This is a genomic window from Pseudomonas chlororaphis (genome assembly GCA_001023535.1).
Taxonomy (GTDB): Bacteria; Pseudomonadota; Gammaproteobacteria; order Pseudomonadales; family Pseudomonadaceae; genus Aquipseudomonas; species Aquipseudomonas chlororaphis_E.
The window spans coordinates 57,672-115,342 of record CP011020.1 but is presented as its reverse complement, the minus strand read 5'-3'; the positions used below and the strand labels follow the sequence as shown (position 1 = coordinate 115,342).

The window sequence follows — 57,671 nt, the reverse complement described above, 5'->3', positions numbered from 1 at the left end:
GTCAGGGTTTCACTGACAGGGCGGAACTTGCAGTCCAGCTCCCTTGAACTCTTTTGATGGCTGAAGTGTGTGCGGCCTTGCTCTTGTTCCATGAGTTTGACCGTGGAAGTGCTGATCAACACCGGTTTCTTGGTAAGACGGTAATAACCTTCGTAGACCAGGGCGATGATGCGCAACATGAGCAAAGGTACTTTGCGTTCCGGTGCCTTGATTCCACTGACACTGGCGAGCGCCTGGAAAATACTCTTCATGTCCATGTGGTTGCCGGCGGCCAGATAACGTTCGCCGGAACGACCGCGGGTGATGGCTGCGATCTGATGCTCAGCCACGTCACGGGCGTCGACCACGGAAAAACTTCCAGGAAGAACACCAGGGAGTTTTTGTCCTACAAAATCGAGCAGGAACTGTCCCGAGGAGGTCGGGCCAATATCACCGGGACCAAACATCCAGCCCGGCAATACCATGGCGATGAACATGTCGGGGTGCTGCATTAGAAACGCTTGGACCTTCTGCTCGGACAATATCTTGCTCAAGTAGTAATCGTCCGCTTCCTGCTCACTGCGAGACATGGTTTCGTCGATGACTTGATCCCGGTTGCCCTTGAGCACGGCAATGGAAGAGGTATGCACGGCACGACGGATGCCGGCGGCATAAGCGACTTGCAGCAGACGTTCGGTGCCGGTGACGTTGGTGTCGTAGAGTTTTTGCCAGTGCTTTCCGCCTTTGTAGCTGTCGCGGAAATAGGCGGCCGTATGGAACAGGGCGTCGCAACCTTGCAGGGCATGGCTGAAAGCGTCGACATCGAGCATGTCGCCTTCCACCAGTTCAACGGGCAGGTCGCCGAACTGCTTGCGCCCCTTTTCAAGGGAGCGAACCAGCGCTTTCACCTTGATTTTGCGCTGTAGCAGCGCATGGACGACGTTGTTCCCAAGCAGGCCCGTAGCGCCTGTAACGAAGGCATATTCCATTAAGATCCAGCTCCTTTGGGGTGACCCTGGCGTTGCATCGGGATGGCTGTCGCTGACGCGATGCGCGGACCAGGCGTTGGGCTTCACCAACGGCGCAAGTAAAAACCATTCGGTATCTGAAAATCAAGCGGTATTTATGTGAAGCTTTTGTGGTCCACCGCAAAAGCGCCCGCGGGGCTGAGAAAAACCGGGCTTTACCCAAGGTTCCATCGGTGGCCGCACGTGATCGCGGGGCATTCTCCAATGGGCGTCGAGGCCAGGCGACGCTGTTCTAATGGCACAGTAAGTCGCTGCCGGCGACTCATCTTGCATTCGTCTTCGGCTGCCCCAATACATGGCGATTACATGGCACCTGCTTAAAAGTTTAGATGCGGGTGATTAATACGAGCGTGTATAAGATATGATGGCCGTCACGGGTTTTTTTGCCGGCAGGAGCCAATGCTTGCATTCAGTTACAAATAGATATTTTCGTTGGCTAAAGGAGCCGAGGGCGTGATTAAAAAGAGACTAGGTCGAGAGGAAAGCCAGCAAGTAACCAGAGACAGATTATTCGATACGGCCATTGATCTGATGATCAAGAAAGGCTTTCACGCGGCCAGCGTGAACACCATTTCCGAGGAGGCTGGTTATTCGAAAGGGGCATTTTTCTCCAACTTTTCAAGTAAGGCCGACCTGTTGTTGCAATTGGCGCAGCGGTTCAAGCGGGTGGAAATCGATCGGTTGGGCTCGACCCTGGCGGCCGGCTATTCGTCCGAGCAGTTGACGCAGGGCCTGAATGCCTACATCGACACCCTGAAAGATAACGCCAATTGCGCGATCCTTGACGTCGAGTTGCAATTGATTGCACTGCGCGATGCCGAGTTTTCACCGCTCTACAATGACCTGCATGAAGAAAACAGCATTGCCTTGGGCAAGCTGATTACCATCATCTTCAATCATGCGGGCAAGAAACCGCCGATGGAAAATGCCACGCTTGCAAAGACCTTCACTGCCTTGTCGGAAGGTTTGATATTGCAAGGGCATAAAGATCCGGCAGCGGAAATCAAGTTGGTGTTGAATTCGCTGATTCAAACAGCCGAACCGCTCTAGGCGCTCATTCGCCGAGTATCTTCCGGATCATCCGGATCAGGTTTTCACCGACCTGCTCGACACTTTTGTTCTGCGAGACAACTTGCGCGCCCTCCATCAGGTAGGTGAGCGCCATGGCCGTTTCATTCGGTTCAGCTAGACCGGCTTCTTCACACAGGGCGACCAGGCGCTGGAACTGGCGCTTCTTGTGCGCCTCGATGAGCTGGCGGGCAGGGTTTTGCGGGTCCGGGAGCTCCGCCAGCGAGTGGGTGAAGGGGCAGCCCCGGTAAGACGCCGTGGACAGATCCTGCGCGATGAATTCGGCGAAACCGAGGATCTGCGCCTTGGGATCGTCGGCGTGCCGCGCCGCCAACCCTTCGAAGACCTCGGCGTACTGGTCGACGAGCAAGCGAATCCACGCCAGCACCAGCGCGTCTTTCGACTCGAAATGCCGGTAGACCGTCATCTTGGTCGATTTGGCCTTGGCCGCGATGGCATCCACCGTTACCCGACTGATCCCTTCGGTGAAGAACAGAGCTTCGGCGGCATCCAGGATCCGTTCCCGGGGCGCTAGTTGTGGAACTCGTTCGGGGCGCATGGCGTTCTCCGCTTGACAGCGATACTGTTTGGTATCTAACTATACCGAACGGTATCGCTCGATACTGGTAAGTACAAATCATAGCGTCTTTACCAGGAAGAATGTGATGAAACCCTCTGAATATGCAGGATATGACGCCCTTGGCCTGGCCGATCTGATTGCCAACGGCCAAGTCACCCAGGCCGAGGTAAGAGAGGCGGCATTGGGCGCCATCGAACAGCTCAACCCCAGGATCAACGCGGTGGTCGAGGTGTGGAAGGATGAACCCCTGGCCACCGCAGGCCCGTTCAAGGGCGTGCCGTTCTTGGTAAAGGACTTGGGCCTGACCGCCCAGGGTCGCCTGAACGAGTTGGGCAGTCGCCTGGCCGCCGGATGCGTCGCCGCTGAAGACTCCAACCTGATGATTCGCCTGCGCCAGGCCGGCCTGGTGACCCTGGGCCGCACCAGCACGCCGGAGTTGGCGGCCAGCACCACCACCGAAGCCGCGTATTCGGGCCCAACCCGCAACCCTTGGGATTTGAGCCGCAGCGCCGGAGGCTCCAGTGGGGGTTCGGCCGCTGCCGTTGCCGCCGGCATGGTGCCCGCTGCCCATGCCACCGATGGCGGTGGCTCGATTCGCGTTCCGGCCGCCGCCACCGGGTTGTTCGGACTCAAGCCCAGCCGAGGCCGAATCTCCATGGGCCCGGCAGTGGACGAGGTATGGGCCGGGCTTGCCGTCCATGGTGTTGTCAGTCGAACCGTGCGCGACAGCGCCGCCTTGCTGGATGCCATGGAAGGGGCGGCCGTGGGGGATCCGTTCGAGATCGCTCGGCCAGCGCATTCCTGGCTTTCACAAACGACGCGCGAACCGGGGGCGCTGCGCATCGGCTTGTTGCTGCACCCACTCAACGGAACCCGTTGCGTCGAGCCGGTCGCCCAGGCCACGCGGGAGGTGGCGGTGCAACTGGAGGGCATGGGGCACCGTGTCGAGGAAGTCGATCTCGACATCGGCCTGGGTTGGGAAGGGTTCGTGGAACTGAACGCGCGCTTCTGGTCCGCCAATACCGCCGCCTGGGTCAACGCCCTCGCGGCGGCCACCGGGCGTGCGGTCGATGCCAGCACACTGGAGCCGGCCACGCTGGCGTTGCACCGGCTGGGCAGCCAACTCACCGCCCTGGATCTGATCGAGGCCATGCACCTGCGCAACCTCGTGACCCGTCGCATGGGGCACTTCTTTAGCCAGTACGACATCCTGCTGAACCCGACCCTACCAGCGCTGCCCCCGTTGATAGGTCACTACAACGAAGGCCAGGCGCTGCTGGACGGGCGGGGCTGGATGGATCGAGTCTTCAGCCATTCGCCCTTTACCGCCTTGGCGAATGTGACCGGTTCGCCCTCGATGTCCATGCCGCTGGCGGTCGATCGGCACAGCGGCCTGCCGATCGGCTTGCAGTTTAGCGCGGGGTTCGGTCGTGAGGCCCCGTTGCTGCGCCTGGCAGCGCAGTTGGAACGAGCGTTGCCCTGGGCGGGTCGCACACCCGGGGCCTGGGTTGCCTCGTCAACTTCTGGAGTGCCCGCGTAGCTGTGCCGGACTGACGCCCAGGCGCTGCCTGAAGAGCGTCGTCATGTGCGCCTGGGAATTGAAGCCGCAGGCGAGGGCGATCTCGGTCAGCCTGGCGCTCGTGTCGGTCATCAAGGTCCGGGCCTTGGCCAGGCGTCGGTCGATCAGGTAGCTGTGGGGGCTTTTTCCCGTCGCGAGCTTGAATGCCCGGATGAAATAGCCTTCGGACAACCCCAGCAGCGCTGCCATCGCCGGTACGCCGAGCGGGCCGGCGAGACCTGCGTCAATGAACTCGTCGAGCAGGCGCATGCGTCGGCCGGTGATCGAGCCGGGAGGGGGCGCCGGCAACCGTTCGTGGCCCGTCACCCGTTCAGCCAACCCCAACGCCCAGGATTCCCAGTCATCCTGCGCCGAAGCCTGCAACAGCGCGTTGCGCATGCGGTGGGCGAGGGCAATGGCCGGCGAGTCGATGCGATTGTTGAAGGCCCGCTCACCCTCCAGCGCAACGCCGTCGGTGCGCAGGATCCGCAGGTATTCACCGCCCTGGGGCGATTCGGAGAACACATCACACCCCACTGGGACGAAGGCCAGGCCGTTGGGCATGGCCTCGAACGGATGCACCCGGTCGCTGCCGATGGCGTGCAGGCCGCACTGGCTGTCGAAGGCGAAGCCGATCGAGGCTTGGGTTGCGACATAGCGGGTCGCGTAGGCGCAGCCCGGCAGCAATTCAATCGCCCAGGGGCCTGCCTCGATACGCCGGATCGGTTCGGGTTGGGGCGGCGGCAGGCGATTGCGGCGGTGCATGAGCGACATAGTAGTGAAGAAAAGGGCTGAAAGTCAGGTCAGTTTTCTGGAAGCCCGCCGGTGGCGCCCATGACTAGACTGGGCAAAACCTGGAGGCGACCCTATGCACAAACTGACGCTCGACGATATCGAACAAGCGGCGCGCAACATATACCCAACCATGCCGGCCACGGCCCAGTATGCTTGGCCCTTGCTGGCTGAACGGCTGGGTTGCACGGTGTGGGTCAAGCACGAGAACCACACGCCCACCGGGGCATTCAAGGTCCGCGGTGGTCTGACGTTCATGCACTGGCTCAGGCGCGAGCACCCCGAGGTGAAGGGCGTGGTCACGGCGACCCGTGGCAATCATGGTCAGAGCCTGGCATTGGCGGCAACAGCGTTGGGCTTGCGGGCGTTGATCGTCGTGCCACAGGGCAATTCGCTGGAGAAGAACCAAGCCATGCGCGGCTTTGGTGGCGAGGTGGTGGAGTTCGGTCGCGATTTCGATGAGGCCCGCGAGGAGGCCGCACGCTTGGCGCAGCGGCAGGGCTTGTTTCTGGTGCCACCGTTTCACGCCGAGCTGGTCAAGGGCGTGGCGACCTATGGGTGGGAGTTGTTCAAGGCGGTGCCGGACCTGGACACGGTCTACGTGCCGATCGGCTGCGGGTCGGGGATCTGCGCCGTCATCGCCGCCCGTGATGCCTTGGGCTTGAACACCGAAGTGGTCGGTGTGGTGTCCACTGAGGCTGCGGCGGCGAAGCAGTCGTTCGAGACCGGGACCCTGTGCGAGACCCCTTCGGCGAACACCTTCGCCGACGGCCTCGCCGTGCGCAAGCCCATACCCGAGGCGTTCGCCCTCTATGGGGCCGCGGCGGCACGGATCGTGGCGGTCGACGATCGTGAAATTGCCGAGGCCATGCGGGTCTACTACACCGACACACACAACCTCGCCGAAGGTGCCGGCGCCGCGGCGTTGGCGGCGCTCATGCAGGAGCGTGACGCGATGGTGGGGAAACGTGTGGGGGTGATCCTGTCGGGCGGCAACGTTGACCGGCCAGTGTATGCGAGGGTTCTGGGGGAGCAGGCTCAAAGTTAACGGTGAACATCTTCGCGTATGCGCTCTGTCAGTGCCAATGAAGTCGACTGACCCACCGCCTTCGCGGGCAAGCCCGCTCCCACAGCGTTATTGGGTGGGCACAAGATGTGTGTCGGCCACAGATCCCCTGTGTGGGAGCGGGCTTGCTCGCGAATGCAGTGAATCAGTTGATGAAGAGGTTGGCTGACCCACCGCCTTCGCGGGCAAGCCCGCTCCCACAGCGTTATTGGGTGGGCACAAGATGTGTGTCGACCACGGATTCCCTGTGTGGGAGCGGGCTTGCTCGCGAAAAGGCTTTCAGCCTGGCTTCAAGCGCCATCCCCGGAACATTTCTGAACTTTCCCCTGGCCGATATTTCCATTGCTTAAGCACCACGATGCAGCCGCCTGGCGCATGCCAGCAGGCTTCGAACGATCGCCAGAGCCGAGAGTGAATGTGACCTCCAAACCCTCCAGAACCCCATTGCGGCGAGCCGTGACCGGACCTTTGTTGTTTCTCTTCATCCTTGGCGATGTGCTGGGTGCCGGTGTCTACGCGCTGGCCGGGACCATCGCTGGACAGGTGGGGGGAGCGATCTGGGTGCCTTTATTGGTGGCGCTGTTCTTCGCCATGCTTACTGCCGGCTCGTATGCGGAGCTGGTTACGAAGTACCCGCAGGCCGGCGCGGCGTCGGTGTTCGCCGAAAAGGCGTTCCGCTCGCCGTTTCTTTCCTTTCTGGTCGGCTTTTGCATGCTGGCCGCGGCGGTGACCAGTGCAGCCGGCCTTTCGTTGGCGTTCGCGGGCGATTACCTGGCGACCTTCACTCACGTCCCGCCCCACATCGCTGCCCTGGTGTTCCTGGTGATGATCGCCTTGTTGAATGCCCGGGGAATCAAGGAGTCCCTGGGGGCAAACCTGGTCATGACCCTCATCGAGCTGTCGGGCCTGATACTGGTCATCGTCGCCGCGGCCTGGTTTTTCCGTTCCGGCGATGCCCATCTGCACAGTGCGCTGCAATTCAAACCGGGCGTCAGCCCATGGCTGGCGGTGTTGAGCGCGGCATTACTGGCGTTCTATTCGTTCGTCGGATTCGAAACCTCGGCCAATCTCGCCGAAGAAATACGCGACGTGCGTAAGGTCTATCCGCGCGCTTTGTTTGCCGCGTTGCTCACCGCCGGCGTGGTTTACATGGCCGTGGGCGTCGCGGCTGCCTCGGTGCTGCCCATGGAAGAATTGGTCGCTACTTCGGCGCCTTTGCTGGAAGTCGTCCGCGCCTCGGGGTTGAGCGTTTCGCCGCGGGTCTTTGCCTTCATCGCCCTGGTCGCCGTGGCCAATGGCGCGCTGCTGACCATGATCATGGCCAGCCGACTGGCCTATGGGATGGCCTGCCAGGGCTTACTGCCGGGGGGCTTGGCGCGAGTCCTGCGCAAAAGGCGCACACCGTGGGTCGCGATCATCGCCACCACCCTGGTCTCCATCGCGTTGACGCTGACAGGCTCTCTCGCCACATTGGCCGAGACCGTCGTGCTCTTGCTGCTTTTTGTTTTCCTCAGCACCAACCTGGCGGTGTTGGTGCTGCGCCGCGATCCGGTGGCGCAAGCGCATTTTCGGGTGCCCACTTGGGTGCCCCTCCTTGCGATCGTCTCGTGCCTGGTCTTGCTCAGCCAGCAAAGCCTGGAAACCTGGTTGCGCGGCGGCGCCCTGGTCGGTGTGGGAGGTCTGCTGTATCTGTGCACGCGAATGGCAATGCCTGTGGCCGTAAAACCCGGCTAGGTGTTTGGTTGCAAACCGATGCCGGTGATCGACGGCGCTCCAGAAAGCCAGGCCTTTGCCGATTCAGGGAGGGCTGACTAGAGTCTTTGCACCGGCAGGGACGTACCGTCAACGCAACGGAATATCGATCATGACCGAACACTCCCCCCGTCAAACCTTCAAGTCCCTTGGCTGTGCCGAGTGCCGCGACCATGAGGCGCTCGGGTTCGATTTCACCATGGCGTTCCAGCCGATCTTCAATCTGCGAACCGGCGCTGCGTTTGCCTATGAAGCACTGGTCAGAGGGATCAACGGTGAATCGGCGAGCGACATCCTGGGGCAGGTGAATGACGGCAACCGCTACCGGTTCGACCAGGCATGTCGCGTAAAGGCGATCGAAGAGGCTACCCGGTTGGGCCTTCTGGACCTCCCTCGATGCCTGCTGAGCATCAACTTCCTGCCCAACGCTGTTTACCGGGCCGAGACCTGCATCCGGGCTACGCTGGAGGCGGCGCGCCTGGCCAATTTTCCATTGGATCGGTTGATGTTCGAAGTCACCGAGGGCGAGAAAGTCGACGACCCTGACCACCTCAAGTCGATCTTCACCGAATACGAGCGCCAGGGGTTCACCACCGCGATCGATGATTTCGGCTCCGGCTATTCGGGTCTCAACCTGTTGGCGATGTTCCAGCCGCAGGTGCTGAAGATCGATATGGCGCTGACCCGTGGCATCGACCAGGATCCGGTGAAACAGGCCATTGTCGAAGGGATTCTCCTGGTGGCCAGGCGCCTGGGGATCCTGGTCATTGCCGAAGGGGTCGAGACCCCAGGGGAAAGCGCCGCGCTGGTGGGGCTGGGCATCGAGCTGATGCAAGGCTACCTGTACGCGCGGCCGGAAATAGGGCGCCTGCCCACCTGCCGTTTCGATGTGACGTAGGTCAGGCTGCTTCGGCGGCCATGGCCGCCTGGACGCAGGGGCGTGCTTCGATACGCTCCATGAACGCCATCAGCGCCGGCCAGTTGCTGATCTCGATGCCGAGCCGTGGCAACCATTTGAGTACGCTGAACAGATAGCTGTCGGCCAAGCCGAAGCGGCCCATCAGGTACGCCTGTTGTTCGAGAGCCCGGTTCAGGTAGTCGAAACGCCTGGACAGTTTTTCCCGGAAGATGACCTTGGCCGAGGCGGCCATGCCGGCGTTGAACAGTGGCGCGCAACCGCTGTGGATCTCGGTGGCAATGAAATTCAGCCACTCCTGCAAGCGCACCCGTTCCCAGGTGCCATTGGCCGGCGCAAGGGAGTTGCCCGGGACTTGGTCGGCCAGGTACTGGACGATGGCCGGTCCTTCGGTCAACACGTTGCCGTCATCCAGCGCCAGGGCCGCGACATAGCCCTTGGGATTGATGCTCAGGAAGTCCAGCCCGTCGGCGGTGCGCTTGGTCTGGTTGTCGACCCGGACCAACTCGAATGGCAGGCCCAGTTCCCGCAGGACGATGTGCGGGGACAATGAACAGGTCATGGGGGCAAAGTACAGTTTCATGGTGTTCCTAAGGGACGGTGGAGGTTCGCTGGGGCGATTGCCTTGGCGTGCGTCCCTAGAATCCCTGGCAACGGCAACATGTTCAAAGGACATTTGCGGTGCTAGCGTATGACAAAACCTCATGAGCATCGTGTCGCCCCATGATCAGCAGAATTCCCTCCCTCAATGGCCTGAAGGCGTTCGAATCGGCCGCCAGGCACATGAGCTTTACCAAGGCTGCCGAAGAGCTGAACGTGACACAGACCGCCGTCAGCCATCAGATCCGGCGGCTCGAAGAGGAGTTGGGCGTGCGTTTGTTCCTGCGGCTCAAGGACGGGCTGGCCCTGAGCCGTGAGGGCCAGGCTTACTTTCCCGGCATTCGTTCGGCGTTCCACGAGCTGCGCCATTGCACCGAGGCACTGCTGGAGACGCGCAATCACAGCGTGCTGACGATCAGCACCCTGGTTTCATTTGCTTCCAAGTGGCTGTTGCCGCGATTGGCGTCGTTCCAGCAGGCGTTTCCCGGCATCGATGTGCGTATCACTGCGTCCACCGAGTTGGTGGACTTTCGCAAAACGGGCATTGATGCTGCTATCCGCTACGGGGCCGGTGACTGGCAGGGACTGCGGGCCGACTGGCTGATGTGCGACGAGATCTTCCCGGTGTGCAGCCCGCGGTTGCTGGAGGGCTCCGGCGCCTTGCGCAACCCGGGCGATCTGGCCAGCCATACCTTGTTGCAGGTCAGTGGGCAGACCCAGGGCGACTGGAACGCCTGGCTGGAGGCCGCCGCCCAGCCGGCGCGGCTTGCCGAGGGCTCACGCCTGACATTCGACCTGGCGATGATGGCGGTGCAAGCTGCGGTGGATGGCTTGGGGGTGTGCATCGGGCGCTCGACGTACGTCGAGGACGACCTCAAGGCCGGGCGCTTGGTAGTGCCCTTTGACCTGAAGTTGAAATCCGATTTCGGTTTCTATCTCGTGAGCCCCCATGAAACGGCCGGGACCCAAACGGTGCAGGCGTTCAGGACCTGGCTGCTGGAGCAGGTCAGAGGCCCCGACAGACCTGCATTCAGTGATTTGGGCGGGTGACACGGCCAGTGTTTTTCTGACGTCAAAACATAATTGTGTTGCGGTGTATAAAGCCCCTGATCCGCGAGTCGATAGCCCTTTTGAAGTCCAATAAAATTTTCGGGTTCGCAGAGGGTATGCCATGTTTAACACAGCACTGAAAAGTGAACTGTCGGCCAGGACGGCCGAACTGGCAACATACAAGGGATTAGTCGGCGCGCTTGAACGGTCGATGGCCGTGATCGAGTTCAGTCCCGATGGCAAAGTCCTTCGTGCGAACGAGAATTTCCTGAAGACGATGGGCTACCGTGCCGACCAACTGGCAGGGCTCTCGCACCGCGATTTCTGTACCCCGGCGCTGGCCGGTAGTGCCGAGTACCGCGAATTCTGGAACCAGCTGCGCTCTGGTCAGTTTGTTTCCGGTACGTTCCAACGTCGCGGTGGGCAGGGCCAGAACATCTGGCTGGAAGCCAGCTACAACCCGGTCGTCGACGAACAGGGCCGCGTCGTCAAAGTGGTCAAGTATGCACTCGATGTCACGGCCAAGGTCGCGAGCGAGGCGGAAACCCGTGGCCGGCTGGCCGCGCTCGACCGAGCCATGGCGGTGATCGAGTTCGACCTGGGCGGCAATATCCTGACCGCCAACGACAACTTTTTGCACGTCATGAATTACTCACTGGGCGAGCTGAAAGGTAAGCACCATCGGATGTTTTGCGACTCGGACCTGGTCAACAGCGCCGAATACAGTGATTTCTGGCGACGCCTGAACGCCGGTGAATTCTTCAGCGGCCAGTTCAAGCGCCTGGGCAAGCACGGCAAGGTGGTCTGGCTGGAAGCCAGCTATAACCCGGTGTATGACGCCGAAGGCAAGTTGAGCAAGATCGTCAAGTTCGCCAGCAATATCAGCGAGCGGGTGGAGAAGTTCGAAGAGGACTCGCGCGGCGCCTCCCGTGCCTATCACATCTCTGCCGAGACCGAGCGCGTCGCGGAGCAGGGGGCCCAGGTCATCCATCAGACAGCCAAGGAAATGCGCGAGATCGCCGACAACATCGGCGCTTCCGCGCGCCTGGTCGGTCAATTGGGCGCGCGTTCGGAAGAAATCACGGCGATCGTCAACACCATCCGCGGCATTGCCGACCAGACCAACCTGCTGGCCCTCAATGCCGCCATCGAGGCTGCACGGGCCGGTGACCAGGGGCGGGGGTTCGCGGTAGTGGCCGACGAAGTCCGGCAACTGGCCGGGCGTACCAGCCGCTCGACGTCGGAGATCGCCGAGATGATCGGCAAGATACTGTCCGAAACCCGTGACGCGGTGTCCAGCATGAACGAGACCCACGAGGGGGCCTTGCGCGGGGTCACGCTGGCAGACCAGGCCGGCTCGGTCATCGTCCAGATCCGGGCCGGAACCACCGATGCGCTTGAGGCGGTGAGCATGTTCGCCTCCAAGCTCGACGAGTCCGAGGTCATTCCCAAGACGGCCATCGGCTGGGTGGGCTGAGCCCTGCAGGCATAGCGACTAGCCCATCTGTGCTATTCAGAATGAATCCCCGAGCCTGGATACTTTGGCGGTTGTGACCATCCAGGATCTCGGGAGAGTACATAAACGGAGTCGTTCGTTTTTGCAGTGTGATCAGTGCCACGCTGCTGTGTGTTTCAGTGGCCCATGCCGGTAGCCAGGCCTGCACGATGGAAGGTGAGATGACGGTCATGGGCCAGCATATCGAGGCCAAGGACTGCGTGCAGGCCAGCGATGAGCAGCCGGTGGCCAAGTTCCGTTCAAGCTGTGAAGCCTATGCCAACATGCCGGTCGCCCTGGGCGGAGAAGCGGGCCGGATCACCTATTCGCAAACCTGTCCGCCAAACCCCCAGGCCACCTGCCTGAACGTCAACGGACAGGGGGTGGATTTCTATTACTACAAGCGCACGGCTGACCTGCTGGAGAGCACCCGCAAGGGGTGCACCGTGAGTGGCGGTACCTGGAAGGAGTGAGCGAGGCCGGCTATTGGAGCGCCCTCGGTTGAGGCGATGCCCGGCGTTCGGACAGGCCATTGGATGTCTCTGTTCGATACGATCCATGCACCCTGGTGTTTCGGCGCGCAGTCGGGAGTGTTGGTGGTTGCAGGCTTGGCTGTTCCAGCCACCTTTCAGGGGCGCTCACAGCTTAGGAGGGGAGGGTAGGACGCGGCTATAGTACAAGTGTTCTATGGCATGGCGCGCTGGCAGGGAGGATAAATCCCACCGTCGGTCTACCGGTGTCGGGTTCAACTCTGTGAGTTGACTGGCCATCCGCCGTTGACGGGGAAACTGGAGAATTGTGCCGCTGCCGCCGCACGGGTAGGCACGCCCAGGGATTTGAGCAGGCTGGAGACATGGATGCGTACAGTGAAGGGCGAGATGCCCAGGTCTCGGGCGATTTCCTTGTTGGTCTTGCCGGCCGCGATCAAGCCAAGCACTTCCCGCTGGCGTGCGGTCAGTTGGGCCAGTGCATCGTCCAGCACCGAGTTTTCAGCCTGGTATTTCACCACCACTTCGCCTTCGCGGATGGCCATGATGGCGTCGGCGATGCCGGCGGGGTCGATGTTCTTGCCGATGAAACCGTCAGCCCCCAGCGACATGACCTGGGTAATGACATCCACGTCATCCACCATTGAAACCACAATGATCGAGGTGCGCTTGAATTCACTGCGCAATTGGCCGATGACTTGCAGCGACGTGATACCGGGAAAGCGCAGGTCGAGTATCAGGGTGTCCACTTCCAGCCCGGCGCGCGCCAGGGCCAATACTTCGTCCAGATTGCCGGCCTGTTCGATGGTGGCCGTCGGTATCAATCGTTCGATGGTCCGCAGCATGCCCTCGCGAAACAAAGGATGGTCATCGGCCACAATTACTCTGCACGTCATGCTCCAGATCCTCCTGACCTTCAAGTCAGCGCATCGTAACCTAAACGGCCCCCTTGGGTTTCAAGTTTGAAACAACCTTTCATGTTGGAATAATCCTGTGACCATGACAGAAAAGAATAGCGAGCTGGACCAGGCGACATTGAGATTGACGGTCGGGGCCTGCGCTTCAATCTATATCATCGTGGTCGCTTGCCTTTCCTATTCGGAATTCGGCACTTATGTCCCGATCATGTGGTACATGGTGTTTTTCTTCAGTGTCGCGGCGCCGCTGCGCATGGCGATCAAGCGCTGGCCCGGGCATTTTTTCCTGCGTCGTATCTTTGCCATGGCGCTTGACTACGCGAGCGTCGCCTTCGCCATGATAGTGGGCGGAGAGGCCGCATTGCCGGTCTATGCCGCGTTGCTCTGGGTCACGTTGGGTAATGGCATGCGCTTCGGGTCACGTTACCTGGCTGCCGCGACGCTGATTGCCTTGGCGACTCTGGTCATGATCTTCCTGCTCACGCCGTTCTGGCGGGGTCAGCCTTACATGTTCCTGATGCTGATCGTCACCACTGTCGTCGTGCCGGCCTATGCGCACATCCTGTTGACCCGTACCCGCATTGCCTCGGAAGAAGCGATTGCCGCGAACCAGGAAAAGTCGCGCTTCCTGGCCCAGGCCAGCCATGACCTGCGCCAGCCGATCCACTCCATCGGGCTGTTCACCGCATGCCTGCGCGACGCCCGGCTGGGCCAGGAAGAACTGCGGCTGGTCGATAACATCGACCGCTCATTGCACATCGTGTCGCAACTGTTTCGCTCGATCCTGGACATCTACACCCTCGACAACGGGCAACTGGAGCCGCAATCGGAGCCCGTGCACCTGGGCGCGCTGCTGCAGGACGTGGTCAAGCAGAACACCGAGGCGGCGCGCTGGGCCGGTGTCGAGTTGCGCCTGCGGCCCTGCCACCAGTGGGTCAACGTCAATGCCGGCCTGTTGGCGACCATGGTGCAGAACCTGATCTCCAATACGCTGAAGTACGCCCCTGGCAAACCGGTGTTGATTGGCGTGCGGCCCAGGGGCAATGGCCTGGCCATCGTCATCTACGACAAGGGGCGCGGCATTGCCGCCGAACATCTGCCCGAAGTGTTCAAGGAGTTCTACCGGGTGCGTCACGTCCGCGACAAGGACGTCGAGGGGCTGGGCCTGGGGTTGTCGATCGTCAAGCGCATCAGCCATCTGATCAACCTGCAGATCCGGCTCGATTCCAGGGTCGGCAGGGGAACCTGCGCCGCCATCGAAGGCCTGGAAAAGGTCGCGCCCCGGGCGGCGCTTGCGCGTACGCCGCCCACGCAGAGCCGCTTGCAGGGCTTGCGGGTGTGCCTGGTGGAGGATGACGCCAACGTGCTGATGGCGACCTCGGCGCTGCTGGAAAAGTGGGGTTGCGAAGTCGAGACCCACAGCGACGGGGTGGGCGTGACCAGCGACTGCGACATCATCATTGCCGACTTCGACCTCGGGACGAAGGTCTCGGGTTCCGAGTGCATCGCGGCGATCCGCGAGCAACGTGGCTGGGAGGTCCCGGCGATGATCATGACCGGCCACGACATCGAACGGATCCGCCATGCGTTGCACCACATGAACATCTCGATCCTGGCCAAGCCCGTGCGCCCCCCGGAGCTGCGGGCGACCTTGATGGAGCTGACCAAGCATTTCGCCAGCCTCAGGGTATGACGCCGTGGACCGGCACGGCCCCATCACCCTTGCACTGTGTGAAAGAGTGGATTGCAGCGTGTGCGTATTCCTGTACCGGCGCTTTGGGCAGAAGATGACGCCACTGACCTGCACGCCTGGCCACAGGTGTGGCGGAGTATCCCTGACCGAGGCGCCATGGCGCGGCTTTACGCTGCGGGCGCGAGGAGCTGATGATGGACGAAGCCACGACCGTACAACCCTCGCCCTGGCACGAAGGAGAGCTGACTTTGCAGCGCTCGGTGGGCGCGGTGGACATGATGGCCGGTGTTGGCCAGCGTCAGTTGGCGCGGACCTGGATGCCGGATCAGCATCGTGAGTTCTACGCCCAGTTGCCGTTCGTGGTGCTCGGAGCGGTGGATCGCCAGGGCGATGTCTGGGCGACCCTGCGTGCGGGGCGGCCCGGTTTCATGAACTCGCCCGATCCGCAAACCCTGCACATCAATGTCCAGCCGCAACCCGATGACCCGGCCCAGGAAGGCCTGGGCGAAGGGGACGCCATCGGCATGCTGGGCATCGAATTGCACACCCGGCGGCGTAACCGCATGAATGGGGTCGTGCGGCGCCAGCTTGAGCAGGGGCTCGAAATTTCGGTGCGCCAGGCCTATGGCAACTGCCCGCGTTACATCAACCTGCGCGAGTATGCCTTTGTCGAGGAGCAGGCCGGCGCACCCCGCGAGTTGACCGTGGCAGACCCCCTGGTGCGGCGCCTGGTGACGACCGCCGATTCGTTCTACATCGCCTCCTACGTGGTGCGTGATGGCGAGCGGCAGGTCGATGCCTCCCACCGCGGCGGCAAACCGGGGTTCGTGCGCATGGATGAGAACGGGACACTGACGGTGCCTGACTTTTCCGGGAACCTGTTCTTCAATACCTTGGGCAATATCCTGCTCAACCCTCGGGCCGGGCTGGTGTTCGTCGATGTCCAGACCGGCGACCTGCTGCAGATGAGCGGCACGGCGCAGGTGGTGCTGGACGATCCCGAGATCGCCGCGTTCCAGGGCGCCGAGCGCTTGTTGCGCTTCACGCCCCAGCGCATCGTCCACCGGCCGGCCGCACTCCCATTGCGCTGGAAAGACAAGGCCGAAGGGGAATCGCCGAATTCGCGGATGACCGGCAGTTGGGAGCATGCCACCGAGCGTTTGCAGGCCGAGGCCTTGCGGACCCACTGGCGTTCGCTGCGGGTCACGCAGGTGGTGGAGGAGAGCCCCGGCATTCGCTCGTTCTACCTGCAAGCGAGCGACGGGGTCGGTATGCCGCGGTTCGAAGCCGGGCAACATCTGCCGGTGCGGGTCTCGTTGCCTGGGCACAAAGCCCCGTCGATTCGAACCTACAGCGTGTCCAGTGCACCGTCGGATGATTTTCTGCGCATCAGCGTCAAGCGCGATGGTTCGGTGTCGTCCCACCTGCATGATCAGGTCCTGCCACTGCACACGATCGAGGCGCGCGCGCCCCAGGGGCATTTCACTGTGCAACCGACCGAACGGCGCCCCCTGGTGTTGCTGGCGGCCGGCGTTGGCATCACGCCGCTGTTGTCGATGTTGCGCGAAGTGGTTTACCAAGGGCTGCGCATAAACCGCCTGCGCCCGGTCTGGTTGGTGCAAAGCGCGCGGACGGTGGCTGAACTGGCGTTTCGTGATGAGATCGATGCACTGGTGGCGCGTGCCGGCGACAAGGTGCAAGTGTTGCGCATGGTCAGCCAGCCGCCTGTGGAGGCGGGCGCGAACGAAGCTTACGACCTGCCGGGCCGGATCGATATCGAGCTGCTCAAGAAGTGGTTGCCCTTGAATGACTACGATTACTACCTGTGCGGGCCAGGCAGCTTTACCCAGGCGCTGTACGATGGCCTGCGCGGCCTGCGCATTCCGGACGATCGCATCCATGCCGAAACCTTCGGCCCGTCCACCCTGGTGCGGGACGTCGAGGTCCTTGTCCCGGCGGCGCAGCAAGTGCCGGCGGCGACCGAGCCGGTGAAGATCCTGTTCGCCGGTTCGGCCAAGGAAGGGCGTTGGGAACCGGGCAGCGGGACCTTGCTCGAACTGGCCGAGGCGCGAGGGCTGGAGCCGGAATTCAGTTGCCGTGGCGGTTCCTGTGGCACCTGCAAGACTCGCCTGAGCCAGGGCCAGGTGCACTACCTGACCCCGCCGGCCGAACCGGTTGGCGAAGGCGAAGTGCTGATCTGTTGCGCGGTGCCGGCCCAAGGCAGTGAACCCCTGGTGCTGGAGATCTGAACCGGCGCCCGCTCAGCTAGAGCCCGCGTCGCACTTTGCCGGGGGCTTGGCCATGGAGCTCCTTGAATTTCTTGCTGAACGCGGCCTGGGATTGGTAGCCGACCTGTAACGCGATGTCACTCAACCCCAGGTGTGACTGGTGCAGGAGATTGAACGCCTGCTCCATGCGCATGTGCGTCAGCAGCACCCAGGGCGAGACGCCGGCGACTCTGACGAACGCGCGCATGAAGTTCGCCCGGGACATGTTCGCGATCTGCGCCAGGCTTTCGATGGTCCACGGGTGCGCGAGATCATCCAGCATCGCCTGCCAGGCCCGGCCCAGACGCTTGTCGCCCAGCAAGGCCAACGAGCCGCTGTCCTGCCCCTGGCTGGCCAGGTGTGCTCGAAGGATCAGGGTGAACAGCGCCTGGGACAGGGCGTCGAGCAGAAACCCCGCGCCGACCTGGTTGCCGTCCGCTTCCCCTCGCATCACTTCGACCAGCGCCGGCAGCGGGCCGCCGGCGGGCAGTGCGCCGCTGGGAATCACCAGGTAGTCGGGCAAGGCGGCGAACAGCAGCGAGGCGCGGTTGAAGTGGAAGTCGCCGCAGAGCATGTCCAGCTCAACGCTGGCACCGCCGATGCGATGAATCGGCAAGGTGCCGCCCATCACTTGAGTGGGCGTGACCGGCGCCACGGTTTTACCGGGGCTGTGCATGACGTGCCGGGCACCGCGCGGCAGCAGCAGGATATCGCCGGCGCGCATGGGCAAGCGCTGCCCATCCGGAAACTCCACCCGACATTCACCGGCCAGCACGATGTGATAGGGCGCCTTGCCCAACGCTTGCTGCGCGTGATCCAGGGCCCAGTCACCGTCGAACTGGCAGCGCAGGTCCAGGCTGCCGCGTACGTTGGCCAGGCTGATGAGTTTATCGATGGCATGCATTTGAGATTTTCGCGAAAAACGCTGAGAGCATTGGACAAACCCGACCGGCGCAGGGATGGAAAACTGAAGGCGTTGAAACAGTACACCCAACCCACTCAGGAGTTAATGCCATGTTCCATAACTGGTCCGAATTATTGCCCACCCTTCAAAAAGCCTTCGGCGCGCTGGGCCGCAGCAACCCGAAAATGGTCAAGGCCTACATGGCCTTGGGGGAGGCCGCCAGTGAAAACAACGTACTCGATGCCAAGACCCGCGAGCTGATCGCCATCGCGGTCGCCGTCACCACCCGTTGCGACGGATGTATCGCCGCCCACACCGACGCGGCGATCAAGGCCGGCGCAAACCGCGAAGAGGTCAGCGCAGCCCTGGCCACGGCGATCTCGTTGAACGCCGGCGCTGCGTACATCTATTCGCTGCGCACGCTGGAAGCCTACGACACGCTCAAAGCCCCGGCGTGATCACTGGCCCCACCTTCACCGTGGCGAAGGCCACGCAGTCCAGCGAGCGCCGGCGCCCTCGCCACGGTGAAACGATCAAGAAACCTTTGCCGGAACGGCGGACCTAATGCGAATACCAGGATCAGCGTCGGGTTTTCACTGATGGAGCATTCAAGCATCTACACGATCGGTCATTCCACCCGGACCTTCGACCAGTTCGTGGACATCGTCAAAGGGTTTGCAATCGAGACCGTGGTCGACGTCAGGACGGTTCCACGCTCACGCACCAACCCGCAATACAACCTGGATACCTTTGCCCAACGGCTGGCCGAAGTGGGCCTGGGTCACGAGCAGATCGAGCAGTTGGGTGGCTTGCGCAAGAAGTCCAGGAGCGTTGCCGATGAGGTCAATGGGTTCTGGGACAATCGCAGCTTCCACAACTATGCCGATTACGCGCTCTCGGACGAGTTCGAGCGCGGGCTGGTTCGCCTCCTGGACCTGAGCCAGCACCAACGTTGCGTCATCATGTGCGCGGAGGCTGTCTGGTGGCGCTGCCATCGGCGGATCATCGCGGATTATCTGCTGCTGCGCGGAGTTGAAGTCATCCATATCCTGGACAAGGACAAGGCAAACAAAGCCGTCTTGAACCCAGCCGCGAAGGTCTGCGGCACGACACTGCATTACCCTGCGGTGACAACTTCGGGCGCCTGAGAGCGGTCGCTATCGGCGCCGGGCCTGCCGCGCTTCCGTGCGCACCACCAGCCAGAGTCCCAAGGCGGACACAGCCAGGCCAGACACCATTTGCCAGGAAAGCGGCTCGCCGAACATGGCCCAGGCCCACAGCAGGGTGATGGGTGGGCTGAGGTAAAGCACGCTGGCGACCCGAGTGGCGGTCGCGCGGCGCAGGCACAGCCAATACAACCCATAGCCGCCCAGGGTGGACAACCCGGCGGTCCACAGCACGCTCATGGCAAACCCTGCGCTGGGAATCGGGGCCAGGCTGCCCTGGGCGCCCGCAAGGCCGGCGAAGGCCACGCCTGAGACGCAACATTGCAGCCACAGGTTAGGCAGCAGGCCCAGTGAATCGGACGCGGGAAGGCGCTTCTGCCACAGGGTGGCGACGGCCAGCGACAACATGCCCAGCAGCGGCAGGCTATAGGCCCACCACGGCGCGTTGCCCCACGCCAGCGCGCCGTGGGTGACCACGGACACGCCTAGCAGCCCGATGACCAGGCCTGCCCAGACTGGCCAGGCCAGTCGTTGCCCCAACACGCCGGCCGCCAGCAGGGCCATGCCGATGGGCAACAGGTCGGCCACCAGGGCGGCCAGGCCTGCGGGTACACCCAGGGCAATGCCTTGGACGATACCGGCCAGGTAGCCGGCCATGGCCAGGAGGCCGATGCCGGCATTTTTCAGAAGCACGCCGGGGGAGGCGCGCCGCAACTGACTGATGACGAACGGAAACAGAATGACAGTGACCACCACGCAGCGCCAGAACACCACCAGCAACGCCGGTGCGTAGTCGAGGGAGAACCGTGCGCCGATGAAGCCGGAACTCCAGGTCAGCAGCAACGCCGCCTCCAGTAGGGGCAATGGAATGGCCTGGCACCAGTCGGGCCGTGAGAGAGAAGGGCAGGACATCGATTTTGGCAAGTTCATGGCCCCAGGCTACGAAACCGGCGTAATCTAATAAATCAAAATATCGTGCATCAGTTGTTCAAAAGGGTTGAACTATGACAGCCACACTCGATATCGACTTGGTCCGCACGTTCCATGCGGTGGCGCGGATCGGCAAGTTCAACGCAGCGGCGCAACTGCTTCACAAGAGCCCGGCAGCGGTGAGCGTGCACATCCAACGGCTGGAGGCGGTTGCCGGTGGCCGTTTATTCAATCGTGACAATCAGGCCGTTTCCCTGACGACGCTGGGCAAGCGGCTGCTGCTGGCGACGACGGAGCTGCTGCGCACCCATGACCGAGTGCTGGCCGACCTGCAGGGGACGCGACTGGCGGGCCGCATTACCCTGGGGGTGCCGGACGAATACGCCGACCATGTGATTCGCGACATCCTCCCGACCTTCGCCTCGGCCTGGCCCAATGTAGTGCTGGAGCTCAAGACCGCGCCCAGCTATGCACTGCGCGACCTGGTGCAGCGCGACAAGCTTCAAGCCGCGGTCGTGACCCAGCCGAAGGGCGAGCCGGATGCCCAGGCGCAGGTGCTGGTGTCCACCACGCCGGTCTGGGTGGGTCCGGCCCAGACGGCGATCGCCTCGATGGAGCCGTTGCCGCTGGCCGTGCATGCGGCGCAATGCCCTTATCGCCAGGCGATGATCGAGTCCCTCAGGCAACGCGGCCGCAAGACGCGCATCGTCCTCGAAAGCCCCTCCAACCAGGCCGTCAAGGCGTGTGTGGAAGCGGGCCTGGCGATCAGCCTGATAGACCGCGCGCGGGTGACGCCGAGCATGCGAATCCTCGACGACCTGCCTGCCATTGCCGACCATGAGGTGGTGTTCGTCAGGTCTCAGGCCTCATACGCCGACGAAGCGGTTGACCTGCTCGGCCGGGCCCTGCAGCAGCATTTCCGGCTGTGAACCCGGCGCGGTGGTTCAAAACGGCCCCAGCTTGAGCGGGTACTGGATGACGACATACAGCCTGTCGATGTCGTCCCCAGCCTGGGCGCTGTTGGCGCGGTGGGTGACATGGGACAGTTGCAGTGACAGGTCTTTCGCCGGGCCTGATTGCACGGTGTAGTGCAGGTCCAGGTCGCGCTCCCAGTGGCGTCCGCCATCGCCTTGTTGTGGACGGTAGGTGCCGCTGTCCGCATCGAACGGGTTGTAGGCACCGCCTTGCGGCGCGTGGCTGCCGTCTATCCCGCTTCCGGTTACATAGCGGGCCATGAAGCTCAGGCCGGGAATGCCCAGGGCGCCGAGATCGAGGTCGTACCGTGCTTGCCAGGAGCGTTCCCCCGGGCCGTTGAAGTCGGCGTACTTGATCGAGTTGGCCAGGTAGATCGAATCGCCGCCGACGAAATCGAAGGGCGTGTCGCCATTGATCTTCTGATAGGCCAGGGTGAAGGCCTGGGCGTTGAGTCGATACCGACCGGAAAGGCTATAGGCCGTGGTGTCGATCTCGCCGGCGGCAGCCCGGCCTTCATCGCGGGTGTGGTACAGGTTGCCGTCGACAAACAGCGCGCCGAAGGTGGTGTGCAGGTTGGCGTAGTACTGGCGCCAGGTATCGCTCAGCTCGGACGCATAGAGGGCGCCGCCCAGGGGCTGTCCGGCCAGCAGGTCGGCGCCGATGAAGTCGATGGTGCTGTGACGGGTCGTGGCGCCGTAACCGGAAAAGTCGCCCCTGCCGGTGGAAGCGTCCTGGTTCTTGAATGCGCTGAAATGGCCCGCTTGCAGGTCGATGCCGTCGAGCTCGTGGCTGGTGAGTAGCGTGCCTGTGGCGTATTCCGGTTGCAGGCGTTTGTCTGCGGTGTCGAATACCGGGGTTTCCACGGTCATTTCACCCACTGCCAGGGTGGTGCGTGAGGTTTTGAACTTCAGCGCGCCGCCGGCGCTGGAATACTGGTCCTCGCTACGGCCGTCATCATCCAGCGGCAGCAATCCCGTGCCGGAGTGCCCCTTGCCGCCGTCCAGCTTCAGACCCAGGAAGCCGTGGGCATCGAGGCCCACGCCGACCGTGCCGGCGGTAAATCCAGACTCGAAAGACGTGATGAATCCCTGGGCCCATTCCGCCTTGTAGCTTTTGCCAGAGGGGCTGGCGGAGCGATAGTCGTTATTGAGGTAGAAGTTGCGGCTGAGCACGTCCAGCTTGGCGCCGTCGAGAACGCCAGCTGACTCTTGCCCCGACCCCGCCGCCATCACCGGCGCAGCCCCGCCGGCCAACCAGGCCAGGAGCCAGACCGGCTTGAGCCCGGTGATATTTTTTGATGCAAGCAACATGGGTAATGCCCCGGTGAAAAATGACTTGCCTCGGCTTGGCTGATTCCGGTGGGAAGGCCGGGCCGAACGGCGGGAGTCATTCTTCGTGGCGAGGCGGGGAGGGGCGAGTTAAACGTTGTTAATTAGGAGACGGTTGAGGATTGAATCGAGGTTGGCCGTGCCGACGCCTTCGCTAGCAAGCTCGCTCCCACAGGATTTGGTGCGTGCGCAAATGCAATGAACAACCGCAGATCCTTGTGGGAGCGAGCTTGCTCGCGAAAGCGACCCATCAGCTTGCCGAGATGTCGGCTGTGCAAATGCGATCGCGAGCAAGCTCCCACAGCCTCAGGCGTTTGTCGACAACGGCGGTGTGCGCGGCGGAATCAGGCGTTTGGACTCGATCGATTCAAACGCCGAAGCCAGTTGCAGCAGCTTCGAATCGTCATAGGCTCGACCGGCAAACGTCAGCCCGACCGGCATGCCGATGTCCGCCATGACGCCCATCGGCACGGTGACGGTGGGCACACCCAGGTGGCGGATGGCAAGGTTGCCGTTGGCAACCCAGACGCCGTTGCTCCAGGCAATGTCGGCAGATACCGGATTGATATCCGCATCCGCCGGCCCAACGTCGGCAACGGTGGGGAAGATCACCGCGTCCAGGCCCAGCCGGTCCATCCAGTCTTCGAGGTCGATCCGGCGCGTTTCTTCGAGGCCGCGCAGGCCGTCGGGCAGGGTCGGGATCTGGTCCCAGGGGGTGATGCCGCGCTCGGCCATTTTCACGTACTCGTCCATCCCGGCGGCAAGATCATCCTCGCGGTTGGGCAAGGTGCCCGGGTCGTGAGGGAAGATCTTCGGCCCGTCGACGTCGGCCAGACGGTTGAGTGTCGGATCCCCGTTGGCCCGCAGGAAATCATCGAAGGCCCAGGCCGACAAGTCCCACAGCTCATGGTGCAGGAACGCCTTGGACACCAGGCCCCGGGTGAACACGGTCGGTGCGCCGGGGCGATCGCCCTCGCAGTTGGACACCAATGGGAAATCCACCTCGATCACTTCGCCGCCATGGGCCTGGATGGCCTTGCGCGCCGCTTCCCAGAGCTCGATCACCGAGGCGCGGGTGTGGATGCGCTGGCCCGTCGGGCCGCCAATACCCGGTGCATCCGCCGTACCCGCTTCGGGATCGGCATTGATGTACATGCGCGGTACGCCGAAACGCTTGCCGGCGAGTGCGCCCGGTTGGCTGGCCAGGCTTGGGTAAGAGGCGGGGCGAACCGCCTCGACACTCGGAATCGGCACCCAGGGTTGCAGGCGCCACAGGTCGCCACGGGTATCCGGATCGCTTGCCACCACCACGTCCAGCACTTCCAGCAAGTCGGCCATCGTGCGGGCGAAGGGCACGACCACGTCCATGGTCGGCGTCAGCGGCCAGTTGCCGCGAACCGAGATCACCCCACGCGAGGGCGTGTAGGCGCACAGGCCGTTGTTCGACGCCGGGCCGCGGCCGCTGGACCAGGTTTCCTCCGCCAGGCCGAAGGCCGCGAAGCTGGCCGCAGTGGCCGTGCCGGCGCCGTTGGAGGAGCCCGAGGCAAAAGGCGCGGTGAGGTAGTCGCCGTTGTAGGGGCTTTCTGCCCGACCATACACGCCACGCTGCATGCCGCCATTCGCCATGGGGGGCATGTTGGTCTTGCCCAGGCAGATGGCACCGGCGGCGCGCAGCCGTTCGATGGTGAACGCATCGCGATAGGCAACCAGGTCCTTGAAGGCCGGGCTGCCGGACGCTGCCGTGAGCCCCTTGACCAGGTAACTGTCCTTGGCCGTATAAGGGATGCCATCGAGCGGGCCCAGGGTCTGGCCGCTGGCCCGGCGCGCATCGGACGCCTGCGCTTCCTTGAGGGCCTCGGGGTTGCGCACCACCACGGCGTTGAGGGCCGTGGACGTGTGCGGACCATCATAGGCATCGATCCTGGCCAGGTAGGCCTGCACCAACTCGACCGCCGTCGTCTGGCCGGATTCAAGCGCGGCGCGCAGTTGGGCAATGGAGACTTCGGTGATTTCGATCATGGGGTGCTCACCCCAACTGACCGGGCGAGGCCGGTCGCGTCACGTTGGAATCGGGTCACTTCAGTCTCCTCAAGATGGATATTTATCGGTTTTCACGCACTGTACTACGTGGCGTTCGGCGGGTCTATTGAGCGGGCTTGTCGTTATGCACGGATTGGCTCGCCATTCGTCCGTCTCACTGGCGAGCCTGGCTTGACAGCCGGACGGGCAAGGGAAATACTCGCCGCAATATTCATATATATGACTAGATAACAAGGTGAATAAGGTCAATGAACCCTCTTTCCAGTGATGTGCGCCTGCCGCTCTATCAACGCCTGCGCGACCAGTTGGCCGAGCAGATTGCCAACAACCGCTGGCGCCCGGGGGAGGCGATCCCCACGGAGGCCGCGCTCTCGGCGGAGTATCAACTGTCCACCGGCACCGTGCGCAAAGCCATCGATGCCCTGGTCAGCGAGGGCATCCTGGAGCGCCAGCAGGGGCGAGGCACCTTCATTCGCCGGCCACAGTTTCAATCTTCCTTGTTTCGTTTCTTCCGTTTCCAGAGCGCCTCGGGCGAACGTCGGGTTCCCGAGAGCCGCATCCTGTCCATCGAGCCGGTGGCCGCGCCATCGGCGGTGGCCCAGGCGCTGGGGCTGCCCGCCGATGCCCCGGTGATTCGCATCGTCCGCCTGCGTCTGCTCGATATCGAGCCGGTGCTCGCCGAAGAAATCTGGTTGCCGCGCGACCGGTTCCAATCGCTGCTCGAAATCGACCTGAGTCAGAAGGGCCCGTTGCTGTACCCCATCTACGAAGAAACCTGCGGCCAGGTGGTTGCCTACGCCCAGGAAACCCTCACCGCCGAGTCGGTGAACGACGTGCACGCGCGATTGCTGCAAGTGCCGGTCAACAGCCCGGTGGTGGTGATCGAGCGGCTGGCGCGTGACTACGCCGGCACGCCGCTGGAATGGCGGCGCTCGCGCGGGCATGCCGAGCATTTCCGCTACAGCGTGGATATTCGCTGACCCATGACGGGTTGATACAGCCCCGGCGGCGAACCTCGGCGCCGGTTCCGTTTTTTTGCCATCACTGGCCCTGCAGCGGCGCGGTTCGCTCTCGGCTGCCTTTGATTCGACTATAAGGATAAAAAACATGTTCAGTTGGTATCGCCAAGTCACTGCGCGGGAGCGCAAAACGTTCTGGGCCTGCTTCGGCGGCTGGTCGCTCGACGCGCTGGAAGTGCAAATGTTTGGCCTGGCGATACCGGCGCTGATCGCCGCGTTTGCCTTGTCCAAGGGGGATGCGGGGCTGATCAGCGGCGTGACCCTGGTCACCTCGGCGCTCGGCGGCTGGGTCGGCGGCACGCTGTCGGACCGCTACGGCCGGGTGCGAACGCTGCAATGGATGATCCTGTGGTTTTCTTTCTTCACCTTCCTGTCGGCGTTTGTGACCGGCTTCCATCAACTGCTGGTGGTCAAGGCGCTGCAAGGTTTCGGCATTGGTGGCGAATGGGCCGCCGGTGCGGTGCTGATGGCCGAGACCATCAACCCCAAGTATCGCGGCAAGGTCATGGGCACGGTACAGAGTGCCTGGGCAGTGGGTTGGGGCCTAGCCGTCGGGGTCTTCACGCTGATCTACTCGTTCGTGCCCCAGGACATGGCCTGGCGAGTGATGTTCATCGTTGGCCTGCTGCCGTCGTTCCTGATCATCTGGGTGCGGCGCAACGTCGAGGAACCCGACAGCTTCCAGCGCCTGCAAAAGGAAAAGGCCATTCCGCAGAACTTCTTCAAGTCCCTGGGCGGCATCTTCCGGCCTGAACTGATCCGCGTGACATTGTTTGGCGGCCTGCTGGGCTTGGGTGCCCACGGCGGCTATCACGCGGTGATGACCTGGTTGCCGACCTTCCTCAAGACCGAGCGCAACCTGTCGGTACTCAACTCCGGCGGCTACCTGGCGGTGATCATCTTCGCCTTCTGGTGCGGTTGCGTGGTCAGCGGCCTGTTGATCGATCGCATCGGCCGCCGCAAGAACATCGTGTTGTTCGCGCTGTGCTGCGTGGTCACCGTGCAGTGCTACGTATTCTTGCCGCTGACCAACACCCAGATGCTGTTCCTGGGTTTCCCCCTGGGCTTCTTCGCGGCCGGCATCCCGGCGAGCCTCGGGGCGCTGTTCAACGAGTTGTACCCGGCGGATGTGCGGGGCGCCGGCGTCGGCTTCTGCTACAACTTCGGCCGCGTGCTGTCGGCGGTGTTCCCGTTCCTGGTCGGGCACATGAGTGATTCGATGTCGCTGGGATCGGCCATTGGCATCGACGCCGGCATCGCCTATGGCGTAGCGGTGATCGCGGCGCTGTGCCTGCCGGAGACCCGTGGCCGTAGCCTGGAAGCGTCGAAGCAACCAGAACATCCCGTTACCCCCAGCGAGAGCGCCCATGCCTGATACGCGTTCGCCGATCACCGGCATCGACTCCCACGCGCATGTGTTCAGCCGCGAGCTGGCGCTGGTTGCCGCGCGGCGCTACACACCCGACTATGATGCGACGCTGGCGCAGTACCTCGACCACCTGCACGCTCATGGCCTGAGCCATGGCGTCCTGGTGCAGCCGAGCTTTCTCGGCACCGACAACCGCTACCTGCTGGCCGCGTTGCGCCAGGCGCCGGAGCAATTGCGCGGGGTGGTGGTGCTGGAGCGGGGCGTGAGTCGCGCCGAGTTGCAAGACATGGCCCGGGCAGGCGTGGTCGGCGTGCGCCTGAACCTGATGGGCCAGGCCTTGCCGGATTTTCGCGAGGCTGCCTGGAAGGCCTTTTTCGCTCACATCGCCGAGCTGGACTGGCATGTCGAGTTGCACCGCCATGTCGAAGACCTGCCGGAATTGATTCGCCAATTGTTGCCCCTCGGCATCCGGCTGGTGGTCGATCATTTCGGCCGTCCGGATGCGCGCCAGGGCCTTGGTCAACCGGGCTTCGCCGAGCTGATGGCGCTGGGTGCGAGCGGGCAGGTGTGGATGAAGGTGTCCGGTATTTATCGATTGGCTGGAACGGATCGCCAGAACCTCGAGTTCGCCCAGGCGGCATTGGCTGTCCTTGAGCAGCGTTTCGGTCCCCAACGACTGGTGTGGGGCAGTGACTGGCCGCACACGCAGCACGAACAGAGCGTTGGCTTCGATACGGTGATCGGGCAGTTGCAAGCCTTGGCGTGTCCCGCTCCGCTGCGCCATGCCCTGTTGGTGCAGGCGCCACGGGCGTTGTTCAAGTTTTGAAATGCGTGGGGTGTGCCGGCAACGCTCGCCGGAGGGAGAGCGCTCGGTGGCACATCCTCTGATGCACCCCTTCAATGCCCCTGGCTGTTTCTGATCAGCTCATAAGCCCGGCGTACCAACGGGTTGACGGTGTTGGGTCGAATCCACAAGTAATAGGTCACATCGGGCAACCGAGGCAGGCCATCGCTCTCACCCAGAACCCGCATGTCCGGGCCGAGCATTTCCATGCTACGGGGCGTGACGCCCAATCCTGCGCGTGTGGCAGCCTTGATGCCGATCAGATTCGAAGCCAGATAGGCCTGGCGCCAAGGGATATTGGCGTGTTCCAACGCTTGGAGGGCGTAGCGACGATAGATGCTGGGGTCATCCACCAATATCAGCGGCAAGGGTTCGCCGGGATTGTGGCTGTACTGCGCAGAGCAGATCCACCATACCGGTGAAGTGCGCAAGGCAAACCCTTCGAGTTTCGGGTCCTGGCGCGTGGAAATAATCATGTCGACCTTGCCCCGGTGCAGGTCGTCCATCAGGAAAGGGCTGCGGCCGACATCGATTTCCAGGCGCAGGCGCGGCGCCGAGCGGGCGATATGGGCGAGGATCGGCGGCAGGATGGTATCGGCGATGTCGTGTGGGGAGCCAATGCGCAGCACTCCGCTCAGGCTGCTCTCGCGCAGGGAACTGAGTACGTCATCGTTGAGCGACAACATCTGCCGCGCGTGGCGCAGCAACTGCTGGCCCGCCTCGGTGAGCTGTTTGTGCCGCCCGCGCTTCTCGAACAGGCTCACGCCCACCTGATGTTCCAGGCGTTGCATGTGCTGGGTCACCGATGATTGAGTGCGTGCCAGTTGCGCACCCGCCTGGGCGAAGCCGTGGTGATCGACCACGGCGATGAAGGTGCGCAGTAATTCGAGATCGAGGGTCGACATGGGGGCGGTTCATATCAAGGGGACAACGCTAAACATTACAGAAGTTTATGCTTCAGGGGGAGGCTTTGAAACGGTACTTCCGTGGAGGCCAGGCAGTACGCGGTTATAAGATTTTTGCCCGAGAATAAGACCTTGCCAGTTATAACGATATTAGATATTTGCATTTCCTTCGTTAGCAGGCGGTCCCTAGGATGCCCACTCATCAGGTCGGGGAACGCCGATCGTTCTTGAGGGGAAATCCATGCTGCACGAGCGCTCACCTGTAAAACGTTTGTTGCCTTTCATGCTGGGCGCCTTGATCTCGATGTCCGGCGTCAATCCTGCGCAAGCCGATGCCACTCTGGACAAGATCGAGCAACGCCACGTTCTGGTGGTCGGCGTGCTGTTGTCCGGTGGTCCTTTCGGTGGAATCGATCCCGCTACCCAGAAGCCTCGCGGCTTCAACGTCGACCTGGCAGAGGAGTTGGGCCGGCAATTGGGAGCGCAGGTGCAACTGGTGCCAGTGTTGCCGGCCAACCGCGTGCAGTTCCTGCAACAAGGCAAAGTCGACCTGCTGATTGCCAACATGGAATGGACCGCTGAGCGCGGTGAGATCCTTGGCTTCGTGCCGACACCGTTCTACCGCGTAGGCGGCACCGCAGCGGTGCTCAAGGACAGCACCATCAGTCGCTGGGACGACCTTAAGAATCAGCCTGTCTGCACCTCCCAGGGCAGCAGCTACATCAAGCCCCTCACGGAGCTGGGGGTCGAGATCAAGGCATTCAAGAGCTCGTCGGAGTCGCTGCTGGCGCTGCGGGGCAACAACTGCGTGGCGGCCGTACACGATGCCACGCTGATCAATCCGCTGATTGCCGACACCCCCGAATGGCAGGGCTACCGTGCCCTGAGTCCGGAGCTCAACCCGGCACCCTCGGTGATCTGGACACGCAAGGGGGAACAGGATACCCAGGCCAGGCTCGACCCGATCATCCAGCAATTGCACCGCAGCGGCTGGTTGATCGACGCCCAGACCCGCAACCGCATCACGCCGGCATCACCGGCACTGGTTGAGTTGCAGAAACAGTTCCAGGCCAACGGCGCTTGAGGGGCGAGCCATGACCCATTGGCTGGAGATGTTCGTCCACTGGAGTGCCGGGTTCGGCCTGAACTACGGCTTTTTGTTGGATGCCTATCAACGTGGAACCCTGGCGCAGGGCGCGCTGACCACGGTGCAGCTGTGTCTGTTGACCATCGTCGGCAGCCTGCTGGCCGGCCTTGGCCTGGCCACGATGCTGAGCTCTGACAAGCCGTGGCTGGCGGTTACCGCGCGGGCCTTTGTCGAGGTCACCCGCAATACGCCCACCCTGGTGCAACTGTATTGCGCGTTCCTGGTGCTGAACATGCTGCTGACCCAGGCGGTCGGCGCGGCCAATCCGCTGACGCCGTTTGCCTGGGTGGTGATGGTGATCTCCCTGCACAAGGGGGCGTTCCACGCCGAAGCGTTACGCGCGGGCATCGAGGCGGTGCCGCCGGTAACCTTGGAAGCCGCCAGTTCGCTGGCGTTCAGTCGTCGCCAGTTGATGTGGAATGTTCAGTTGCCGCTGGCCCTGCGCTTCGCCTTGCCGTCGCTGGTCAACAACCTGATCGATCTGGTGAAGATGACGGCGGTGGCGTCCGCCATTGCGGTGGGCGACATCACTTACGCAGCCATCATGATCTGGACCCAGAGCGACAACGTGCTGGAGTTGATGATCCTGATCCTGGCATTTTTCGGCCTGCTGAGCTTCACCGTCAATTTTGTGGGGCGCTACCTCGAAGTGCGCCTGAGGATGCCGGGCTATGGCCATTGAATCGTCCGCCGGTTCGCCGCTGGCCTCGCCGCTTCGCCATCCGGGCAAATGGCTGCTGGTGGTGGGCGCGCTGTGCTTGCTGCTGTATCTCATGCCGCGAGGCCCGCTGTTGGAGGCTTTGCTTCAATGGTCACCGGCCCTGATTGCGGGGTTCTGTCAGAACATCCTGATCAGCTTGCTGGCCATCGGCCTGGGCTCAGTGGTGGGCCTGCTGGTAGGCGCCATGGTGTTGTCGCCTCTTCGCGTGCTGCGTTGGCCGGCGCGGGTCTGGGTGCAGGCCTTTCGCAATGCGCCGTGGCTGGTACTGATTTACTTCACCACCTATGTATTCCCGTTCGAACTGCGTATCGGCAACGCCTACGTGCCATTTCCGGATTGGGTCAAGGTAACCCTTGGCCTGGCGTTGCCGGCCAGTGCCAACGTCGCGGAGATCTTGCGCGGAGCCATCGCCTCGATCCCGGGCACCCAATGGGAAGCCGCGCGTTCCCTGGCCTTCACCCGCGGGCAGATACTGCGCTCGATCATTCTGCCGCAGTGCTCCAAGCGCATGTTGCCGCCGTGGATGAACCTCTACGCGGTGATCACCATGGGCACCGCGCTGGCGTCCCTGGTGGGCGTGCATGACGTCATCGACACCGCGCAAATCGCCAGCAACACCGTGAACAACACCCGTTTCACCGTGGTGATCTATTTGAGCCTGCTGGTGTTGTTCTTTGCCTATTGCTACCCGATTTCCCGTCTCACCCGATCCCTGGAGCGACGTTATGCCTTCTACTGAAACCGTCGCCGAACCCTTGGTCAGTTTGCGCGACGTGCACCTGTCGTTTGGCAGCAACCCGGTGCTCAGGGGTGTCGACCTCGATGTTTACCGCGGCCAAGCGGTGTCGATAATTGGCCCCTCCGGTTCGGGCAAGTCTACGATCCTGCGGTGCATCACCGGTCTGTTGCAGCCCCAGAGGGGCGATATTCGCGTGGTCGGCACCGATGTGCACCGCCTGAGCCGGGAAGCCGAGCGCATCGAGCTGCGCAAGCGTGTGGGGTTCGTTTTCCAGCAATACAACCTGTTCCCGCATCTGTCGGTGCTGGAGAACCTGGTGATTGCGCCGCGCAAGGTGTTGGGGCACAGCCGCAGCGACGCGCAAGCAGACGCACGCGCACTGTTGGCCAAGGTGCGCATGGACCACAAGGCCGACGCTTATCCCGGCCAGCTCTCGGGTGGTCAACAGCAGCGGGTGGCGATTGCCCGTGCCTTGGCGATGCGCCCGGAGTTGATCCTGTTTGATGAAGTGACCTCGGCCCTGGACCCGGAAACGGTCGGCGAGGTGCTGACGGTGATTCGTGAGTTGACCGAGGAAGGCATGACTTGCGTGCTGGTCACCCATGAAATGCGCTTTGCCGAAGAGATCAGCGATGTCGTCTATTTCACCGAGAACGGTGTGATGGTCGAGCACGGCAGCGCTGGGCAAATTTTCCAGTACCCGACCAGCGAGCGTACCCGCGAGTTTCTGCGCCACGCCCTGGGCGAACCGGGGAGACGACCTTCCGTTGCCCCTGATCCTTATCTGCTGGCCAACCTGAGTCGCTACAGCCTGTCCGTTTAACCCTCCTGCGAAAAAAATGGAGCCTGCCTCATGAGTACGTTTGACCGTCCGGATGTCATCGAAGCCTTTTTGCAGAAAGTGCGTGTCATCCATGAACGAGGCGTCGACCGCGCCGCGCTGCAGGACATCGTGGCCTTGCTGGAAGAGCTGGCCGAGCGTCGCGACCTGTTCAACTTCGATGCCTTCCCGCCGCCGGTGGCGGGGCAGGGCAGCAGCGCCTTTCGGTATCGCCTCAACGATGATGGCGATACACCGACGCTCTATCTGAACTCGTTGTTGCCGGGCAAAAGCACGCTGCCTCACAACCATGAAACCTGGGCCGTCATCAGTGCGGTCGAGGGTCAGGAAATCAATTACGTCTATCAACGCGACGACGAAGGCCGTGAGCCGGGGTACACGACGTTGCACCTGGAAAAAGAGGTGGTGGTGCAGCCCGGCACGTCCATCGCGTTCCTGGGTGAGGACGTGCATGGCATCCGTGTGGAAGGCGAACATCCGACCTTGCATTTCCACCTGTATGGCCTGCCCCTGGAGTCGCTCAACGGCCGCTACGGCGTGGAGGCCGACGGGCGCATCCTCAACTACAACGCCTCGCAGATGGCGCCGTCGATCAAGGCTTACGCCAGCTGAGCTGATGGCCGGCACGAGCGCCCCTTTCATTTTCCAGTAGGACCTTCATGAGCCAGAGCCTAACGCCCGGGCAACTGCAGCAGTGGTTGTTCGATGGGCAGGAAATTGCCCTGTTTGATGTACGCGAGCACGGCCAGTATGGCGAAGCTCATCTGTTTTTTGCGGTGAACCTGCCCTACAGCCGCCTGGAGCTGGAGGTCCGGCGCCTGGCGCCAAACCTTATGGTTCGCCTGGTGGTTTACGACCAGGAGGGTGCAGGACTGGCTGCCCGCGCCGCTCAGCGCCTGGAAGCGCTGGGCTATGTCCATGTCCATACGCTGGAGGGCGGTGCCATTGGCTGGCAGGCTGCGGGGCACCAGCTGTTCGCCGGTGTGCACGTGCCGTCCAAGGCGTTCGGCGAGCGGGTGGAGGTGGTTCGTCACACGCCACGCATCACTGCGCGCCAACTGGCCCAATGGCAGGCCCAGGGCGATCCTCTGGTGATACTCGACGGCCGGCCGTTCGAGGAGTACCGCAAAATGACCATTCCCGGCTCGATCTGTTGCCCGAACGGTGAGCTGGGTTATCGCGTGCACGACCTGGTGCCCGACGAGCAGACACCGATCGTGGTCAATTGCGCCGGTCGAACCCGTAGCATCATCGGCGCCCAGACGTTGATCGACCTGGGCCTGAAAAACCCGGTCTATGCCTTGGAAAACGGCACCCAGGGCTGGTTCCTGGAAGACTTTCCGCTGGAGCATGGCAGCGATCGTCGCTATGGCGATGAGGTCTCGACCCAGACGCTCTCGGTGCAGCGCCTGGCGGCGGCGCGACTGGCCGAATGCGGCGGCGTGCAAACCGTCGATACGGCTCTGGTGGAGCAATGGGCACGGGATACCGGACGCAGTCTTTTCCTGTGCGACGTGCGCACCGCGGAGGAATTTGCCGCCGGCACGCTGCCAGGGGCCCAGCACACGCCCGGTGGGCAGTTGATTCAAGCCACCGACCTGTATGTGGGGGTGCGTCAGGCGCGGTTGGTGCTGTTCGACAGCGATGGCGTGCGGGCGCCGATCATCGCCAGTTGGCTGCGGCAGTTGGGGCATGAGGCGTGGGTACTGGCACACGGCGTGAGCAGTGGGCTGGCCTTGCCCGCGCCTGCCGTCCCCCTGCCTGCAAGCGTGCCCCCGATCAGCGTGCAAGCCCTGGCCGATGCGTTGAAGGACGATGCGGTCGCGTTGATTGATTTGCGCCCGAGCATGGCTTACCGAAAAGGACACATTGCCGGGGCACGCTGGGCGACCCGCTCAACGCTGACGGACGCAATGGAAGGTGAAAGGCGGCCATTGGTGCTGGTGGCGGATGACCCTCGCGTGGCCGCTTTGGCGGCGCAGGAACTGTTGGACGCGCAACCCCGGTTGCTGGATGGCGGTCCCGATGCCTGGCGTACGGCAGGCTTGGCCCTGCAAGAGGGCGCCGACACCCTGCCGGACGAGCAGTGCATCGATTTTCTGTTCTTCACTCACGACCGCCACTGCGGAAACAAAGCGGCGGCGCGGCAATACCTGGCCTGGGAAATCGGCTTGCTGGCGCAGATGAGTGAGCGTGAGATTGCCAGCCTCAAACCCTTGCAAACGCAGCCCCGACGCCCGTCGGACGGGCAGGTTCGCACGCGTCTGGCTCATGCGGCACGGCCTGGAAAGGGCGGCGGTGGAAGGCCGGTCAATGCACCGGTCAGCCGCTTGAGCACGGTGCTGTTCGACAACCTGGCACAGATGCGTGAGGTCCGTTCACGGCGCGACAGCGAGCGGGTATTGAGCTATGGCGCGCGGGGCAACCCCACGGCGTTCGCCCTGGAAGACCTCGTCACCGAACTGGAAGGCGGTTATCGCACCCGCTTGTTCGGCACGGGCCTGGCTGCCGTGGCGCAGACATTCCTGAGCTACCTGCGTCCTGGTGATCATGTGTTGATCACCGATGCGGTGTATTCGCCGGTGCGACGCGTGGCTCGGGAGTTTCTCCAGGCCTTCGGTGTGCAAGTCAGTTACTTTGCCCCCGACGGCAGCGATTTGCCTGGGCGGCTGCAACCCAACACCAAGATGGTCTACACCGAAGTGCCCGGTTCATTGCTGTATGAACTCTGCGATTTGCCGGCCATTGCCGCCTTGTGCAAGCCCAGGGGCATCCTGCTGGCGGTCGATAACACTTGGGGCTCGGGCATGCTCTATCGGCCACTGGCCCTGGGCGCCGACATTTCGATCATGGCCCTGACCAAATACTTGGGTGGCCACAGCGACGTGGTCATGGGCAGCGTCTGCACCCGCCAGGAAGCCTGGCCGGCGTTGGCCGCCATGAGCGATACCTTTGGCACCGCGGTCAGCCCGGACGATGCCTATCTGGTCCTGCGCGGCGCGCGCACCCTCGCGCAACGCCTGGAGGTGCACGAGCGGCAGGCGCTGGAGATTGCCCATTGGTTGCAGGCGCAGCCGCAGGTGAAACAGGTTTTTCATCCGGCCTTGGTCGACCACCCCGGACACGCGTTGTGGCGGCGCGATTTCAACGGCAGCAATGGTTTGCTGTCCTTTGAGCTTCGCGAAACCGACCCCGCGTACCTCGAGCGGTTTATCGATGCGCTCCAGGTGTTTGGCTTGGGCGCTTCCTGGGGCGGCTTTGAAAGCCTGGTAATGCTGGCCGATACCCGCAAGCGAGAGAGCGCAAGGGATCGCGCGATGAATCCGGTGGTACGGTTGCACGTGGGGCTGGAGGATGTCGAGGCATTGGTCGAGGATCTGCGACGAGGTTTTGCCCTGGCCCAGGCTTGATGGCGAGGGGTACCCACGGCGTCTCCCTCAAGGAACAAACGCCAACACACTGGCCGGCGAGCCAGATCCCGCCTCCAGGCGCAGCACGCCAATCACCAGCGTGCAGCCGGTGGCCGGTAGCTGGTCGAGCTGGGCCAGGCATTCGAGGATGATGCCACCGCGTTGCAACACCCCTCGATTGCTGGCGAACGTGGTTTCCTGGCCTGGGTCCACCCCATGGGTGTCGATGCCGATGCCGGCGATGGCGCGTTGCTCCAGCAGGAATCGGCTGGTGGCGGCGCCGACGCCCGGGAAGTGCGGGCCGTGCGCATCAACCTGGATGAAGCGTTGCGGATCCGCCCAGCGCGACTGCCAACCGGTGTGGAACAGCACCACGCAACCCTCCGGGATCCGGCCATGTGCCTGCTCCCAGCGCTCGATGTCCTGAATGCCGATGATGTAGTCGGATTCATCCCCCACACGGCTCGCCAGGTCCACCACCACGGCGGGCCGTACCAGGGATTCGGCGGTGTAGCCGTCGATGCCCATGGCGCCGGCGTCGAAACTGTTCGGCGCATTCATGTGGGTGGCGCTGTGCTCGCCCATGCTGAAACTGCGCAGGTGGTAACCGTCCTTTTCCAGCGAAGCCTCGGTCTTGAACACCACCGGTGGGTCATTGGGCCACAGCGCGATGTCGGGATGGATCGGGTGGCTGAGGTTGACGATTCGGTTGAAATGAATGCTGGGCATGGCGGGCGTCCTGTCTGGCGATTGCTGGCGATATTGTTGCAGCCAAACCTGTGTTGTCACCTCGATCCAGACGGGGATGGCATGGTGTTGTGGTGGTTGAATATCGCTACGACGCTTGTCGCTCATTTGTAACCTGATGTTGGGGTGCTGCGGCGCGCCTGTTTTCCCTGCCATCCCGGCGGACGACCGTCAGCCCGTCAGTCCAACCCTTCGCTGGTATTCGCCTACACTGAAAGGGTTATCTGACTTTCCTGTAGGCACAGGACGACTTCCCAGCCCAAGTCGCTTTCAGAACACGTTTAGTCGCCTGTGTGCTACCGCCCAGCGGCGGGAATGGCAAGCTGTGATGATGCCCCGGACCGAGTGCGCCAAAGACACTTGGCCGGTGAGCGAGAATGGCGACCGGATTTGCCACGCTACCGTGACGTGGGCCGGACGCCGCAGCCAAGACTCCGGACAGCTGCCGCCCGGCGGCAGTGTCGTTCGAGATGCCGAGGTACGTTTATGCCTGATGAGACGCTTCACCTGCCTTTGATTCAGAGTGTGTTGGCGCTTGAAAAGGACACCCCCGGTGCCTTGCTGCCCATCCTGCACGCCATCCAGGAAGGCTGCGGGTATGTGCCCGACGTCGCCGTCCCCGAAATCGCCCATGCCCTCAACCTCAGCCAGGCTGAAGTGCGTGGGGTGATCAGCTTCTACCACGATTTTCGTACCACGCCACCGGCCCGCCATACCTTGCGCCTGTGCCGCGCGGAGTCCTGCAAGAGCATGGGCGCCGAGGGCCTGGCCGCGCAATTGCGCGAACACCTGTCCCTGGACGACCACGGCACCAGTGCCGATGGCCGCATCAGCCTGCGGCCGGTCTATTGCCTGGGCGCCTGCGTCTGTTCGCCGGCCCTGGAACTGGACGGTGAGCTGCATGCACGCCTGACCCCGGAACGCCTGCGCCAACTGGTCAATGGTTGCCTGGAGGATGGCGCATGCTGACGCTCTGCATTGCTCGTGACTCGGTAGCCCGTGCCGTGGGCGCGGACAAGGTGGCCACAGCGCTGGCGGCGGAGGCCGAGCGCCGACAACAGCCGCTGGCGTTGCGACGTACCAGTTCCCGTGGCCTCTATTGGCTGGAGCCGCTGGTGGAGCTGGAACGCGATGGCGTCCGGCTGGGCTTCGGCCCGGTCACGCCGCAGGACGTGCCGAGCCTGCTGGATGCGCTGGCCGGCGACCCGAGCAGCCACCCGCTGGCCCTGGGGCCGGTGGAAGACATACCTTATCTCAAGAGCCAGCAGCGCCTGCTGTTCGCCCGTGCCGGCATCACCCAGCCCTTGTCCCTGGACGATTACCGTGCCCAGGGCGGCTTCCTCGGGCTGGCCCGCGCCGTCCAGATGGATAGCGGGGACGTGGTCGCCAGTGTCCTCGATTCCGGCTTGCGTGGTCGGGGCGGGGCGGCGTTCCCGGCGGGCATCAAGTGGCGCACCGTGCGCGAGGCCGTGGGGCCGCAGAAATACGTGGTGTGCAACGCCGACGAAGGCGACTCCGGAACGTTTGCCGACCGCATGTTGATGGAGGGCGATCCGTTCCTGTTGATCGAAGGCATGATCATTGCCGGCATCTCTGTCGGCGCCACCCTGGGCTACATCTATGTGCGTTCGGAATACCCGGACGCGGTCAGTACGCTGAACGACGCCCTGGGCATCGCTCGCGCCGCCGGCTACCTGGGCAAGGACGTGGCCGGCAGCGGTCGCACCTTCGAATTGGAAGTCCGGGTGGGGGCAGGGGCCTACATCTGCGGTGAAGAAACGTCGCTGCTGCAGTCGCTCGAAGGCAAGCGCGGCGAAGTGCGAGCGAAACCGCCGTTGCCCGCGCTGCAAGGCCTCTTCGGCCTGCCGACGCTGGTCCACAACGTGGTGACCCTGGCCTCGATACCGGTGATCCTGGAGAAGGGTGCGCAGTTCTATCGCGATTTTGGCATGGGCCGTTCCCTGGGCACGATGCCGTTCCAACTGGCCGGCAACGTCCGCCAGGGTGGTTTGGTCGAGCGCGCGTTCGGCCTGACCCTGCGGGAATTGGTGGAAGGCTACGGTGGCGGGACTGCCAGCGGTCGACCGTTGAAAGCCGCCCAGGTGGGCGGACCACTGGGGGCTTGGGTGCCACCTTCGCAATTCGATACCCCGCTGGACTACGAAGCCTTCGCCGCCATGGGCGCGATGCTTGGCCACGGCGGCGTGGTGGTGGCTGACGACAGCCTCGACATGGCCCAGATGGCCCGGTTCGCCCTGCAATTCTGTGCCGAAGAGTCCTGCGGTAAATGCACGCCTTGCCGGATCGGCTCCACCCGTGGGGTGGAGGTGGTCGATCGCTTGATCGCCAGTACCGATACCGCTGTTCGCCAGGAACAGGTGCTGTTGCTGCAAGACCTCTGCGACACCCTGCAATACGGCTCGCTCTGCGCCCTTGGCGGGATGACGTCCTACCCCGTGGCCAGCGCCCTCAAGTACTTCCCCGCCGACTTCGGTCTGGCGACCACGGAGGCCGACCAATGATCAACATCTTCGATCCCAGCAGCGATATCGACCTGGGTACCCCGGCGCGCGAAAGCGAGGTGCAGGTCAGCCTGACCATCGACGGACGTGAAATCAGCGTACCTTCCGGTACGTCGGTGATGCGCGCGGCGGCCTTGCTCGGCACCACCATTCCCAAACTCTGCGCCACCGACACCCTGGAAGCCTTTGGCTCCTGCCGCATGTGCCTGGTGGAGATCGAGGGCATGCGCGGTTATCCGGCGTCCTGTACCACGCCGGTGACCGAGGGCATGGTGGTCAGCACCCAGACGTCCAAGCTCGCCACGTTGCGCCGCAACGTCATGGAACTGTACATCTCCGACCACCCGCTGGACTGCCTGACATGTCCGGCCAATGGCAATTGCGAGTTGCAGACGGTGGCGGGGCAGGTGGGCCTGCGCGAAGTGCGCTATGGCTACGAGGGCGCCAACCATCTGAGCGATGCCAAGGATGTTTCCAACCCCTATTTCGACTACGACCCGAGCAAATGCATCGTGTGCAGCCGCTGCGTGCGGGCGTGCGAAGAGATCCAGGGCACTTTCGCGCTGACGATCAGCGGGCGTGGTTTCGACTCCCGGGTCGAAGCGGCCGGCGGTGAGAATTTCCTCGATTCCGAATGCGTGTCGTGCGGTGCGTGCGTGCAGGCCTGCCCGACAGCCACCCTGATCGACAAGAGTGTGGTGGAGATCGGCCAGCCGGAGCGCAGCGTCATCACCACCTGCGCCTATTGTGGCGTGGGCTGTTCCTTCCGTGCCGAGATGAAAGGCGAGCAACTGGTGCGCATGGTCCCGGACAAGAATGGCCAGGCCAACCACGGCCACTCCTGCGTCAAGGGCCGTTTCGCCTGGGGCTACGCGACTCACCCGGACCGCATCACCAAGCCGATGATCCGCAAGCACATCAACGACCCGTGGCAGGAAGTCAGCTGGGACGAGGCGGTGACGTATGCCGCCAGCGAATTGCGCCGTATCCAGCTCAAGTACGGGCGTGACTCCATCGGTGGCATCACCTCCAGCCGTTGCACCAACGAAGAAACCTACCTGGTGCAGAAGCTGGTGCGTACCGCATTCGGCAACAACAACGTCGACACCTGCGCCCGTGTTTGCCATTCGCCCACCGGTTATGGCCTCAAGCAAACCTTGGGCGAATCGGCCGGCACGCAGAATTTCGACTCGGTGATGAAGGCTGACGTGATCCTGGTGATGGGCGCCAACCCCACCGATGCGCACCCGGTCTTCGGTTCCCAGCTCAAGCGTCGTCTGCGCCAGGGCGCTCGGCTGATCGTCATCGACCCACGTCGCATCGACCTGGTGGATTCGCCCCACGCCCGTGCCGAGCTGCACCTGCAACTGCGTCCAGGGACCAACGTGGCCATGCTCAACGCGCTGGCCCATGTGATCGTCACTGAAGGTCTGGTTGACCAGCCGTTTGTCGCACAGCGCTGCGAGGCGGCCGATTTTGCCCGCTGGAGCGATTTCGTCAGCCTGCCAGAGAACGCGCCCGAGGTCTTGGAAGCGGTCTGCGGCGTCCCGGCCGAACAGATCCGCGCCGCCGCACGGCTCTACGCCACCGGTGGCAACGCTGCCATCTACTATGGCCTCGGCGTGACCGAGCACAGCCAGGGCAGCACCTCGGTGATGGGCATCGCCAACCTGGCCATGGCCACCGGCAACATCGGCCGCGAGGGCGTCGGGGTGAACCCGCTGCGTGGGCAGAACAACGTCCAGGGTTCCTGCGACATGGGCTCGTTCCCCCACGAGTTGCCGGGCTATCGGCACATTTCCAACGAAACGGTCCGCGCCGAGTTCGAGCAGGCCTGGAACGTGACCCTGCAACCCGATCCGGGCCTGCGCATCCCGAACATGTTCGAGGCCGCGTTGGATGGCACCTTCAAGGCGCTTTACTGCCAGGGCGAGGACATTGCCCAGAGCGACCCCAACACCCAGCACGTGACCGCGGCGCTGAGTGCCCTGGAATGCGTGATCGTCCAGGATATCTTCCTCAACGAAACGGCCAAGTTCGCCCACGTGTTCCTGCCGGGCAGTTCGTTCCTCGAGAAGGACGGTACCTTCACCAACGCCGAGCGACGCATCTCCCGGGTGCGCAAGGTCATGGACCCGCTGGCCGGCAAGGCTGACTGGGAGGCCACGATCGCCCTGGCCAATGCCTTGGGCTACAAGATGGACTACAGCCATCCTTCGCAGATCATGGATGAAATCGCCCGCCTGACACCGACCTTCACCCGCGTCAGCTACGCCGAGCTGGATCGTCACGGCAGCCTGCAATGGCCGTGCAACGATGCCGCGCCGGACGGGACGCCGACCATGCACATCGAGCAATTCGTGCGCGGCAAGGGTCGGTTCATGCTCACCGGGTATGTGCCCACCGAGGAAAAGGTCAACAATCGCTATCCATTGCTGCTGACCACCGGCCGTATCCTCAGCCAGTACAACGTCGGTGCCCAGACCCGGCGCACCGAGAACGTCGCCTGGCACGAGGAGGACCGCCTCGAAATCCACCCGACCGACGCTGAGAACCGTGGCATCGTCGATGGCGATTGGGTCGGCATCGGCAGCCGTGCCGGGCAGACCGTGCTGCGGGCGAAGGTGACCGAGCGCGTGGCGCCGGGCGTGGTTTACACCACGTTCCATTTCCCGGAATCGGGCGCTAACGTGATCACCACCGACAACTCCGACTGGGCCACCAACTGCCCGGAATACAAAGTGACGGCGGTGGAGATCGTGCGGGTCAGCCAGCCTTCGGAATGGCAGAAACGCTACCAGGCGTTCAGTGATGAACAAGGCCGCCTGCTGAGGGAACGCCGTCATGCCGAGAAAGCCGAGGTGCGCCGATGAGTTCTGACAACTTGATCAAGATGGCCAACCAGATTGGTCAGTACTTCGCCAGTGAACCGGACCCTGCGGTGGCGGTGCGTGGCGTGTACCAACACATCAAGAGCTTCTGGACGCCAGCCATGTGTCGCGACTTGACGGCCTGGCAAACGAAACATCCCGAGGCGGTCCTGCATCCGTTGGTATTGGCGGCATTGATGGAGTTTGAAAAAGCGGCCTAGGAAGCCAGCCCCGTCAGTCCGCAAAGCCCCGTGAGAGCACAGCTGACTGTGCACCCACGGGGCTTTTGCCTTTCGGTTATTGGTTATTGACGGTGACGTAGGGGTCCCACGTGTTGGTCGGGCCAATCTGGTTCAGGTTGCGGTCCAGCAGCACGAAGTAGATTTGGTACCAGAGCTTTCCCGGGCTCAATGCAGTGGACTGCCAGAAGGTATAGGTCACATCGGTCTTGGAGATACCACCAGGGGCACCGTTGTCCAGATAAGGCACGGGGATGCCGGGGATATTGAAGGGTGTCGGTTTCGAAATCGTGCCCTTGTAATCACCGCCCTGGTGCGGGTTGCCGATCTCGACGTCCTTGATCAACGCGATGCGGTCGAAATTGCGCGACAGCGTGGTGGCTCGCCAGCGAATGATGTCACCGGGATTTACATCGAACCACAACTCGTTACCGCCTTCGCCTTCGCCGCTGGTGATGTTGGCATGGCTGTCGACGGCACTGCGGGTTACCAGCATGGCAATTGCGCCGCCTACGTCGCCGGGGTGGGCGAGCAGGTAATCGGCATCAACGTTGACGAGCACGTCAATGGTTTGGGTTGCTCCAGACATGTTTATCGCTCCTTGATCGAACAGCATTGACGACCTCACCCTCAAAGGGCGTCCGGGCCACCCGGTCCCTGGGTGTGGTCTCGGGGAGGAACGATAGGTGATGGCTTTGTAGTGTCAAATTTCCAATTCTTGACGCCGACCAAGCACAGCGAAACGCAGCGCTGGTAGGGCTTTGATTAGGCAACGGGGTGGGCAATCGCTTAGGTGATCACGAGTATTTTCCCGGCACCATGAGTGGGCGAAAGCGGACAGCCAATGTCATCGATAGCCTGGTTTCCATCGAAAGTCGCTCCGGCCATGGCGCGATTATTGGCGTCAAGTTATCTACGTTGCGCTTATAGAATGGCTGTCCTACTCTCCGTGGCAAGGCAATATGCCAGCAGCGATCAGGAGAAAGGGATGCTCGCCGAAAACGCACCGGTTCACGTTGCAACCGCCTTGTGTTCTGCCTCTCGGGCTCGACTCGCGTTGGCCTGTATATTCTCGTTCTTCATCGCCGGCTGCGCCGTTCCCACAGGGACCGCGCAACTGTTCAAGGTACAACCCGCTCGTCCTGAGGCGGACCTCGAAAAATTCGAGGCGGCTACCGATCTTCGGACCAAATGGCAACAAGCCGAGCGGGCCCAGGCTGACCTGGTGAGTAAAAAAGCACCGCAGGCCGACCTCGACAGAGCCAACGCGCAAACGCAGTTGGCGAAAAAGAACTTCGAGGACGCTATTGGCGTATTGAAGACCGAGCGCCTAAGTATTGATGGCGATGTTTTGAGCGGTGATAAAGCAGAGGCCATTCGTAAACCCGACAGCAATGGCAATGGCGGCGATGTCTTCGCGGTCTATTTGACGGATGCCTATTTCAAGTACCTCAAGGATGTAGGTGGGGTGAATGAAGTGGTGATCGTCGTCGAGTTCACCGAAGTCGGCGGCGAAGACAAAAGCGCAACCGTGACCAAGGTTCTCGGCCCTTATCTTGGGGTGGCGGACAACTCCAAGCCACCGCTGTTGAGTAAGTTGCTCTACGGACCTAAAAAGCTTGAGTCCGATCATTTATCGATGAAGTTGACCGTGTTGGAGTATGACCAGGGCGAGAATGAGGACACCGCTGCATTTCTTGATTTCATTGGTTCGGCCAGCAAGACCCTGTCACTGGCGAATCCTATAACGGCTGCCGAACAGGTGTTTGCCAAGGAAGTGGCCAAGAGTCTGCTGGCCCTCAACAAAGACGACGTGGTCATGCAGATCGACATGGACATGTTGGCCGGGCCTGATGATGGAGCAGGCGAGGGTAACGGTTCGGTGTTGACGCTCCAGCCTGGCAACTATGTGCTGATCAACCAGGAGCGTTGCGCCCCCACCAACTGCTACTTCTATTTGACTGGGCGAGGTAACAAGGAAAATCCATTGGCGTGGTTGGGGGACTCGTTGATGCTGGTGCCGACCGCCATGCGCCGTGGCTGGACCGACACACCGGACAGGGCTTCCTTGGACGACATCAAGCCTGACGAGATCGACTACCTTCATCACAGTCTGCGCAACAGCGGCAAAAACGATCCATTTACCGACAAGACCTGGTTATCCCTGGCGATCCGCAAGGGCGGTGATGATGCCCTCTGGGGACGACGGCGTGCATTGATCGAGGCAGAGAAAGCCGTCCAGTACATCAATAAGCAGGAAACCAGTGCAGTGCTGAAGAATGCCGACTATGAGCGTGCCAGGACCGCCCTGGACGCTGCGCAACTCGCTGAGCAGGAAAGACGAAGCGGCATGACCTTCGTCTCGCCTTTGAATGCCAAGGGCGAGTTTGCGCCGACCGCGAAGGGCACTTCGTTTTGTCTGACCCACGCCAAGCCTGTCAGCCAGCCCGTCTATTCGGTGTATCAGCTACAGGACGGTATCAAGCCCAAGCCCATACCAGGCGTTGTCCTCGACAAGAGCTCCACGTCCAGTTTGTCGTGTTTCACCTATGCCGCAGGGGCATTGGTCGCTGGCAACTATCAGTTGGTCATGACGATGCCGGGAGACATGATTCCAGTGACCCAGACTTCGACTTTTGTGGTGCAGCCATAGGGCTGCAGCGGCTTACGGACTTCCATGTGAATCTCTCCATGCCATTGGCTCAGCGGACATTCAGGTCCAGTGTTCCGGCGTGGTGCTACCGCAAATCCCGAAAAAACGCCCTGATGTCCTCGGCCAATAACTGCGGCTGTTCCAACGCCGCAAAATGCCCGCCCTTCGGCATCACGCTCCAGCGTTTCACATCGCAGCAACGTTCCACCCAACTGCGGGGCGGCATGGGCAGTTCCTTGGGAAACACCGCCACGCCGACCGCAGGTCTCACCCGCTCCTCATGGCCGAACGCGAGCGGTCGCTTGCTGCCTTCCACGTACTGCCGGAACGACGAGCCGATGCAGTTCGTCAGCCAGTACAGCGTGACGTTGGTCAGCAGCCAATCGTGATCAATGGCCGGGCGGGTGTCGCACCAGGACAGGATCTTCTCGCCCATCCAGGCCAGCAAACCGGCCGGCGAGTCATTCAGGCCTACCGCAAGGCTTTGGGGTTTGGTGCGTTGGATATGCCCGTAGGCGCCTTCGGCATCGGCAAAAGCAGCGGCGTGTTGCAGGAAGGCGGTTTCGACTTCGGTCAGCGGTGGCTCGGTTTCGCCAAGGGGTGGGCGGTAGGAAGCCGGGATGTAATTGAGATGGATACCCTTCACCCGCTCGGGAAACCGCACGCCGAGCCAGGTCGAAACCCCCGCGCCGATGTCTCCGCCCTGGGCACCGAAGCGCTCATAACCCAACCCGCTCATCAACTCGCCCCACAAACGGGCCACTTCGTAAGGGCCGTTGCCGGGTTGCTGGAATGGCGCAGAAAAGGTGTAGCCGGGCAGGGACGGCACGACCACATCGAAGGCGTCCGCCGGGTCACCGCCATGACTGGCCGGGTCGGTCAACAGCGGGATGATGTGCTGCATCTCGGTAAAGGAACCGGGCCAGCCGTGGGTCAGGATCAACGGCATGGGGGCCGGGCCCACACCGCGTTGATGAATGAAGTGAACGCGCTGGCCGTCGACATCGGCGACAAACTGCGGCAGGCGATTGAGCGCCGCTTCCTTGGCGCGCCAGTCGAAGGTTGTCGACCAATAGGCGAGCAGGTCGCGTAGCACGTTGATGTCCATGCCCTCAGTCCAGCCTTGCCCGGCCAGCGGCTCTGGGAGCCGCGCATTCAACAGGCGATGCCGCAGGTCCGCCAGCGCGTCTTCGGGGATGTCGATGGAAAACGGTTTGATGTGCATGGGGTCTTTCGTCCTGATCAAGGTGCAGCCAGAAAGAGACGAGCATTTTGTGCGTGCTTGAACATCGCGGGCAAGCTTGTCTGCCGGCTCCCACAGGTCTTGCTGGTGCATGCAAAGGCTGCGCGCACCCCCAAATCCTGTGTGGGAGCGGGCTTGCCCGCGAAAGCGGAGTGTCAGCCAAGAGGATGTTGAATGTACCGACGTCTTCGCGGGCAAGCCCGCTCTCACAGGTCTTGCTGGTGTATGCAAAGGCTGCGTACACCCAAATCCTGGGTGGGAGCGGGCTTGCCCGCGAAAGCGGAGTGTCTGTCATGAAGATGCTGAATGTGCCGCCGTCTTCGCGGGCAAGCCCGCTCCCACAGGTCTTGCTGGTGTATGCAAAGGCTGCGTACACCCCCAATCCTCTGTGGGAGCGGGCTTGCCCGCGAAAGCGGAGTGTCAGCCAAGAGGATGTTGAATGTACCGACGTCTTCGCGGGCAAGCCCGCTCCCACAGGTCTTGGTGGTGTATGCGAAGGCGGCGTACACACCCAATCCTCTGTGGGAGCGGGCAGGGTGGGTTTCGGCGAGATTTTCGGAAGCGTTTCGTTCGCTCATTCGCTGTTGAGCACCCGACGCCCGCACCGGTTTTGTGATCTATAGTTTCTCCAGTCAATCGTTTTGCCCGAACGCCGCAAGGAACACGCCGGTTCAACGCAGGGAGCGCATCATGTCGTTTCAACGGCCAGATGGACTGAGGTTGGCCTCCGGTATCGCCAGGTCCGCGGAGACGGTCTCCCAGGCCATGGGCCGCGTCTTGCGGCGTGGGCTCGGTCATGCCAAGGAGGCCTATGTCCTGTTTCCGCTGCTGGCGGTTTTCCTGTTGTTGGCCATCTGGCTGACGACGCTGTACCTCATCACCAGCGAACTGACCCGGGCGCGGCATAACGCGGCGGCAGTCAGCCTGGAAGTCAGCGCGACCTATGAAGCCCAGATGCTGCGGGCGGTCCATGAAATCGACCAGACCCTCAAGCTCGTCAAGTACACCTACGAGGCCGAAGGCCAGCGCAACCCGCTGCCCAGGCTGAAGGAGCGGGCATTGTTGCCGCCGTCGCTGTTGTTTGACGTAAGCGTGATCGACGCCGATGCCAGGTTGGTGGCCAGCACCCGGGCCAACGAAACGGAAGTGGTCGACGACGCGGACGACCTGCGCACGTTGCGGCGCGACGACACGCTATTGATCAGCCGCCCCTGGAGAAACCCGCTCAACGGCGAATGGCGGTTGCGCTTCAGCCGGCGCCTCAGTTCGGCCGATGGCGGGTTCGCGGGGGTCGCCAGGGTCGAGGTTGACGCGAACTATTTTGTCAGCAGCTACGATGCCTCGAAGCTCGGCGAGCAGGGCGTCTTCGGGTTGCTGGGCACCGACGGCGTGTTCCGGGTGCGGCGCACCGGGGAGACGGTGCAGGCCGGTGACACGGTGGATTACGCGGCGCTGGTGCCGGACACCGAGGACACCCAGGCGCTGCTGCTGACCAACGATTGGGACGGCGTACGCCGCTACACCAGCGCTCGGCAGCTCTATGACCTGCCGCTGGCGGTGATCGTCGGGTTGTCCGAGCAGGAGCAACTGGCGGCCGTCACCCAGCAAGCCCAAACCTATGTGTGGCGGGCCGCGGCCGGCAGTCTGGTGTTGATGTTCCTGGTGGTGTTGCTGAGCCGCATGAGCTGGCAACTGGCACAGAGTCGCTTGCGCACCGCTGAAGCCCAGACCCAGTTGGTGGCCGTCGCCCGCCAGGCCGGCATGGCCGAGATCGCCACCAACGTGCTGCACAACGTGGGCAACGTTCTCAACAGCGTCAACGTTTGCGCCGAGGTGCTGACGCAAAAACTGCGCACCAGTAAAGCCTTGGGCCTGGGCAAGGCGATGCAGTTGATGAACCAGCACACCGAGGACCTCGGCCATTTCATCTCGCAGGACGAGAAAGGCAGGTTGCTGCCCGGCTACCTGAACCAGGTGGTGGAGGCCTTGGCGGTCGAGCAGAAGAGCATGGCCGAAGAGCTTGAGCAGTTGACCAAGAGCATCGATCACATCAAGGAAGTCGTGGCGGCCCAACAATCGTATTCAGGCGCTTCCAGCCTGCGCGAGACCGTGCAGGTCCAGCAACTGATCGAGGATGCGTTACGCATGAACGCCGGCGTGCTCACGACCCGCCACGTCACGGTGCAGAAGGCGTTCACAGGCTTGCCGGCGGTTGAGTTGGACAAGCACCGGGTGCTGATGATCCTGGTCAACCTGATCAAGAATGCAGGCAACGCGATGGTCGACATGGCGGATCGGCCCCCGGTGATCACCTTGCAGGGCGAGCTGAACACGGAACAGACCTTGATAATCCGGGTGATCGACAATGGCGAGGGGATCGCCGAGGGCAACCTGACGCGCATCTTTGCCCACGGCTTCACCACCCGCAAGGATGGCCACGGTTTCGGCCTGCACAGTTGTGTGCTGGCCGCCATGGAGATGGGCGGGGCATTGAAGGTCCAGAGTGCCGGGCCGGGGCAGGGCGCCACCTTCACCCTGGAACTGCCCACTCGGCCTTCGGGCCCGACCGGCCGGGCATGAGCCGGGCGGGTGGCGGTTTGTCGACTACAATGTCGTTCGTGGCATCACCGAATGCCTACTGAGCCAACGTTACAAGGATTAGAACGCATGGTGGCAGTCTCCCCGGGCAATTGCGCAATCAATGTCGTTACACGTTCCAGGGCGCCAGCGAGCCTGGCTGAAATCTCCCTTGCCATAGGGCTGCACTGACCCATGACGCCACGACTCAACCCCCTGGCGTTGGCCGTGATGGCCCTGTACGCCTGCACCGCGCACGCCGCCGACGCCCAGGGCCCGACGTTTTCAGTGAGCAGCTTCGGCACGGTGGGGATGGTTCACTCCAACGAGAAAAACGCCGACTACACCTCCAGCATCTACAAGCCCAATGGTGCCGGGCACACCCGCGAATGGAGCTCCGATGTCGACAGCCTGATCGGTGCCCAGCTGACCGCCCGTTTCAACCCGCAGCTTTCTGCGGTGGTGCAGGTCATTTCGGAACAACGTTACGACAACAGTTACCGGCCCTCCCTGGAGTGGGCGAACTTCAAGTACCAGGTCACGCCGGATTTCAGCCTGCGCATCGGTCGCACGGTGCAGCCGGCCTTCCTGTTTTCCGACACTCGCAAGGTCGGCTACACGCTCCCCTGGGTACGGCCGCCGGGCGAGGTCTACAGCATGATCCCTGTGACCAGCACCGACGGCATGGATCTCAGCTACCGGCTGCACGTGGGCGATGTTGCCAACACGGTGCAGGGCAACGTGGGCCAGAGCACGGTGAAGATGCCCCACGGCACGGGTGAAACCCGCGCCCGGGAATCGTGGGGCGTTTCCAACCTGACCGAATACGGCGCCTTGACCACGCGCATCACCTTCCAGCAGACGCATTTGACCTACGAGCCCTTCAACCCGCTGTTCGATGATTTCCGGCAGTTCGGCGCGCAGGGCAACGACATTGCCGACCGCTATGACACCAAAGGCAAGCATTTCAACTTCGTCGGCGTGGGCGCCATCTACGATCCAGGCGACTGGTTCGTCATGGGCGAATGGGGGCATTTCAAAAGCCACGCGGCGTTTGGCGAGATGAGCGCCTGGTACGTCAGCAGCGGCTACAGGATCAATGCGTTCACACCCTATATCACCTATGCACGTTCCAAGACCCTGAGCGAAACGTCCGCCGAGGGGCTGGACACCTCGAACCTGCCGCCTGAGCTCGTGGGGCCGGCGGGTGAGCTCAACGGCGCGCTCAACGGCATCCTCGGCTCAGGCAGCCGCCAGCAGACCCTGTCCCTGGGCGTGCGCTGGGACTTCACCAAGAACATGGACGCCAAGCTGCAGTACGACCACACACGCCTTGGCAGCACCGCCACTGGACCGTTGACCAATTTCCAGCCGGACTTCGAGCCCGGTGGCTCGTTCAGCCTGCTCAGCGTCGCCGTGGATTTCGTGTTCTGATGGGCCCGATCATGCGCTTTCTCAAGCACACCGGGTGTGCGGTGGCAGGCGTCGTATTGTCCGCTGGCAGCACGCTGGCGATGGCCGAGGTGGTGGTGGTCGTTGCCAGTGCCAGCCCGGTGAAGACGCTGGCGGGCAGCCAGGTGGCGAATATCTTCCTGGGCAAGACCAATCGTTTTCCCGATGGCGGGCAGGCCGTTCCCATTGATTTGCCCGAGGGCTCGGCGATTCGCGACGAGTTTTACACCCGCTTCACCGGCAAGTCCGCCGCCCAGCTCAAGGCGCACTGGTCGAAGATCATTTTTACCGGTCGGGGCCAACCGCCGGAAACCCTTGGCAGCAGCGCGGAGGTGAAGAGGTATCTGGCCGGCCATCTCGACAGTGTCGGCTACATCGATGCGCGAGACGTGGACGACAGCGTCCGGGTGCTGCCGGCGGATCCGCCGTGAGGGCTAGGGGTGAGGCGCTTGCGCTTGCAGCAAGGCCTGGAACTGGTCGGCGGGCATCGGCTTGTTGAAGTAGAACCCCTGGAACTCATCGCAGGCGTTGTCCCGCAGGAAGTCGGCTTGCTCCTTGGTTTCCACGCCCTGGGCCACCACCGTCAGGCTGAGGCTGCGACCCATGGTGATGATGGCCTCGGTCAAGGCCCGGTCCTCCGATACCCGGGCCACGTCCCGGATGAACGAGCGGTCGATCTTGATGGCGTCGAGCGGGAACTGCTGCAGGGCCGAGAGCGATGAGTAGCCGACGCCGAAATCGTCGATGGCGATGCGCACGTTCAGTTGCTTGAGCCCGGTCAGGACCTGGAGGGCAGCCTTGACGTCCTGCATCAGCAGGCTCTCGGCGATCTCCAGTTCCAGCAGGTTGGCGTCCATGCCGGTCTCGGTCAGGACAGTGACAAGGTCGCTCAGCAGCGCGTCGTCGAAGAACTGTCGGGCCGTCAGGTTCACGGCCACGCACAACCGCGCCAGTCCCTGTTGTTGCCAGGCGACGTTTTGCAGGCAAGCCGTCCGCAGCACCCATTGACCGATGGACACGATCAGGCCCGTCTCTTCGGCCACCGGAATGAACTGCATAGGCGCCACCAGGCCAAGGTCGGGGTGTTCCCAGCGCAACAGCGCTTCCATGCCGGTGATCTGCCCGCTGCGGATGTCACGCTTGGCCTGGTAGTGAAGCCTGAACTCATCCCGTTCCAAGGCATGGCGCAAGCCCAGTTCGAGGGTTTGCCGCTCCAGTGATTCGGCGTTCAAGCGCTCGGAGTAGAACTGGAAGGTGTTCTTGCCCTGCTGCTTGGCCTGGTACATGGCGATGTCTGCGTTTTTCTTCAGGGTCTGTTCGTCCTGGCCGTCGCGGTCGTACAGGCTGATGCCAATGCTGGCGGTCACGCGAAACTCTTGCCCTTGCAGGTTGAAGGGCCTGGCAATCGCCCCGAGGATTTTCTGGGCGGTGGCCCCTACGTACTGTTCATCCGACAGCTGCGGCAGCAGGATCACGAATTCGTCGCCGCCCAGGCGGGCGACGATGTCGCTTTCGCGCAGACAGGTCTTGAGACGGTGGGCGACTTCTTGCAGCAACTGGTCGCCGGCATCGTGGCCGAGGGTGTCGTTGATCAGTTTGAAGCGGTCGAGGTCGAGGAACAGTACGGCCATCTGGCGTCGATAACGGCTGGCCTCGCGAATGTTCTGCACCAGCAGTTTGCTGAACAGGCTGCGGTTCGGCAGCGCGGTGAGGCCGTCGTGGTAGGCCAGGTATTCGACGCGTTCGGCGTAGGCGACCTTGGCTTCGGCAGCCTGCAGACGGCTTTGCGCCAATTGCCAGCTCATCCGGCTGAGCAGGCCCGCCAGGCAGATCAGCAGCAGGCTGGCTGCGGTGGCTCGATGCAAATAGACCTGGGCCTGGCGGGTCACGGCAAGCAGTTGTTCCTCTTCGGACAGCCCGACGATCACCGCCAGAGGAACGTCGTAGAGCTGGCGGGCACTGGTGTAGCGGCGCACGCCGTCCCAATGGTTGACCAGCAGCAGCGCCTGGGTGTCCTCGGTGTCTGGCACCAGCGCTGCGTAGTCGACCGTATCGCCCGCCAGCAGGGTATCGCCGGTGCGCCGGACCCGGAACACCCCGTCGGTGCCCAGCAGCCCGAGTACCCCTTGGACGCCAAGTTTCGAGGGGTCATAGCTGCTGACGAAGTAGGCCGCATCCACCTCGACGCGGGCCATCCCCGAGAGCGTGCCCTGCGGCCCATCGAGGCGCCGGCTGAAGCGCAATCGCCATTCTCCGGTGCGCGGGTCTTTCCAGGGACGGCTGACCAGCAGCGTGTCGTTGTGCCGTAGCGTGCGCAGTTCTTGCCGGTCATTGCCATGGCTGGTGTCGTTGGCGCGGGTGCTGGCGACCAGTTGGGCGTCGGCGTCGACCACGCTCACGTCGAACAACAGGGCCGGCGGCAACAGCGCTCGCTCCCTGAGCCCGGTGAGTGGGTTGTGCTCGCCTTGCGCCTCGTAGGCGTACTTGACGAGCTTGAGGGTCTGGTCGATTTCACGCACCGCGCGCAGCATCTGGGCCTCATAGGTGGCGCTGATTTCCAGGCTCAATGTCGCGGCGTTGCGCTGGGCGCGGGTTTGTTCGACCTGGATGAGATAGAGGGTGGCGGACCAGAGGGCGATCAGCAGGAGCAGCGCCAGCAGCGGCAGCAGGACGTAGGCTTCCCTTATGCGGTCGAGGCCATGTCGAAAGAGCCGGGCTGGGGGACGGGGCGATGCATCGGTGGCGACACCGCGAGCCTGCCTCAGTCCACTCGTCCGTTGGATCGACATGATGTGCTCCGTGCGTTGTACCGGCATTCCAGGTTAGCGGACATCCGCCGGGGAAGAGACGGATGGCCGAAGCTCCCGATTGCGTCCATGCGAAAAGGTGTATCAACGGGTTCGCTGGAAACTATAGACCAAAAAATGCCCTTGGCCTGTGCCGTGCCACGCGGTGGCGACGGCGTCGGGGCCATCGCCAGTCCCGGCTCAGCGTCGTCCGGTGCGGGTGCTCACGTCGACCCACACCGCCAGCACCAGGATGCTGCCCTTGACGATCATCTGCCAGTAACTGTCGACGTCGAGCATCGACATGCCGTTGTCCAGGCTGGTGATGACCAGCGCGCCGAGGAGGGCGCCGTAGACCGTGCCGGAGCCGCCGCGCATCGAAGTGCCACCGATGAAGCAGGCGGCGATGGCATCGAGCTCGCCCATGTTGCCGGCCGAGGGCGAACCCGCTGCCAGGCGCGCGGTGTTGACCACGCCGGCCAGGGCGCACATCACCCCCATGATGCCGAAGATCCACAGTTTCACTGCTTGCACGTTGATACCCGACAGGCGCGTGGCTTCCATGTTGCTGCCCACCGAATACACCCGCCGGCCAAACACGGTCTGGCTGGTGACGTAGCTGAACACGCCGAGCAGCACCAGCAAAAGCAGCACCGGCACCGGGATGCCGTCGTAACTGTTGAGGGTGTAGACGAAGCCGGCCAGCACCGCGCCGATCAGCACCACCCGCAGCACGTCGCGTACCAACGAGTGCGCCGCCAGGCCATGCAAAGCTCGATTGCGCCGCTGTTTCCAGGTCAGGAACAGGGTCAGGGCGAACAGCACCACGCCCAGCCCGGTGCCCACGGCGTGCGGCAGATAGCCCTGGCCGACGTAGACCAGCTCCGGCGACACCGGGGCGATGGTGGTCCCGCCGGTGACCCCCAGCAGGATCCCGCGAAAGGCAAGCATGCCGCCCAGGCCGACGATGAACGAGGGGATGCGCAGGTAAGCGGTCATGTAGCCGTTGCCCAGGCCGATCACCAGGCCACACAGGGCGACCAGGCTCAGGTTCGCCAGCAGCGGGATGTGATAGACCACATCGAGGATCGCCGCGAGCCCACCCAGCAGCCCCAGCAAGGACCCCACCGACAGGTCGATCTCGCCGCTGATGATCACCAGCACCATGCCGCAGGCCAGGATCCCGGTGATGGACATTTGCCGCAGCAGGTTGGAAAGGTTGCGCGGGGTCAGGAAGCCGCCCTCGGTCTGCCAGCTGAAGAACAGCCAGATCATCGCCACGGCGATCACCAGCGCGAGCATTTTGTAGCGGGAGAACAGTTGTTTGACCTGATTCATCTACGCGGACTTCCGATCATTATTGTGATGGCCATCGGGGTGGCTGAGCGCGGCGGCGAGCACCTGTTCCTGGGTCAGTTCGTGGTTGATGAAGTTGCCGCGCAACTGGCCTTCGCCGATCACCAGCACCCGGTCGGACACCCCCAGCACCTCGGCCAGTTCCGAGGAGACCATGATGATCGACACGCCGTCGGCCGCCAGCGCGCCCATCAGCTTGTAGATCTCATACTTGGCGCCGACGTCCACCCCGCGGGTCGGTTCATCGAGGATCAACACCCGGGGCTGGGCCAGGAGCATTTTCGCCAGCACGGCTTTTTGCTGGTTGCCGCCCGACAGGCTGGTGATTGGCAGGAACGGGCTCGCGGTCTTGAGGTGCATGCGCGCGATTTCCTTGTCGATGCTGCCCAGCTCGGCCTCGGCATCGATGCGGGTCAGGCGTGAATAAGTGTCCAGCACGGCCAGGGTGATGTTCTGGCCCACGCCCAGGTCCGGGATGATGCCCTGGCGCTTGCGGTCTTCGGGGACCATGCACAGGCCGGCGCGGATCGCCTTGAGCGGGGTGCGCGTATCGATCGGCTGGCCGTCGAGCCAGACTTCGCCTTCGTGGCGGCCGGGGTAGGCGCCGAACAGCGCCGACACCAGCTCCGTGCGGCCGGCGCCGACCAGCCCGGCGATGCCGAGGATTTCCCCACGCTTGAGCACGAACGAGATGTCGTCGACCCGTTTGCGCCTGGGGTTGTCGATGTCGTAGCAGGTGATGTGGCGCGCCTCGAAGATCACCTCGCCCACCTCATGGGGTTCGGTGGGGTAGAGGTTGCTCATTTCTCGCCCGACCATCTGGGTGATGATCTTCGGGATGTCCATGTCGGCCATGGCGGTCGTGGCGATGTGCTTGCCGTCGCGGATCACCGAAATCGTGTCGCACACGGCGGCCACTTCGTCGAGCTTGTGGGAGATGTACACGCAGGCGACGCCCTTGGCCTTGAGGTCGCGGATGATGTCCAGCAATACCTCGATTTCCGAGCGGGTCAGGGCCGAGGAGGGCTCGTCGAGGATCAGCAGGCGCGCCTGCTTGTTCAGGGCCTTGGCGATTTCCACCAGTTGCTGGTAGCCGCCGCCGTACTGGGACACCGGCAGCGAGACGTTCATGTCCGGCACCTTGAGCTCACGCATCAGGGCTTCGGCGCGATGGATCATGGCCGGGTAATTCATGCGCCCGCCGGGCAGGGTCAGCTCGTGGCCCATGAAGATGTTTTCGGCCACCGACAGGTCGGGGACCAGGGTCAGCTCCTGGTGGATGATGACGATCCCGGCGGCTTCGGTGTCGCTGATCGATTGCGCCTTGAGCGGCTGGCCGTCCCAGAGGATTTCGCCCTCCCAGGTGCCATGGGGGTAGACCGCCGACAGGACTTTCATCAGCGTGGATTTGCCCGCGCCGTTCTCGCCGCACAGGCCGACGCACTCACCGGGCCGGACCTTGATATCGATGCCGTTCAGGGCCTTGACACCGTCAAAGGTCTTGACGATGCCGTTCATTTGCAGCAGGTAATCGGACATGGCAAGGACTCACACATAATCAGTGGCTAGGCACTGCCCTGATGTCAGCCAGTTTCCTGTGGGAGCGAGCTTGCTCGCGATAGCGGCAGCAGATCCGAAAGGGATGCCAGCTGAACCACCGCCATCGCGAGCAAGCTCGCTCCCACAGTGACTGATAACCTCGGGCTTGGCTTCAGGTCATTGCCCGGCGATCTGCGCCTTGGTGTAGAAGCCGTCCTTTTCCAGCAGGTCGATGTTGTCCTTGGTCAGCGGGGTCGGGGTGAGCAGGATGGTGTCGACCTTCTTGCTGCCGTTGTCGTACTGCGAGCTGTAGGTGGGTTTCTCGTTGCGTGCCAGTTGCACCGAGAGCTTGGCGGCTTCGGTGGCGATCAGCTTGAGTGGCTTGTAGACGGTCATGGTCTGGGTGCCGTCGATCACCCGCTTGACCGCCGCCAGGTCGGCGTCCTGGCCCGAGATCGGCACCTTGCCGGCCATTTTCTGGGCCGCGAGGGCCTGGATCGCACCGCCTGCGGTGGCGTCGTTGGAGGCGACGATGGCGTCGATCTTGTTGCTGTTGCGGGTCAGGGCGTTCTCGACGATGCTCAGGGCTTCGGTGGGGTTCCATTCCTTCACCCATTGCTGGCCGACGATCTTGATGTCGCCCTTGTCGATGGCCGGTTGCAGCACTTTCATCTGGCCTTCGCGCAGCACCTTGGCGTTGTTGTCCGTCGGGGCGCCGCCGAGCAGGAAGTAATTACCCTTGGGCGCCGCTTGCAACACGCCGCTGGCCTGCATTTCGCCGACCTTTTCGTTATCGAAGGAAATGTAGGCGTCGATGTCGGCGTTGAGGATCAGCCGGTCGTAGGACACCACCTTGATTCCGGCCTTCTTGGCTTCGGCGACGGCGTTGGTCAGCACGGTAGCGTTGAATGGCACGATGACAATCACGTCGACGCCCCGGGAGATGAGGTTCTCGATCTGCGAGATCTGCTTCTGCTCGTTGGCGTCGGCCGACTGGACGAAGACCTTGGCCTCGAGTTTTTCCGCTGCCGCGACGAAGTAGTCGCGGTCCCGCGACCAGCGTTCCAGGCGCAGGTCATCGATGGAGAAGCCGATTTTCGGGTGCGCGGCGTCGGCCATGACCGGGAGCGAGAGCAGGGCGAGGGCGCCGGCGAGCAACGTGCGTTTGAATGTTTTCATGGTAGTGCGTCCTTTTATTGTTGTTTGAAAGACACGTCCTGACGATGAGCGGGATGCCGGTAAGACTGTAGAGCGTTGCACGGCGGTGTGGGCACAGATTTGTCGCGCGAATGTCACAGGCTCGCAGGCTCCCGGTGCAGTCCTGGGTCAGGGGTAGATGAACCGGTTGACCACGTTCTCGAGCATCTCCTGTCGGCCACTGACCGCTTGGGGGTTCAACGCGTTGTCGAAGGCATGTTCAGCCAGCGCCGCGAGGCTGTAGTCGCCCGCCAGCACTGCCTGGCCGAACGGCTGCTGCCAGCCGGCGTAGCGTTGGTCCTTGAACCGTTGCAACTGATCGTCCTGGACCATGGCGGCCGCGCGCTCCAGGGCCAGGGCCAGGACATCCATGGCGGCGACATGGCCGTGGAACAGATCGACATCGTCGACGCTCTGGCGACGAACCTTGGAGTCGAAGTTGAATCCACCGTGGGTGAACCCTCCGGCCTTGAGGATTTCATAAGTGGCCAGGGTCATTTCCTCGACGCTGTTGGGGAACTGGTCGGTGTCCCAGCCGTTTTGCGGATCGCCCCGGTTGGCGTCGATGCTGCCGAAGATCCCCAGCGACGTCGCGGTGGCGATCTCGTGGTGGAAGCTGTGCCCGGCCAGGGTCGCGTGGTTGGCCTCGATGTTGACCTTGATCTCGCGCTCCAGGCCGAACTGCTGGAGGAAGCCGAACACTGTGGCGGTGTCGTAATCGTATTGGTGCTTGGTCGGCTCCTGGGGCTTGGGTTCGATGAGCAGGTCGCCCTTGAAGCCGATCTTGTGCTTGTGCTCGACCACCATGCGCATGAACCGGCCCAGTTGCTCGCGCTCGCGCTTGAGGTCGGTATTGAGCAGGGTTTCGTAGCCCTCGCGGCCACCCCACAACACGTAGTTGGC

At 62.7% G+C, this 57,671-nt stretch carries 48 protein-coding genes (2 of these 48 cut by a window edge); 30 read left to right on the top strand and 18 right to left on the bottom strand.

Translation table 11 applies throughout. The annotated features are described in order from the left end of the window. Positions 1–968 carry the 5' portion of an oxidoreductase gene (locus VM99_00495; protein ID AKJ96608.1) on the bottom strand. It extends 46 nt beyond the left edge of the window, so 968 of the gene's 1,014 nt are visible here — the first part of the coding sequence; it begins with the start codon at positions 966–968; its stop codon lies off the left edge, out of view. Between the two features lie 492 nt (positions 969–1,460). On the opposite strand from VM99_00495, the gene VM99_00490 reads away from it, so the two are divergent. After that, positions 1,461–2,057, top strand: coding sequence for a TetR family transcriptional regulator (locus VM99_00490; GenBank protein ID AKJ96607.1), 597 nt, complete (start codon positions 1,461–1,463; stop codon positions 2,055–2,057). Between the two features lie 4 nt (positions 2,058–2,061). Here the strand turns inward: VM99_00490 and VM99_00485 are convergent, their stop codons facing one another. Beyond that, entirely contained in the window at positions 2,062–2,634 is a 573-nt protein-coding gene (locus VM99_00485; protein ID AKJ96606.1) for a TetR family transcriptional regulator, read from the bottom strand. Between the two features lie 106 nt (positions 2,635–2,740). On the opposite strand from VM99_00485, the gene VM99_00480 reads away from it, so the two are divergent. Next, positions 2,741–4,195, top strand: a complete 1,455-nt coding sequence (locus VM99_00480; GenBank protein ID AKJ96605.1) for a 6-aminohexanoate hydrolase — start codon at positions 2,741–2,743, stop codon at positions 4,193–4,195. Here VM99_00480 and VM99_00475 read toward each other — a convergent pair. Further along, positions 4,172–4,987 carry an AraC family transcriptional regulator gene (locus VM99_00475; GenBank protein ID AKJ96604.1) on the bottom strand — a complete coding sequence of 272 codons (816 nt, stop codon included), beginning with the start codon at positions 4,985–4,987 and terminating at the stop codon, positions 4,172–4,174. The two genes, VM99_00480 and VM99_00475, sit on opposite strands and share 24 nt — an antisense overlap. Before the next feature lie 94 nt (positions 4,988–5,081). Between VM99_00475 and VM99_00470 the strand changes: the two genes are divergently transcribed. The 3 genes from VM99_00470 to VM99_00460 all read left to right on the top strand — a co-directional run bounded on the left by VM99_00470 (position 5,082) and on the right by VM99_00460 (position 8,721). Beyond that, entirely contained in the window at positions 5,082–6,053 is a 972-nt protein-coding gene (locus tag VM99_00470; GenBank protein ID AKJ96603.1) for a hypothetical protein, read from the top strand. Positions 6,054–6,488: 435 nt separating this feature from the next. Next, complete coding sequence (locus VM99_00465; protein ID AKK01646.1) at positions 6,489–7,805, top strand: amino acid permease; 1,317 nt, start codon at positions 6,489–6,491, stop codon at positions 7,803–7,805. Positions 7,806–7,935: 130 nt separating this feature from the next. Beyond that, entirely contained in the window at positions 7,936–8,721 is a 786-nt protein-coding gene (locus tag VM99_00460) for a diguanylate phosphodiesterase (GenBank protein ID AKJ96602.1), read from the top strand. 1 nt (position 8,722) lies between these two features. On the opposite strand, the gene VM99_00455 is transcribed toward VM99_00460, so the two are convergent. Then, positions 8,723–9,322 (bottom strand): glutathione S-transferase, encoded by a 600-nt coding sequence (locus VM99_00455; protein AKJ96601.1) that lies wholly within the window; start codon positions 9,320–9,322, stop codon positions 8,723–8,725. Between the two features lie 140 nt (positions 9,323–9,462). Between VM99_00455 and VM99_00450 the strand changes: the two genes are divergently transcribed. From VM99_00450 to VM99_00440, 3 genes are all read left to right on the top strand, one after another. Beyond that, positions 9,463–10,389, top strand: a complete 927-nt coding sequence (locus VM99_00450) for a transcriptional regulator (protein AKJ96600.1) — start codon at positions 9,463–9,465, stop codon at positions 10,387–10,389. A gap of 121 nt (positions 10,390–10,510) precedes the next feature. Continuing rightward, positions 10,511–11,866, top strand: coding sequence for a chemotaxis protein (locus VM99_00445; GenBank protein AKJ96599.1), 1,356 nt, complete (start codon positions 10,511–10,513; stop codon positions 11,864–11,866). 200 nt (positions 11,867–12,066) lie between these two features. Then, a complete protein-coding gene (locus VM99_00440) occupies positions 12,067–12,357 on the top strand; it encodes a hypothetical protein (protein AKJ96598.1) in 291 nt (96 codons plus the stop codon). A gap of 272 nt (positions 12,358–12,629) precedes the next feature. On the opposite strand, the gene VM99_00435 is transcribed toward VM99_00440, so the two are convergent. Continuing rightward, positions 12,630–13,268 carry a LuxR family transcriptional regulator gene (locus VM99_00435; GenBank protein ID AKJ96597.1) on the bottom strand — a complete coding sequence of 213 codons (639 nt, stop codon included), beginning with the start codon at positions 13,266–13,268 and terminating at the stop codon, positions 12,630–12,632. A gap of 103 nt (positions 13,269–13,371) precedes the next feature. Here VM99_00435 and VM99_00430 point away from each other — a divergent pair, with 103 nt between their 5' ends. Both VM99_00430 and VM99_00425 read left to right on the top strand, forming a co-directional pair. After that, positions 13,372–14,982 (top strand): histidine kinase, encoded by a 1,611-nt coding sequence (locus VM99_00430; GenBank protein ID AKK01645.1) that lies wholly within the window; start codon positions 13,372–13,374, stop codon positions 14,980–14,982. 194 nt (positions 14,983–15,176) lie between these two features. Then, on the top strand, positions 15,177–17,231 hold the full coding sequence (locus VM99_00425; GenBank protein AKJ96596.1) for an FAD-binding oxidoreductase: 2,055 nt from the start codon (positions 15,177–15,179) through the stop codon (positions 17,229–17,231). Between the two features lie 16 nt (positions 17,232–17,247). On the opposite strand, the gene VM99_00420 is transcribed toward VM99_00425, so the two are convergent. After that, complete coding sequence (locus VM99_00420) at positions 17,248–18,153, bottom strand: AraC family transcriptional regulator (GenBank protein AKJ96595.1); 906 nt, start codon at positions 18,151–18,153, stop codon at positions 17,248–17,250. A gap of 110 nt (positions 18,154–18,263) precedes the next feature. Between VM99_00420 and VM99_00415 the strand changes: the two genes are divergently transcribed. Continuing rightward, positions 18,264–18,611, top strand: a complete 348-nt coding sequence (locus tag VM99_00415; protein AKJ96594.1) for a hypothetical protein — start codon at positions 18,264–18,266, stop codon at positions 18,609–18,611. 141 nt (positions 18,612–18,752) lie between these two features. Continuing rightward, positions 18,753–19,301, top strand: a complete 549-nt coding sequence (locus VM99_00410) for a DNA repair protein (GenBank protein ID AKJ96593.1) — start codon at positions 18,753–18,755, stop codon at positions 19,299–19,301. 9 nt (positions 19,302–19,310) lie between these two features. Here the strand turns inward: VM99_00410 and VM99_00405 are convergent, their stop codons facing one another. Beyond that, positions 19,311–20,231 (bottom strand): membrane protein, encoded by a 921-nt coding sequence (locus VM99_00405; GenBank protein ID AKJ96592.1) that lies wholly within the window; start codon positions 20,229–20,231, stop codon positions 19,311–19,313. A 92-nt stretch (positions 20,232–20,323) separates the two neighbouring features. Here VM99_00405 and VM99_00400 point away from each other — a divergent pair, with 92 nt between their 5' ends. Continuing rightward, positions 20,324–21,178, top strand: a complete 855-nt coding sequence (locus VM99_00400) for a LysR family transcriptional regulator (GenBank protein ID AKJ96591.1) — start codon at positions 20,324–20,326, stop codon at positions 21,176–21,178. Between the two features lie 15 nt (positions 21,179–21,193). On the opposite strand, the gene VM99_00395 is transcribed toward VM99_00400, so the two are convergent. Continuing rightward, positions 21,194–22,534, bottom strand: coding sequence for a membrane protein (locus tag VM99_00395; protein AKJ96590.1), 1,341 nt, complete (start codon positions 22,532–22,534; stop codon positions 21,194–21,196). A gap of 324 nt (positions 22,535–22,858) precedes the next feature. Continuing rightward, the gene (locus tag VM99_00390) at positions 22,859–24,571 is read right to left on the bottom strand and encodes an amidase (GenBank protein ID AKJ96589.1); all 1,713 of its coding nucleotides are present in this window, start codon (positions 24,569–24,571) and stop codon (positions 22,859–22,861) included. Between the two features lie 269 nt (positions 24,572–24,840). Between VM99_00390 and VM99_00385 the strand changes: the two genes are divergently transcribed. From VM99_00385 to VM99_00375, 3 genes are all read left to right on the top strand, one after another. After that, a complete protein-coding gene (locus VM99_00385; protein ID AKJ96588.1) occupies positions 24,841–25,572 on the top strand; it encodes a GntR family transcriptional regulator in 732 nt (243 codons plus the stop codon). Positions 25,573–25,699: 127 nt separating this feature from the next. Further along, entirely contained in the window at positions 25,700–26,986 is a 1,287-nt protein-coding gene (locus VM99_00380; GenBank protein ID AKJ96587.1) for an MFS transporter, read from the top strand. Next, complete coding sequence (locus VM99_00375; GenBank protein AKJ96586.1) at positions 26,979–27,806, top strand: membrane protein; 828 nt, start codon at positions 26,979–26,981, stop codon at positions 27,804–27,806. Before VM99_00380 ends, VM99_00375 begins: the two co-directional genes overlap by 8 nt. A gap of 71 nt (positions 27,807–27,877) precedes the next feature. On the opposite strand, the gene VM99_00370 is transcribed toward VM99_00375, so the two are convergent. Beyond that, positions 27,878–28,729: a LysR family transcriptional regulator gene (locus VM99_00370; protein ID AKJ96585.1), complete on the bottom strand. Its 852-nt coding sequence runs from the start codon at positions 28,727–28,729 to the stop codon at positions 27,878–27,880. A 241-nt stretch (positions 28,730–28,970) separates the two neighbouring features. On the opposite strand from VM99_00370, the gene VM99_00365 reads away from it, so the two are divergent. The 6 genes from VM99_00365 to VM99_00340 are packed head-to-tail and all read left to right on the top strand — an operon-like array spanning position 28,971 to position 35,587. Then, positions 28,971–29,813, top strand: coding sequence for an amino acid ABC transporter (locus tag VM99_00365; protein AKJ96584.1), 843 nt, complete (start codon positions 28,971–28,973; stop codon positions 29,811–29,813). A 10-nt stretch (positions 29,814–29,823) separates the two neighbouring features. After that, positions 29,824–30,558, top strand: coding sequence for an amino acid ABC transporter (locus VM99_00360; GenBank protein AKJ96583.1), 735 nt, complete (start codon positions 29,824–29,826; stop codon positions 30,556–30,558). Next, on the top strand, positions 30,548–31,336 hold the full coding sequence (locus VM99_00355) for an amino acid ABC transporter (GenBank protein ID AKJ96582.1): 789 nt from the start codon (positions 30,548–30,550) through the stop codon (positions 31,334–31,336). The genes VM99_00360 and VM99_00355 overlap by 11 nt, the downstream gene beginning before the upstream one ends. Next, positions 31,323–32,159: a phosphate ABC transporter ATP-binding protein gene (locus tag VM99_00350; protein AKJ96581.1), complete on the top strand. Its 837-nt coding sequence runs from the start codon at positions 31,323–31,325 to the stop codon at positions 32,157–32,159. The genes VM99_00355 and VM99_00350 overlap by 14 nt, the downstream gene beginning before the upstream one ends. 30 nt (positions 32,160–32,189) lie before the next feature. Continuing rightward, the gene (locus VM99_00345) at positions 32,190–32,789 is read left to right on the top strand and encodes a cysteine dioxygenase (protein AKJ96580.1); all 600 of its coding nucleotides are present in this window, start codon (positions 32,190–32,192) and stop codon (positions 32,787–32,789) included. Between the two features lie 47 nt (positions 32,790–32,836). Further along, the gene (locus VM99_00340; GenBank protein ID AKJ96579.1) at positions 32,837–35,587 is read left to right on the top strand and encodes a sulfurtransferase; all 2,751 of its coding nucleotides are present in this window, start codon (positions 32,837–32,839) and stop codon (positions 35,585–35,587) included. Positions 35,588–35,614: 27 nt separating this feature from the next. Here VM99_00340 and VM99_00335 read toward each other — a convergent pair whose 3' ends face one another. Beyond that, positions 35,615–36,316 (bottom strand): cyclase, encoded by a 702-nt coding sequence (locus VM99_00335; GenBank protein AKJ96578.1) that lies wholly within the window; start codon positions 36,314–36,316, stop codon positions 35,615–35,617. A gap of 504 nt (positions 36,317–36,820) precedes the next feature. Here VM99_00335 and VM99_00330 point away from each other — a divergent pair. Genes VM99_00330 through VM99_00315 form a run of 4 tightly spaced genes read left to right on the top strand, consistent with a single transcriptional unit; the run spans position 36,821 to position 41,947 of the window. Beyond that, complete coding sequence (locus tag VM99_00330; GenBank protein AKJ96577.1) at positions 36,821–37,303, top strand: formate dehydrogenase; 483 nt, start codon at positions 36,821–36,823, stop codon at positions 37,301–37,303. Next, a complete protein-coding gene (locus VM99_00325; GenBank protein AKJ96576.1) occupies positions 37,297–38,856 on the top strand; it encodes a formate dehydrogenase in 1,560 nt (519 codons plus the stop codon). Before VM99_00330 ends, VM99_00325 begins: the two co-directional genes overlap by 7 nt. Further along, positions 38,853–41,729, top strand: coding sequence for a formate dehydrogenase (locus VM99_00320; GenBank protein ID AKJ96575.1), 2,877 nt, complete (start codon positions 38,853–38,855; stop codon positions 41,727–41,729). Before VM99_00325 ends, VM99_00320 begins: the two co-directional genes overlap by 4 nt. Then, positions 41,726–41,947, top strand: a complete 222-nt coding sequence (locus VM99_00315; GenBank protein AKJ96574.1) for a formate dehydrogenase — start codon at positions 41,726–41,728, stop codon at positions 41,945–41,947. Before VM99_00320 ends, VM99_00315 begins: the two co-directional genes overlap by 4 nt. Before the next feature lie 76 nt (positions 41,948–42,023). On the opposite strand, the gene VM99_00310 is transcribed toward VM99_00315, so the two are convergent. Further along, positions 42,024–42,554 carry a nematocidal protein gene (locus tag VM99_00310; GenBank protein ID AKJ96573.1) on the bottom strand — a complete coding sequence of 177 codons (531 nt, stop codon included), beginning with the start codon at positions 42,552–42,554 and terminating at the stop codon, positions 42,024–42,026. Between the two features lie 399 nt (positions 42,555–42,953). Here VM99_00310 and VM99_00305 point away from each other — a divergent pair, with 399 nt between their 5' ends. After that, the gene (locus VM99_00305; GenBank protein ID AKJ96572.1) at positions 42,954–44,618 is read left to right on the top strand and encodes a hypothetical protein; all 1,665 of its coding nucleotides are present in this window, start codon (positions 42,954–42,956) and stop codon (positions 44,616–44,618) included. 85 nt (positions 44,619–44,703) lie between these two features. On the opposite strand, the gene VM99_00300 is transcribed toward VM99_00305, so the two are convergent. Beyond that, entirely contained in the window at positions 44,704–45,843 is a 1,140-nt protein-coding gene (locus tag VM99_00300) for a multidrug MFS transporter (protein ID AKJ96571.1), read from the bottom strand. Between the two features lie 708 nt (positions 45,844–46,551). Between VM99_00300 and VM99_00295 the strand changes: the two genes are divergently transcribed. From VM99_00295 to VM99_00285, 3 genes are all read left to right on the top strand, one after another. Continuing rightward, positions 46,552–48,441: a histidine kinase gene (locus VM99_00295; protein AKJ96570.1), complete on the top strand. Its 1,890-nt coding sequence runs from the start codon at positions 46,552–46,554 to the stop codon at positions 48,439–48,441. Positions 48,442–48,633: 192 nt separating this feature from the next. Further along, positions 48,634–49,872, top strand: a complete 1,239-nt coding sequence (locus VM99_00290; protein AKJ96569.1) for a hypothetical protein — start codon at positions 48,634–48,636, stop codon at positions 49,870–49,872. A gap of 11 nt (positions 49,873–49,883) precedes the next feature. Beyond that, on the top strand, positions 49,884–50,321 hold the full coding sequence (locus tag VM99_00285; protein AKK01644.1) for an ABC-type phosphate transport system, periplasmic component: 438 nt from the start codon (positions 49,884–49,886) through the stop codon (positions 50,319–50,321). Positions 50,322–50,324: 3 nt separating this feature from the next. Here the strand turns inward: VM99_00285 and VM99_00280 are convergent, their stop codons facing one another. The 5 genes from VM99_00280 to VM99_00260 all read right to left on the bottom strand — a co-directional run. Continuing rightward, a complete protein-coding gene (locus VM99_00280; protein AKJ96568.1) occupies positions 50,325–52,679 on the bottom strand; it encodes a diguanylate cyclase in 2,355 nt (784 codons plus the stop codon). Between the two features lie 198 nt (positions 52,680–52,877). After that, complete coding sequence (locus VM99_00275) at positions 52,878–54,014, bottom strand: D-xylose ABC transporter permease (protein AKJ96567.1); 1,137 nt, start codon at positions 54,012–54,014, stop codon at positions 52,878–52,880. After that, positions 54,015–55,571 (bottom strand): xylose transporter, encoded by a 1,557-nt coding sequence (locus VM99_00270; protein ID AKJ96566.1) that lies wholly within the window; start codon positions 55,569–55,571, stop codon positions 54,015–54,017. A 177-nt stretch (positions 55,572–55,748) separates the two neighbouring features. Next, a complete protein-coding gene (locus tag VM99_00265) occupies positions 55,749–56,750 on the bottom strand; it encodes a sugar ABC transporter substrate-binding protein (GenBank protein AKJ96565.1) in 1,002 nt (333 codons plus the stop codon). 147 nt (positions 56,751–56,897) lie between these two features. After that, positions 56,898–57,671, bottom strand: partial view of a xylose isomerase gene (locus VM99_00260; protein AKJ96564.1) — the 3' portion only. The gene runs 543 nt beyond the window's last position; only the last 774 of its 1,317 coding nucleotides appear in the window; the start codon falls outside the window, past its right edge — the gene reads right to left on this strand; it ends in the stop codon at positions 56,898–56,900.

Excerpts from the sequence above, each read along its gene's own strand:
- VM99_00320 (AKJ96575.1), top strand. The coding sequence starts at position 38,853 with ATGATCAACATCTTCGATCCCAGCAGCGATATCGACCTGGGTACCCCG.
- VM99_00420 (AKJ96595.1), bottom strand. The coding sequence starts at position 18,153 with ATGCATGCCATCGATAAACTCATCAGCCTGGCCAACGTACGCGGCAGC.
- VM99_00460 (AKJ96602.1), top strand. The coding sequence starts at position 7,936 with ATGACCGAACACTCCCCCCGTCAAACCTTCAAGTCCCTTGGCTGTGCC.
- VM99_00305 (AKJ96572.1), top strand. The coding sequence starts at position 42,954 with ATGCTCGCCGAAAACGCACCGGTTCACGTTGCAACCGCCTTGTGTTCT.
- VM99_00340 (AKJ96579.1), top strand. The coding sequence starts at position 32,837 with ATGAGCCAGAGCCTAACGCCCGGGCAACTGCAGCAGTGGTTGTTCGAT.
- VM99_00310 (AKJ96573.1), bottom strand. The coding sequence starts at position 42,554 with ATGTCTGGAGCAACCCAAACCATTGACGTGCTCGTCAACGTTGATGCC.
- VM99_00385 (AKJ96588.1), top strand. The coding sequence starts at position 24,841 with ATGAACCCTCTTTCCAGTGATGTGCGCCTGCCGCTCTATCAACGCCTG.
- VM99_00400 (AKJ96591.1), top strand. The coding sequence starts at position 20,324 with ATGACAGCCACACTCGATATCGACTTGGTCCGCACGTTCCATGCGGTG.
- VM99_00390 (AKJ96589.1), bottom strand. The coding sequence starts at position 24,571 with ATGATCGAAATCACCGAAGTCTCCATTGCCCAACTGCGCGCCGCGCTT.
- VM99_00485 (AKJ96606.1), bottom strand. The coding sequence starts at position 2,634 with ATGCGCCCCGAACGAGTTCCACAACTAGCGCCCCGGGAACGGATCCTG.
- VM99_00405 (AKJ96592.1), bottom strand. The coding sequence starts at position 20,231 with ATGTCCTGCCCTTCTCTCTCACGGCCCGACTGGTGCCAGGCCATTCCA.
- VM99_00370 (AKJ96585.1), bottom strand. The coding sequence starts at position 28,729 with ATGTCGACCCTCGATCTCGAATTACTGCGCACCTTCATCGCCGTGGTC.
- VM99_00480 (AKJ96605.1), top strand. The coding sequence starts at position 2,741 with ATGAAACCCTCTGAATATGCAGGATATGACGCCCTTGGCCTGGCCGAT.
- VM99_00440 (AKJ96598.1), top strand. The coding sequence starts at position 12,067 with ATGACGGTCATGGGCCAGCATATCGAGGCCAAGGACTGCGTGCAGGCC.
- VM99_00315 (AKJ96574.1), top strand. The coding sequence starts at position 41,726 with ATGAGTTCTGACAACTTGATCAAGATGGCCAACCAGATTGGTCAGTAC.
- VM99_00285 (AKK01644.1), top strand. The coding sequence starts at position 49,884 with ATGCGCTTTCTCAAGCACACCGGGTGTGCGGTGGCAGGCGTCGTATTG.
- VM99_00335 (AKJ96578.1), bottom strand. The coding sequence starts at position 36,316 with ATGCCCAGCATTCATTTCAACCGAATCGTCAACCTCAGCCACCCGATC.
- VM99_00415 (AKJ96594.1), top strand. The coding sequence starts at position 18,264 with ATGTTCCATAACTGGTCCGAATTATTGCCCACCCTTCAAAAAGCCTTC.
- VM99_00450 (AKJ96600.1), top strand. The coding sequence starts at position 9,463 with ATGATCAGCAGAATTCCCTCCCTCAATGGCCTGAAGGCGTTCGAATCG.
- VM99_00350 (AKJ96581.1), top strand. The coding sequence starts at position 31,323 with ATGCCTTCTACTGAAACCGTCGCCGAACCCTTGGTCAGTTTGCGCGAC.
- VM99_00455 (AKJ96601.1), bottom strand. The coding sequence starts at position 9,322 with ATGAAACTGTACTTTGCCCCCATGACCTGTTCATTGTCCCCGCACATC.
- VM99_00345 (AKJ96580.1), top strand. The coding sequence starts at position 32,190 with ATGAGTACGTTTGACCGTCCGGATGTCATCGAAGCCTTTTTGCAGAAA.
- VM99_00290 (AKJ96569.1), top strand. The coding sequence starts at position 48,634 with ATGACGCCACGACTCAACCCCCTGGCGTTGGCCGTGATGGCCCTGTAC.
- VM99_00395 (AKJ96590.1), bottom strand. The coding sequence starts at position 22,534 with ATGTTGCTTGCATCAAAAAATATCACCGGGCTCAAGCCGGTCTGGCTC.
- VM99_00330 (AKJ96577.1), top strand. The coding sequence starts at position 36,821 with ATGCCTGATGAGACGCTTCACCTGCCTTTGATTCAGAGTGTGTTGGCG.
- VM99_00430 (AKK01645.1), top strand. The coding sequence starts at position 13,372 with ATGACAGAAAAGAATAGCGAGCTGGACCAGGCGACATTGAGATTGACG.
- VM99_00365 (AKJ96584.1), top strand. The coding sequence starts at position 28,971 with ATGCTGCACGAGCGCTCACCTGTAAAACGTTTGTTGCCTTTCATGCTG.
- VM99_00265 (AKJ96565.1), bottom strand. The coding sequence starts at position 56,750 with ATGAAAACATTCAAACGCACGTTGCTCGCCGGCGCCCTCGCCCTGCTC.
- VM99_00435 (AKJ96597.1), bottom strand. The coding sequence starts at position 13,268 with ATGACGTGCAGAGTAATTGTGGCCGATGACCATCCTTTGTTTCGCGAG.
- VM99_00270 (AKJ96566.1), bottom strand. The coding sequence starts at position 55,571 with ATGTCCGATTACCTGCTGCAAATGAACGGCATCGTCAAGACCTTTGAC.
- VM99_00470 (AKJ96603.1), top strand. The coding sequence starts at position 5,082 with ATGCACAAACTGACGCTCGACGATATCGAACAAGCGGCGCGCAACATA.
- VM99_00280 (AKJ96568.1), bottom strand. The coding sequence starts at position 52,679 with ATGTCGATCCAACGGACGAGTGGACTGAGGCAGGCTCGCGGTGTCGCC.
- VM99_00425 (AKJ96596.1), top strand. The coding sequence starts at position 15,177 with ATGGACGAAGCCACGACCGTACAACCCTCGCCCTGGCACGAAGGAGAG.
- VM99_00410 (AKJ96593.1), top strand. The coding sequence starts at position 18,753 with ATGGAGCATTCAAGCATCTACACGATCGGTCATTCCACCCGGACCTTC.
- VM99_00295 (AKJ96570.1), top strand. The coding sequence starts at position 46,552 with ATGTCGTTTCAACGGCCAGATGGACTGAGGTTGGCCTCCGGTATCGCC.
- VM99_00325 (AKJ96576.1), top strand. The coding sequence starts at position 37,297 with ATGCTGACGCTCTGCATTGCTCGTGACTCGGTAGCCCGTGCCGTGGGC.
- VM99_00360 (AKJ96583.1), top strand. The coding sequence starts at position 29,824 with ATGACCCATTGGCTGGAGATGTTCGTCCACTGGAGTGCCGGGTTCGGC.
- VM99_00380 (AKJ96587.1), top strand. The coding sequence starts at position 25,700 with ATGTTCAGTTGGTATCGCCAAGTCACTGCGCGGGAGCGCAAAACGTTC.
- VM99_00475 (AKJ96604.1), bottom strand. The coding sequence starts at position 4,987 with ATGTCGCTCATGCACCGCCGCAATCGCCTGCCGCCGCCCCAACCCGAA.
- VM99_00300 (AKJ96571.1), bottom strand. The coding sequence starts at position 45,843 with ATGCACATCAAACCGTTTTCCATCGACATCCCCGAAGACGCGCTGGCG.
- VM99_00375 (AKJ96586.1), top strand. The coding sequence starts at position 26,979 with ATGCCTGATACGCGTTCGCCGATCACCGGCATCGACTCCCACGCGCAT.
- VM99_00275 (AKJ96567.1), bottom strand. The coding sequence starts at position 54,014 with ATGAATCAGGTCAAACAACTGTTCTCCCGCTACAAAATGCTCGCGCTG.
- VM99_00355 (AKJ96582.1), top strand. The coding sequence starts at position 30,548 with ATGGCCATTGAATCGTCCGCCGGTTCGCCGCTGGCCTCGCCGCTTCGC.
- VM99_00445 (AKJ96599.1), top strand. The coding sequence starts at position 10,511 with ATGTTTAACACAGCACTGAAAAGTGAACTGTCGGCCAGGACGGCCGAA.